Source organism: Parafrankia sp. Ea1.12, from assembly GCF_900465275.1.
Classification (GTDB): Bacteria; Actinomycetota; Actinomycetes; order Frankiales; family Frankiaceae; genus Parafrankia; species Parafrankia soli.
Genome location: NZ_UBIZ01000502.1, coordinates 1 through 53379, shown reverse-complemented (window position 1 = coordinate 53379; position 53379 = coordinate 1). Strand labels below are relative to the sequence as shown.

General features: G+C 73.3%; 44 protein-coding genes, 1 tRNA gene and 1 pseudogene. 21 read left to right on the top strand and 25 right to left on the bottom strand.

Annotated elements, in window-relative coordinates; all coding sequences use genetic code 11:
* Positions 1 to 237 (top strand): transposase (locus tag FMEAI12_RS29685; RefSeq protein ID WP_146776790.1); only part of this gene is annotated, 237 nt, incomplete at its 5' end.
* A 135-nt stretch (positions 238 to 372) separates the two neighbouring features.
* Positions 373 to 573: pseudogene (locus FMEAI12_RS29680) on the top strand (Lrp/AsnC family transcriptional regulator); the annotation flags it as partial.
* A 145-nt stretch (positions 574 to 718) separates the two neighbouring features.
* On the opposite strand, the gene FMEAI12_RS29675 reads toward FMEAI12_RS29680, so the two are convergent.
* Positions 719 to 1918, bottom strand: coding sequence for an RNA-guided endonuclease TnpB family protein (locus tag FMEAI12_RS29675; RefSeq protein WP_112108637.1), 1200 nt, complete (start codon positions 1916 to 1918; stop codon positions 719 to 721).
* On the bottom strand, positions 1915 to 2337 hold the full coding sequence (gene tnpA / locus FMEAI12_RS29670; protein WP_112108629.1) for an IS200/IS605 family transposase: 423 nt from the start codon (positions 2335 to 2337) through the stop codon (positions 1915 to 1917). Before tnpA ends, FMEAI12_RS29675 begins: the two co-directional genes overlap by 4 nt.
* A gap of 95 nt (positions 2338 to 2432) precedes the next feature.
* Here tnpA and FMEAI12_RS29665 point away from each other — a divergent pair, with 95 nt between their 5' ends.
* Together FMEAI12_RS29665 and FMEAI12_RS29660 are read left to right on the top strand one after the other, a co-directional pair.
* Positions 2433 to 2699 (top strand): hypothetical protein, encoded by a 267-nt coding sequence (locus FMEAI12_RS29665; RefSeq protein WP_041253688.1) that lies wholly within the window; start codon positions 2433 to 2435, stop codon positions 2697 to 2699.
* Positions 2700 to 2775: 76 nt separating this feature from the next.
* Positions 2776 to 4695: an ABC transporter ATP-binding protein gene (locus FMEAI12_RS29660; protein WP_112108628.1), complete on the top strand. Its 1920-nt coding sequence runs from the start codon at positions 2776 to 2778 to the stop codon at positions 4693 to 4695.
* A gap of 175 nt (positions 4696 to 4870) precedes the next feature.
* Here FMEAI12_RS29660 and FMEAI12_RS29655 read toward each other — a convergent pair.
* Together FMEAI12_RS29655 and FMEAI12_RS29650 are read right to left on the bottom strand one after the other, a co-directional pair.
* Positions 4871 to 4944: transfer RNA gene (locus FMEAI12_RS29655), tRNA-Met, on the bottom strand.
* Positions 4945 to 5057: 113 nt separating this feature from the next.
* Positions 5058 to 8147, bottom strand: coding sequence for a UPF0182 family protein (locus tag FMEAI12_RS29650; RefSeq protein WP_112108627.1), 3090 nt, complete (start codon positions 8145 to 8147; stop codon positions 5058 to 5060).
* Positions 8148 to 8240: 93 nt separating this feature from the next.
* Here FMEAI12_RS29650 and FMEAI12_RS29645 point away from each other — a divergent pair, with 93 nt between their 5' ends.
* Positions 8241 to 8747 (top strand): PPA1309 family protein, encoded by a 507-nt coding sequence (locus FMEAI12_RS29645; protein WP_018502257.1) that lies wholly within the window; start codon positions 8241 to 8243, stop codon positions 8745 to 8747.
* Positions 8748 to 8899: 152 nt separating this feature from the next.
* Here FMEAI12_RS29645 and FMEAI12_RS29640 read toward each other — a convergent pair whose 3' ends face one another.
* From FMEAI12_RS29640 to FMEAI12_RS29630, 3 genes are all read right to left on the bottom strand, one after another.
* Complete coding sequence (locus FMEAI12_RS29640; protein ID WP_112108626.1) at positions 8900 to 9946, bottom strand: PDZ domain-containing protein; 1047 nt, start codon at positions 9944 to 9946, stop codon at positions 8900 to 8902.
* A 116-nt stretch (positions 9947 to 10062) separates the two neighbouring features.
* Positions 10063 to 10374 (bottom strand): hypothetical protein, encoded by a 312-nt coding sequence (locus tag FMEAI12_RS29635; RefSeq protein WP_112108625.1) that lies wholly within the window; start codon positions 10372 to 10374, stop codon positions 10063 to 10065.
* Between the two features lie 61 nt (positions 10375 to 10435).
* Positions 10436 to 10906: a molybdenum cofactor biosynthesis protein MoaE gene (locus tag FMEAI12_RS29630; protein WP_112108624.1), complete on the bottom strand. Its 471-nt coding sequence runs from the start codon at positions 10904 to 10906 to the stop codon at positions 10436 to 10438.
* 99 nt (positions 10907 to 11005) lie between these two features.
* On the opposite strand from FMEAI12_RS29630, the gene FMEAI12_RS29625 reads away from it, so the two are divergent.
* The 3 genes from FMEAI12_RS29625 to FMEAI12_RS29615 all read left to right on the top strand — a co-directional run bounded on the left by FMEAI12_RS29625 (position 11006) and on the right by FMEAI12_RS29615 (position 15911).
* Positions 11006 to 12364 carry a zinc-dependent metalloprotease gene (locus tag FMEAI12_RS29625; RefSeq protein WP_112108623.1) on the top strand — a complete coding sequence of 453 codons (1359 nt, stop codon included), beginning with the start codon at positions 11006 to 11008 and terminating at the stop codon, positions 12362 to 12364.
* 591 nt (positions 12365 to 12955) lie between these two features.
* Positions 12956 to 14155 carry a ThiF family adenylyltransferase gene (locus FMEAI12_RS29620; protein ID WP_112108622.1) on the top strand — a complete coding sequence of 400 codons (1200 nt, stop codon included), beginning with the start codon at positions 12956 to 12958 and terminating at the stop codon, positions 14153 to 14155.
* A gap of 55 nt (positions 14156 to 14210) precedes the next feature.
* Positions 14211 to 15911: an AarF/ABC1/UbiB kinase family protein gene (locus FMEAI12_RS29615; RefSeq protein ID WP_112108621.1), complete on the top strand. Its 1701-nt coding sequence runs from the start codon at positions 14211 to 14213 to the stop codon at positions 15909 to 15911.
* 111 nt (positions 15912 to 16022) lie between these two features.
* On the opposite strand, the gene FMEAI12_RS29610 is transcribed toward FMEAI12_RS29615, so the two are convergent.
* From FMEAI12_RS29610 to FMEAI12_RS29595, 4 genes are all read right to left on the bottom strand, one after another.
* Positions 16023 to 17888, bottom strand: coding sequence for an alkaline phosphatase family protein (locus tag FMEAI12_RS29610; protein ID WP_112108620.1), 1866 nt, complete (start codon positions 17886 to 17888; stop codon positions 16023 to 16025).
* Positions 17889 to 17997: 109 nt separating this feature from the next.
* Positions 17998 to 18327: a WhiB family transcriptional regulator gene (locus tag FMEAI12_RS29605; protein ID WP_235014778.1), complete on the bottom strand. Its 330-nt coding sequence runs from the start codon at positions 18325 to 18327 to the stop codon at positions 17998 to 18000.
* A gap of 120 nt (positions 18328 to 18447) precedes the next feature.
* Entirely contained in the window at positions 18448 to 18771 is a 324-nt protein-coding gene (locus tag FMEAI12_RS29600; RefSeq protein ID WP_131622267.1) for a hypothetical protein, read from the bottom strand.
* A gap of 197 nt (positions 18772 to 18968) precedes the next feature.
* Complete coding sequence (locus tag FMEAI12_RS29595; protein ID WP_112108618.1) at positions 18969 to 21248, bottom strand: ATP-dependent DNA helicase UvrD2; 2280 nt, start codon at positions 21246 to 21248, stop codon at positions 18969 to 18971.
* A 146-nt stretch (positions 21249 to 21394) separates the two neighbouring features.
* Between FMEAI12_RS29595 and FMEAI12_RS29590 the strand changes: the two genes are divergently transcribed.
* Both FMEAI12_RS29590 and FMEAI12_RS37425 read left to right on the top strand, forming a co-directional pair.
* Entirely contained in the window at positions 21395 to 21634 is a 240-nt protein-coding gene (locus FMEAI12_RS29590) for a mycoredoxin (protein WP_071059355.1), read from the top strand.
* 188 nt (positions 21635 to 21822) lie between these two features.
* Entirely contained in the window at positions 21823 to 23202 is a 1380-nt protein-coding gene (locus FMEAI12_RS37425) for an ANTAR domain-containing protein (RefSeq protein WP_235014776.1), read from the top strand.
* 135 nt (positions 23203 to 23337) lie between these two features.
* Here FMEAI12_RS37425 and FMEAI12_RS29580 read toward each other — a convergent pair whose 3' ends face one another.
* From FMEAI12_RS29580 to FMEAI12_RS29570, 3 genes are all read right to left on the bottom strand, one after another.
* Positions 23338 to 24705, bottom strand: coding sequence for a pitrilysin family protein (locus FMEAI12_RS29580; RefSeq protein WP_112108616.1), 1368 nt, complete (start codon positions 24703 to 24705; stop codon positions 23338 to 23340).
* Positions 24706 to 24772: 67 nt separating this feature from the next.
* Positions 24773 to 26071 (bottom strand): pitrilysin family protein, encoded by a 1299-nt coding sequence (locus FMEAI12_RS29575; RefSeq protein ID WP_112108615.1) that lies wholly within the window; start codon positions 26069 to 26071, stop codon positions 24773 to 24775.
* 154 nt (positions 26072 to 26225) lie between these two features.
* A complete protein-coding gene (locus FMEAI12_RS29570; protein WP_071059352.1) occupies positions 26226 to 26495 on the bottom strand; it encodes a hypothetical protein in 270 nt (89 codons plus the stop codon).
* Between FMEAI12_RS29570 and FMEAI12_RS29565 the strand changes: the two genes are divergently transcribed.
* Both FMEAI12_RS29565 and FMEAI12_RS29560 read left to right on the top strand, forming a co-directional pair.
* Positions 26386 to 27870 (top strand): PucR family transcriptional regulator, encoded by a 1485-nt coding sequence (locus FMEAI12_RS29565; RefSeq protein ID WP_235014774.1) that lies wholly within the window; start codon positions 26386 to 26388, stop codon positions 27868 to 27870. The genes FMEAI12_RS29570 and FMEAI12_RS29565 overlap by 110 nt on opposite strands.
* A 27-nt stretch (positions 27871 to 27897) precedes the next feature.
* Entirely contained in the window at positions 27898 to 28677 is a 780-nt protein-coding gene (locus FMEAI12_RS29560; RefSeq protein ID WP_112108614.1) for an endonuclease/exonuclease/phosphatase family protein, read from the top strand.
* A 31-nt stretch (positions 28678 to 28708) separates the two neighbouring features.
* On the opposite strand, the gene FMEAI12_RS29555 is transcribed toward FMEAI12_RS29560, so the two are convergent.
* Entirely contained in the window at positions 28709 to 29728 is a 1020-nt protein-coding gene (locus tag FMEAI12_RS29555; RefSeq protein WP_112108613.1) for an aldo/keto reductase, read from the bottom strand.
* A gap of 128 nt (positions 29729 to 29856) precedes the next feature.
* Here FMEAI12_RS29555 and FMEAI12_RS29550 point away from each other — a divergent pair, with 128 nt between their 5' ends.
* Complete coding sequence (locus FMEAI12_RS29550; RefSeq protein ID WP_112108636.1) at positions 29857 to 30504, top strand: TetR/AcrR family transcriptional regulator; 648 nt, start codon at positions 29857 to 29859, stop codon at positions 30502 to 30504.
* Here the strand turns inward: FMEAI12_RS29550 and FMEAI12_RS29545 are convergent.
* Positions 30501 to 33743, bottom strand: coding sequence for an ATP-dependent DNA helicase (locus tag FMEAI12_RS29545; RefSeq protein WP_368672120.1), 3243 nt, complete (start codon positions 33741 to 33743; stop codon positions 30501 to 30503). The two genes, FMEAI12_RS29550 and FMEAI12_RS29545, sit on opposite strands and share 4 nt — an antisense overlap.
* A 71-nt stretch (positions 33744 to 33814) precedes the next feature.
* Positions 33815 to 37276 (bottom strand): ATP-dependent DNA helicase, encoded by a 3462-nt coding sequence (locus FMEAI12_RS29540; protein WP_112108634.1) that lies wholly within the window; start codon positions 37274 to 37276, stop codon positions 33815 to 33817.
* A gap of 277 nt (positions 37277 to 37553) precedes the next feature.
* On the opposite strand from FMEAI12_RS29540, the gene FMEAI12_RS29535 reads away from it, so the two are divergent.
* Positions 37554 to 38519: an SDR family NAD(P)-dependent oxidoreductase gene (locus FMEAI12_RS29535; protein ID WP_112108612.1), complete on the top strand. Its 966-nt coding sequence runs from the start codon at positions 37554 to 37556 to the stop codon at positions 38517 to 38519.
* Between the two features lie 165 nt (positions 38520 to 38684).
* Here FMEAI12_RS29535 and FMEAI12_RS29530 read toward each other — a convergent pair whose 3' ends face one another.
* The 3 genes from FMEAI12_RS29530 to FMEAI12_RS29520 all read right to left on the bottom strand — a co-directional run bounded on the left by FMEAI12_RS29530 (position 38685) and on the right by FMEAI12_RS29520 (position 41832).
* Positions 38685 to 39101: an MGMT family protein gene (locus FMEAI12_RS29530; RefSeq protein ID WP_071059348.1), complete on the bottom strand. Its 417-nt coding sequence runs from the start codon at positions 39099 to 39101 to the stop codon at positions 38685 to 38687.
* Between the two features lie 399 nt (positions 39102 to 39500).
* Positions 39501 to 40673, bottom strand: a complete 1173-nt coding sequence (gene moeZ / locus FMEAI12_RS29525) for an adenylyltransferase/sulfurtransferase MoeZ (RefSeq protein WP_071059347.1) — start codon at positions 40671 to 40673, stop codon at positions 39501 to 39503.
* A 202-nt stretch (positions 40674 to 40875) separates the two neighbouring features.
* Positions 40876 to 41832 carry a Ku protein gene (locus FMEAI12_RS29520; protein ID WP_112108633.1) on the bottom strand — a complete coding sequence of 319 codons (957 nt, stop codon included), beginning with the start codon at positions 41830 to 41832 and terminating at the stop codon, positions 40876 to 40878.
* Between the two features lie 188 nt (positions 41833 to 42020).
* On the opposite strand from FMEAI12_RS29520, the gene FMEAI12_RS29515 reads away from it, so the two are divergent.
* From FMEAI12_RS29515 to FMEAI12_RS29505, 3 genes are all read left to right on the top strand, one after another.
* Positions 42021 to 42221, top strand: a complete 201-nt coding sequence (locus FMEAI12_RS29515) for a hypothetical protein (protein WP_071059346.1) — start codon at positions 42021 to 42023, stop codon at positions 42219 to 42221.
* A 162-nt stretch (positions 42222 to 42383) separates the two neighbouring features.
* Positions 42384 to 43031, top strand: coding sequence for a TetR/AcrR family transcriptional regulator (locus tag FMEAI12_RS29510; RefSeq protein ID WP_071059345.1), 648 nt, complete (start codon positions 42384 to 42386; stop codon positions 43029 to 43031).
* Between the two features lie 157 nt (positions 43032 to 43188).
* Positions 43189 to 43416: a DUF3107 domain-containing protein gene (locus FMEAI12_RS29505; RefSeq protein WP_020458563.1), complete on the top strand. Its 228-nt coding sequence runs from the start codon at positions 43189 to 43191 to the stop codon at positions 43414 to 43416.
* Between the two features lie 148 nt (positions 43417 to 43564).
* On the opposite strand, the gene FMEAI12_RS29500 is transcribed toward FMEAI12_RS29505, so the two are convergent.
* Positions 43565 to 44212 carry a ferritin-like fold-containing protein gene (locus tag FMEAI12_RS29500; protein ID WP_368672119.1) on the bottom strand — a complete coding sequence of 216 codons (648 nt, stop codon included), beginning with the start codon at positions 44210 to 44212 and terminating at the stop codon, positions 43565 to 43567.
* 644 nt (positions 44213 to 44856) lie between these two features.
* Here FMEAI12_RS29500 and FMEAI12_RS29495 point away from each other — a divergent pair.
* Entirely contained in the window at positions 44857 to 46386 is a 1530-nt protein-coding gene (locus FMEAI12_RS29495; protein WP_368672118.1) for a DEAD/DEAH box helicase, read from the top strand.
* A 52-nt stretch (positions 46387 to 46438) separates the two neighbouring features.
* Here the strand turns inward: FMEAI12_RS29495 and FMEAI12_RS37420 are convergent, their stop codons facing one another.
* Together FMEAI12_RS37420 and FMEAI12_RS29485 are read right to left on the bottom strand one after the other, a co-directional pair.
* Entirely contained in the window at positions 46439 to 46855 is a 417-nt protein-coding gene (locus FMEAI12_RS37420) for a hypothetical protein (RefSeq protein ID WP_165938407.1), read from the bottom strand.
* Entirely contained in the window at positions 46852 to 47679 is an 828-nt protein-coding gene (locus FMEAI12_RS29485; protein ID WP_235014767.1) for a ParA family protein, read from the bottom strand. The genes FMEAI12_RS37420 and FMEAI12_RS29485 overlap by 4 nt, the downstream gene beginning before the upstream one ends.
* Positions 47680 to 47976: 297 nt before the next feature.
* Between FMEAI12_RS29485 and FMEAI12_RS29480 the strand changes: the two genes are divergently transcribed.
* Both FMEAI12_RS29480 and FMEAI12_RS29475 read left to right on the top strand, forming a co-directional pair.
* Positions 47977 to 49437 carry a hemolysin family protein gene (locus FMEAI12_RS29480; RefSeq protein ID WP_112108611.1) on the top strand — a complete coding sequence of 487 codons (1461 nt, stop codon included), beginning with the start codon at positions 47977 to 47979 and terminating at the stop codon, positions 49435 to 49437.
* Positions 49434 to 50531, top strand: a complete 1098-nt coding sequence (locus FMEAI12_RS29475; RefSeq protein WP_112108610.1) for a hemolysin family protein — start codon at positions 49434 to 49436, stop codon at positions 50529 to 50531. Before FMEAI12_RS29480 ends, FMEAI12_RS29475 begins: the two co-directional genes overlap by 4 nt.
* Before the next feature lie 76 nt (positions 50532 to 50607).
* Here FMEAI12_RS29475 and FMEAI12_RS29470 read toward each other — a convergent pair whose 3' ends face one another.
* Positions 50608 to 51039: an antibiotic biosynthesis monooxygenase gene (locus tag FMEAI12_RS29470; protein ID WP_112108630.1), complete on the bottom strand. Its 432-nt coding sequence runs from the start codon at positions 51037 to 51039 to the stop codon at positions 50608 to 50610.
* Positions 51040 to 51177: 138 nt separating this feature from the next.
* On the opposite strand from FMEAI12_RS29470, the gene FMEAI12_RS29465 reads away from it, so the two are divergent.
* Positions 51178 to 51909 (top strand): hypothetical protein, encoded by a 732-nt coding sequence (locus FMEAI12_RS29465; RefSeq protein WP_112108609.1) that lies wholly within the window; start codon positions 51178 to 51180, stop codon positions 51907 to 51909.
* 54 nt (positions 51910 to 51963) lie between these two features.
* On the opposite strand, the gene FMEAI12_RS29460 is transcribed toward FMEAI12_RS29465, so the two are convergent.
* Complete coding sequence (locus FMEAI12_RS29460; RefSeq protein ID WP_112108608.1) at positions 51964 to 53229, bottom strand: pyridoxal phosphate-dependent aminotransferase; 1266 nt, start codon at positions 53227 to 53229, stop codon at positions 51964 to 51966.
* Positions 53230 to 53379: the final 150 nt, after the last annotated feature.

Here is a 53379-nt window from a genome sequence, read left to right as displayed (position 1 = left end):
ACCGACTACTGGCTGTCCACCCTGCCCGAGGGCACCCCACTACGGCACCTCGTCCGCCTCGCGAAGATCCGCTGGCGGATCGAACACGACTACCGCGAACTCAAAGACGGCCTCGGCCTCGACCACTTCGAAGGACGCACCTTCACCGGCTGGCACCACCACGTCACCCTCGTCAGCATCGCCCAAGCCGTCTGCACCCAGCTCCGCCGCGACCCAAAAGTCCCTGCGCCGGCCTGACCCTCTACGGAGTCCTCCGCACCCTCCAGGCCCTGCTCGCCGTCTGGACCGGCGCCTGCCCCACCTGCCAGCGACCCTTCAACCACACACCTCCCGTAACCGTTCACCCGCCAGGAGTCACCTAACGAAGTCCTACTAGCCCAGCTCCCGGAGGTCGACTACGTCGTCCTCACCGCGGGCACGTTCGACATCCTGATCGAGCTCGTGGCCGAGGACGACGAACACCTGCTGTCCCTCATCAACGACCACATCCGTGCGCTTCCGCAGGTCAGGGAGACGGAGACCTTCGTCTACCTGCGACTGGTCAAACAGACCTACACCTGGGGCGCTCGATGACCGAAAACGTCGGCGCCACGACAACCCTTGCCACCGGGCAACCATGAAGAGCCAACAGGAGTCCAACCTTTCGCTAAGACTGGTTGATTCCGGCTCGATCGATGAGGAGACCGTGACTACTCCGACGGCTGAAGTCGCCGGCTTCTCAGGCGGCTTGCGCCGCTTGAAGGGCCAGCCCGACCCTGAGGATGTTGACGGCGGCGTTCACGTCGGCGTGCGCGGTGTGCCCACAGCCACCGCAGGTGAACACGGCTTGTGCTCTGCGGTTGTCGGCGTGACAGTGCCCGCAGACCGCGCAGGTGCGGGACGTGTTGGCGGGTGGCACCTCGACGACTGTCCGTCCGGCGCTTTCAGCCTTGGCGCGCAGTACGGCGAGGAACACCCCCCATCCCGCATCGAGAATGCTCTTGTTCAGCCCGGCTTTCGCCGCCTGTCCGTTGGGCAGGAACGTCCCGGGCCGCTCCGGGTCGGGTCTCGCAGCCACCCGACGGGTCATGTTCGCGACCCTGAGCGCCTCCACCGCGATCAGGTCGTGGTCGCGGACCAGATCCAGGGCAGTCTTGTGGGCGAGGTCGAGGCGCTGGCGGCGCACCGTCCCGTGCAGCGCCGCGACTTTCGCGACGGCCTTGCGGCGCCGGGCAGCTCCGCGTTTCCTCCTCGCCAGCTCCCGCTGCGCACGGGCCAGCCGCCCGGCCGCCGCCGCCAGGTAGCGAGGGTTACCGACATGGCGGCCCTCAGACGTGGTGGCCAACGACGCCACCCCCATGTCCACCCCGGTCACCACCCCGGTCGGCGCAAGCGGCCGGGCGGGCACGTCATCGCAGGACAGGACCACGTACCAGCGGCCCCCCTCACGCTTGACACCGATGGTCTTGACGGTGCCCTGCACGGGCCGGTGCTGGTTGACCTTGACGTGGCCAACGCCCTGAAGCCTCACTCGGGTCTGGGTCGGGTGACCGGGCTGGGAGTCCCAGCGGCAGCCGTCCCCGCCCTTCGGCCACTCGACCGTGTCAAACCAGTGGGCTCCCTTGAACCGCGGGTAGCCCGGCTTCTCCCCAGCCCTGACCCTGCGGAAAAACGCGGCGAACGCCTTGTCAAGCCGGCGCAGGGTGGCCTGCTGCGAGGAGAACGACCAGCGGGCATGATCCGGATCGGCCGCGCGGATCTCCGTGAGCTGGGCGGACTGGTCGCCGTAACGCACCGTCGTCGCGCTCGGATGACGGTAGGCGTCACGGCGTTCCTGCAAGGCGGCGTTGTACAGCGCCCGGTGGTCCTCGACCATCGCGGTCAGCGCAACCGCCTGCCGGACGGTCGGGCGGAGCTGAAACCTGAAGGTCCGTCTCACCGCGCACGCTCCCTGCGCCACGGCCGCTCGTACTGGGTGTCGATGTACCGGCGGATCCTGTCCGCGGACACCACACCGACGGTGGCCACGACATACGGCCCTGACCACAGGGTGGGAAGCCGGGAACGCACGTGCGGGAACTCCTCACGCAGCACATGCGAGGAGAAGCCCTTGAGCTGGTTGGCGACATACGACGGGGAGTGCTTCGGGTGGGCTTGAACGAACAGACGCACATGGTCGGGCATGACGTCCAGCGCTCCAACGATCCAGCCGTGTTCGGCGCGCTTCTCACGAACCAGCACGTCACAGCGGTCACGAACAGGCCCGGTCAGCACAGGACGCCGGTACTTCGGGCACCACACGACGTGATACCCCAGGTCGCAGACGCCACCCGCGCCCACCGCCACCTGCCGACCCACAAAACGATCATACAAGCGCGACCCATCCATCACGGTCGCGTCCCGTACCCGATACCCCTGACGCCTGAAGGCGTCAGCCCCCTCAGGGATCGCTGATGGCGCTCGTCCACCATGACCCGCGGGACGGCATCCTGATCACGAAGATCGGGCAGGCGGAGATCACCGTCCGGCCGGAGCCCCCCGCGAGCACCGGCGCCGCGCCGGTCGTCCTGCTGCGGGTCGACGCCCCCATGCTGGACAGCCTGGCCGCGGCGTACCTCGACCCCGACGAGGCCCGCTCGCTGGCCCGGGCGCTGCTGCGGGCAGCCGACCAGCTCCGGCCGGCCAGCCCCTGGCGCACTCCGGAGCGCCCGACCGGCTGAGCCACGCCGCTCCTCCGACCACCGCTTCGGTGATAATTCAGGTGCGAGAATCGGAAGTCCTTGTCACGCTTCCGGGGTGACGATCACGTCCTCCCGCACGGCCGACACGTCCCGCCCCGCGGCGAGCCCGGTCGCCGCGCCAGGCTCGGCGGCGGGCCGCAGCCCGCACGCCGGCCTGCGCTCCTACCTCGCGCACCTGATGACCTTCCGGTGGCGGGCGGCGGCGGTGCTGTGCGTGTTCGTCCTCGCGAACGTGCTGCTCGCCGTCGTACCGATCTTCGTGGGCCGGTTCGTGGCCGCACTCGCCGCCGTACCGGTCGACACCGGTGCCGCCTACCAGGCCGCCGCGCTGCTGATCTGCTGCGGGATCGGCCACGACCTGTCCTGGCGCAGCGGTGAGCTGCTGTGGGTGCGGCTGATCCTCGCCCGCGGCTACGACTACGAGAACCTCGTCTTCGACAAGGTGATCACGCAGCCCTACCCGTACTTCGTCGGCGCCTTCACCGGAAAGATCAGCAGCTACGTCGGCACGCTCGGCCGGGAGTACCGCGAGTTCCTCAGCGCGGTGTACTGGGAGTTCTGCGAACAGCTGGTCAGGGTGCCGGCGCTCGCGGTGATCATGTTCACCGTGAACGTCCCGACCGGCTGCGCGTTCACCGTGTCGCTGCTGATGATGCTCGCGCTGGGGCGGCTGACGATCTCGCGGGTCGCCGCCGAGGAGCGCAACACCGCCGACACCGCCTCCGACCTGGACGGCCGGATCATCGATGTGATCGCGAACTTCGTCGCGGTGAAGTCCTTCGGCCGCGAAGGCGCCGAATCCGCGCGGGTGCGCGCCGAGCGCCGGGGCGTCCTGCGGGCGGCGACGGGGTCCTACCGGTGGAACATCGTGTACTTCGCGTCGATGAGCCTGGTCGTGCGCTACCTCGTCGGACCCGGGACGATCCTGCTGAACCTGCACCTCTTCCTGGCCGGCGATCTCACCCTGGCGCAGCTGACCACCTTCCTGGCCGCCCTCGCGGTCTTCTCTGACTACATCTGGAACACGGTCTGGCTGGTCTCACAGCTGAATCTGCGATTCGCCCGGGTCGAGGAGGCCTACCACTACCTGTTCGGCGGCCGCGACATCGTCCGGGAGGACCGGCACCAACAGCCCACCGCACACGGACGGCCTGCCGCCCTCGAACGACCCGACGTCCACGGAGCATCGCAGCTCCACAGGGCGACCCAGCTTCCCGGGCCGGTCGGCTACACCCGGTCGCTCGGCATCCACGATCTGCGCTTCGCCTACCCGGACGAACCCGGGCGCCCGGTGCTCGACGGCATCACCCTGGAGATCGCCCGGAACGAGAAGGTCGGGATCGTCGGCCAGAGCGGCAGCGGGAAGTCGACCCTGCTGAAGCTCCTGCTCGGCTACTACCCGCTGCCCGCCGGGACTCTGACCCTCGACGGCACCCCGATCGACGACCGCCAGCTGGCCGGCCTGATCTCCTACGTCCCGCAGGACGTCACCCTGTTCCACCGCTCGATCCGGGACAACATCGTCTACGGCAGCGCCGCCGGGGTGACCGACGAGCAGGTCATCACGGCCGCGCGCCGCGCCCACGCCCACGAGTTCGTCAGCCGCACCGGTCAGGGGTACGACACCCTGGTCGGCGAGCGGGGCATCCGGCTCTCGACCGGGCAGCGTCAGCGGATCGCGCTGGCGCGCGCGTTCCTCGGTGACGCGCCCATCCTCATCCTGGACGAGGCGACCAGCGCGCTCGACAGTGAGAGCGAACGGCTCGTTCAGGACGCCCTGGAGGATCTGTGGGCCACCCGGACGGTGATCGCCATCGCGCACCGGCTGTCGACCCTGCTGACCATGGACCGGATCGTCGTCCTGGACGGCGGGCGGATCGCCGAGCAGGGCACGCATGAGGCCCTGCTCGAGCTGGGCGGGCGGTATGACCGGCTGTGGCGCCGCCAGAGCGGCGGGTTCGTCGCGGTCGACTGACCGTCGCAGTCAACTGACCAGGACCGGCGGCGGCCAAAGCCGACGGCCGGGAGAATCCCACCCAAACGCCGCCCAGTGGTCGATGGCCGACCGGCCGGGTCGGTTCCGCATCGGAAATACCCGCATAAAGAAATTCCCCCGAGAGAGTGACTCTCTCGGGGGAATTTCTTCTTTGTAGCGGGGGCAGGATTTGAACCTGCGACCTCTGGGTTATGAGCCCAGCGAGCTACCGAGCTGCTCCACCCCGCGTCGGTGTGTGTCTTTACTATACAGGGACGCGGAGCCCGGATGTCAAACGAGCGGGGAAGGAATTTTCCGTCCGCTCGCCGGGCGCCCGGGAGACCCCGGGCGCCCGGTCTGGCTCAGCCGGGATGCGCGGTCCGCGCGACGGCCGGGCGGACCGCCGGTGGGTTCTCTGCGACGGCCGGCCGCACCGGTGGGCCCGGGTCCCCCGCCCCGTCCATGGCGGCGGGCGCGGCGGCTGGCGCCGCGCGGGTCGTCGAGGCGGGCGCCGCGGTGGCCGTCGTCGCCGGCGGTGTCGTCGGTGCCGTCGCCGGCGGTGCCGTCGTCGGCGCCGGGGTCGTCGGTGACAGCTGGCGCAGCCTGTCCAACGCCGCCTGGAGGTCCGTCTGGGCCTTGCCGTAGGCGGCGAAGTCCGGCGGGTTCTTGCCGAGAGCGTCCTGGCCCGCCTGGTAGGCGCGTTCGGCTTCGGCGACGGCGCCCGCCAGATCCCCGGCCGGCGGTGCCGACGGCGTGGGGCTCGACGGCGTCGGAGACGGCGTCCCCGGTTCGGTGCCCGTGGAGGGCGCGGCCGAGGTGCCCGCCCCGGCCGCGGACGCACCGGCCCCGGCCCCGAAGACGGCGTCCAACGCCTCCGCGAGCGAGGAGCCGAACCCGATCCGTTCACCGAAGGCCGCCGCCACCCCCTGCAGGGTCGGATACCCCGTCGCCCCGCGGGCCTGGACGTAGTACGGCTCCACGTAGAGCAGCCCGCCGGCCACGGGCAGCGTCAACAGGTTGCCCTCGATCGTCTGTGAGCCCGCACCGCGCCAGAGGTTGAGCTGCCGGACGACGTCGCCGTTCGACTCGATGGCGGCCTGCACCTGGACAGGACCGTTGATCGTGTCGCCCGGCGGCAGCTGCAGCAGGGTGAACTGGCCGTAGTTGTCCGGATCCATCGAGACGGCCATGTAGGCCGCGAGCTTGGACGACCGTGCCGAGATCAGCGGCGAGGTCAGGTTGTAGGACGGTTCCTTGCGCCCGGGGAGCTGGCTGTAGACGTAGAACGGCGGCTGCGGCTCGCGGGTGTCGTCCGGGGACTCGGAGACCGTCCAGAAGTCCTCCTGGGAGTAGAAGTCCCGCGGGTTGGAGACGTGGTACTGCCCGAGGAGGTCCCGCTGGACCTTGAACATGTCCTCCGGGTAGCGGAAGTGCTCCATCAGCGCCGGCGGGATGTCGGCCTTGGGACGCACCGTGTCGGGGAAGGCCTTCATCCAGGTCCGCAGCACCGGGTCCTGCTCGTCCCAGGCGTAGAGCGTCACCGTGCCGTTGTAGGCGTCGACGGTCGCCTTCACCGAGTTCCGGATGTAGTTGACCTGGTTCTCCGGCTGCTGGGTGCGGTTGCGGCTCTGGGTGGTCACGGCGTCGGCGGTGACGTCACCGAAGGTCCGCCGGGCCGAGTAGGGGTAGCCGTCCGAGGTGGTGTAGCCGTCGAGGATCCAGGTGACCCGCCCGTCGACCACCGCCGGGTAGGGGTCGCCGTCCAGGGTGAGCCAGGGGGCCACCTTGCTGACCCGGTCCCGGGGGTTGCGCTCGTAGAGGATGCGCGACTGGCCGGTGATGTCGCCGGAGAGCAGGATGTTCGGCTCCCCGAAGCGCAGCGCGAACAGCGCCTGCCGGAAGGTCGAGCCGACGGAGACGCCGCCGTCGCCGGTGTAGCTGGTCGTGAGCTGGGTGTCGTTCGGCCCCGGGCCGTCGATCTCCGCCTGGCGGGTGCCGACGATCGAGTACTGCGGGGACATCTCACCGAAGTAGATCCGGCTCTCGGTGACGCCGAAGTCGCCGGTCTCCGGCAGATTGCGCTCGGTGAACGCGGGGCGGCCCTCATCGGCGGTGTTGGACGGCGCCGCGACGAAGCCCCGCCCGTGGGTGTAGGTCAGGTGCTGGTTGATCCAGTTCCGCTGGTCCTCGCCGAGGCCGTCCTGGTTGAGCTCACGGACGGACACCACATAGTCCCGGGTCGTGGTCTTCCCGTCCGCGGTCGTGGTGTAGCGGTCGACGTCGAGGGTCTGTGGGAACCCGTAGTAACCGCGGATCTGCTGGAGCTGCTGGAACGTGGTGGACAGCTTGCTCGGGTCGAGCAGGCGGATGTTCGGGACGGTGCCCTTGTCGTCGGCTATCTGCTGCGCCGTCGCGCCCGTGGTCGCCGGATACGGGACCGGTCTGACGTCCTGGATGTCGTACGCGGACCTGGTCGCGGCTATGTTGCGCGCGATGTAGGGCTCCTCGCGCGACGCCTCGTTCGGCCGGACCTGGAACTGCTGGACGATCGCCGGGTAGATCCCGCCGATGACCACCGAGGACAGCACGAGGATGCCGGCACCGAGCAACGGCAGCGTCCAGCCCCGCTGGAAGATGTTGTAGATGAACAGCACGGCGCAGGCCAGCGAGATGAACAGCAGGATGAGCTTCGCCGGCAGCACCGCGTGGACGTCGGTGTAGGACGCTCCGGTCGACACGCCCCGGGCCGAGAACACCAGGCCGAAGCGGTCCAGGTAGTAGGCCCACGCCTTGAGTAGCGCGACCAGCCCGAGCAGCACGGAGATGTGCGCCTTCGCCGCCGGGGCCACCCGCTCGCCGGCGGACTGCAGCCGGATTCCGCCGAACAGGTAGTGGGTGAGCACCGCGACCAGCAGCGAGAGCATGACCGCGGTGAGCAGGAAGGCAAGCAGGAAGCGCTGGAACGGATAGCTGAAGGTGTAGTAGCTGATGTCCCGGCCGAACTGGGCGTCGGTCTGACCGAACGGCTCGCTGTTGATCCACAGCAGCCAGGTCCGCCAGCGCCCGGACGCCGACAGCCCCGCGATCAGCCCGAACAGGGTCGAGACCGCCAGCAGGACGAGCAGCATGTACGGTTCGATCGCAACGCGGTACCGCTCAAGGTTCTGCTGCTCGGTCGAGAGAGGCCGGATGGGCGGCCGCAGCTTGTAGGCGAGTACTATGTTCGTTCCCACCGCAATTGCCATGACCGCACCGAAGAGCACGAACAGAAGTATTCGTGTGAATACGACGGTGCCGAAGACGTTGCTGAAGTCCACCGAGCGGTAGAACAGAAGATCTGTGTAGAGGCGAGTGAAGACGCCGAGAAACACCACGAGCAGGACCAGAATGACCAGCACCGGCACAAGCAGGCGTGTGCGTGTCAGCAGCGGTCTGCGACTGGTTCCTGCCACAAGCTCCTCCGTCCGTTCCGGGCGCGGGTCGAGTGCCCGCCTTCAGGGCAACCTACGCCAGCCGAGTGTGGCTAGATCCGAGAGGATGGGTCGGTGACCAGTCCGAGCATCACCGAGTTGACCTCCGTCGTCCTGGAGGTCGAACGCCACGTCGCCGAGCTGGGCTGGGACCAGCCCAGCCAGGTCTACGCCCTCGCGGACACATCCGAGCTGCTGATGCGCGAACCGGGCCTCGCCCCCCACATCGGCGACGCCCCGCCAGGATCCCTAACGCCGGTGGAACAGGAACCGCTCCCGGCCGGGCGGCTCGACGAAGTCCTGTCCGGCATCGGCTGGCCGCCCGAGGTTCTCGGCTGCGTCCTGGTCACCGAGCTCGTCGTGCTGCCGCCCAGTGCCGAGGCCGAGGTGCCCTACGACGAGCGCGACATCGAGCACTGGGCCGCCAACCACCCGGAGCGCCAGGACGTCCGGCTCGCGGTCGGGGTGACCCGCGCCGGCATGCATGCCTCGTGCCTGCGGGTGCGCGGCGACGACGAGCTGGTCATCGACCCCGACCTCGCCGACAACCTCGTCGACGGCCTGCTCGAGACGTTCCGGTAGAGCCGCACCCAGGAAACCCGGAGGGGGCGGGTGGCCTCGGGGCCGCCCGCCCCCTCGCCGCTCCCGCTACACGGCCGTCCCCACATGCTGCCGTCCCTGGCAGCTGTCCCTGCTCCGCTGCGTTGCCAGCGCCTACCGAGCCGGCGTTCGTGCTACGCCGCAGAGCAGGTGGGCACGTTGGTGGCGTCGGGCTTGGCCCGCAGGGTGTTGAGCGCGTCCAGGGCTCCCGACAGGTTCGTCACCTGGACAAGCCGCAGGTCGGTGTTCATCCGGACGGCGTCCGCGCAGTTGCCCTTCGGGACCAGGAAGACCGAGGCGCCGGCCCGCTGCGCGCCGAGGATCTTCTGCTGGATGCCCCCGATGGGGCCGACCTCTCCGGCGGCGTCGATGGTTCCGGTGCCGGCGACCGTCTTCCCGCCGGTCAGCTCGCCGGGGGTGAGCAGGTCGACGATGCCCAGCGCGAACATCAGGCCGGCGCTGGGCCCGCCGATGTCGGAGATCCGAATACGGACGGTAAACGGGTACGACCGTTTCTCCGTCGTCGTCACCCCGATCATCGGCCGCGTCGGATCGTCCGTCGCCGGTTTGGTGGTGATCCGCCCGGTGCCGGCGGTGCCGTCCCGCCGGTAGGCGACCTCGACCACCTCACCGGGCTTCACCCGGCCGATCTGCTCCCGCAGGCCGTCCTGACCGGTGATGGCGACGCCGCCGACGGAGGTGATGACGTCACCGGCACGCAGCAGGCCCTGGGCCGGCGAGTCGGACAGCACCTCGTGGACGACGACCTCTGCCCCGGTCGGGGCGATGCCGAGCTCGCTCAACGCGGCCGCGGTCGCCTGGTCCTGGGAGTCGATCATCGCCTGGGTGTTCTCCTGCCGGATCTGCTCCTGGCTGGAGCCCGGCGGACGGACCAGCTCGCTGGGCACAACGGCCCGGTCGGAGGCGAACCAGTCCTGCAGGGCGCCGAGCAGGTTCAGCCGGGGCGTCTCCTCGACGGTGGTCAGCTCGAGGCTGCCGGCCGTCGGGTAGGTCCTGCGGCCGTCGATCTCGATCAGCGGCGCCCCGTCGACCTTACCGAGAGTGTCGGTAACCGGACCGGGCGCAAAGGTCACAAAAGGCACCGGCAGCCACAGGCCCGCGACGGCGAGGATCAGCGTCAGCACCGACGCAACGAAGAGTGTCTGCGCGCGGCGGCCCATTCCCGCAGTCTACGTAGATCGCCGCCGGCAGTTCGGATGACCGCCCGCCGACCGGCCCACCTGCCGGCCGCCCCGGCCGGGCGGCACCAGGGCACCACTCGGCCGGGAGGGACCGGTCAGGCGTCGGCCGGACGGGCCAGGTCGCGGGAATCGCGGGAATCGCGGCCCTGCTCGCCGTCCGCCGGGTCGGGCTCGCTGCCAGCGGGCCGTGCCGACGGGACGGAGACGGGCATCATGGTCACCGAGGGTGACACCTTGGCAGTAGTGGCCTCACGCGCGGACGGGATGGGGCGGGCGAGGGCAGCCATGCTCCGGCGGTAACCCTCGACGGTGATCATGGCTTCGGAGGTGCGGTCGGGTCGGCTGCGCAGGGTGAACCAGGCAAGAGCCAGGAGCACCGCGACAGGTGGGATCAGCAGGAACCACATGGCGGCCTCGACGTCGAGACGGGGGAAGGAAGATGACCAATATCTATCCTAGGTGCCCCGCTCAGCAGGCGCCTACCCATTCTGTCGCGCCATCGGCGAATGCCTGGCGCTTCCAGATGGGCACCTGCTCCTTCACGTCGTCGATGAGGCGCCGGCAGGCCTCCAGCGCCTCCGCGCGGTGCACGGCGCCAGCGGCCACGACGACCGCGATGTCCCCGATCGCCAGCCGACCCGTCCGGTGAAGCACTGCTATGGCGTGAACGCCCAGCTCAGCGGCCACATCGCCGGCCACCCGGGCCAGCTCGCCGGCGGCTCGGGGATGCGCGCTGTACTCGAGGTCCACCACCGACCTGCCATGATCATGATCGCGGACGGTGCCGATGAAGAGACCGATTCCACCAACCTCCGGCAACCGCACGGCAGCCAGGCATTCGTCGACAGAGAGCGGCAATTCACGCATCTCCGCAAGAACGACGACACCCCTGGCCACACCGTCGACAACGGGCACCGGATCCGAGCAGGTCACATCCACCCCCCGACGGTAACGCCCGGCCGACTCCGTTTCACCGGTCGGCCGGAAAACGCACTACCGTGGGTTCATGTCCCTACGGCACGCCCACAGGCCCCACCCATGAGCGGCGGCGGCTTCCCCTTCGGCTTCGGCCCCACTCCGGGTGGCGACCCGGAGCGCCCCGCTGGCGGGGCCCCGTTCTTCGCCGAGCTCGAACGGCTGCTCTCCTGGCAGGGCGGTCCGGTCAACTGGGAGCTCGCCCGCCAGGTGGCGGTGCGGACTCTGGGCAGCGACGACCGCGCGGTGCGGGCCACCGAGACCGGTGAGGTCGAGAAGGCGCTGCGCATCGCCGACGTGTGGCTCGACCCGATGACCGCGCTGCCGGCCGGCGCGACCACCGCCTCGGCATGGTCCCGCGAGCAGTGGATCGAGGCCACGCTGCCCGTCTGGCGGACGCTGTGCGACCCGGTGGCGGGCAAGGTCGTCGAGGCCATGCGCACCGGGATCTCGTCCGGCCTGAGCCAGCTCGGCGGCGGCGACCTGCCGCCCGAGCTCGCGGGCGCGCTGCCGCCCGGCGTCGACCTCGGCCGGCTGATGGGCGCCGGCGGGCCAGTCGTGCAGATGATGAACCAGGTCGGCGGCATGCTCTTCGGCGCGCAGGTCGGCCAGGCCATCGGCAGCCTGGCGGCCGAGGTGGTCAGCTCGACGGAGGTCGGGCTGCCGCTGGGCCCCGCGGGCACGGCCGCCCTGCTCCCGGCGAACGTGGCCGCCTTCGGGCAGGGTCTGGGCGTCGAGGACGAAGAGGTCCGCATCTACCTGGCGCTGCGCGAGGCGGCGTCGAACCGGCTGTACGCGCACGTCCCCTGGCTGCGGGCGCACGTGCTGGGCGCGGTCGAGGAGTACGCGCGTGGCATCGCCGTCGACCCGGAGGCGGTCGGCCGCGTGATGCGGATGATCGACCCCACCGCGCTGATGAACCCCGAGCGGCTCACCGAGGCACTCGGGGAAGATGTCTTCGCCGACGCGGACACCCCCGAGCAGAAGGCGGCACTGGCCCGCCTGGAGCTGATCCTGGCGCTGATCGAGGGCTGGGTGGACCACGTCGCGGACACCGCCGCGTCCCAGCACCTGCCGTCCGCGGCGAAGCTGCGCGAGATGGTCCGTCGGCGCCGCGCCGAGGGCGGCCCGGGAGAGCAGATCTTCTCGACCCTCGTCGGCCTGTCGCTGCGCCCGCGCCGGCTGCGCGAGGCCGCCGCGCTGTGGGAGGCGTTGCGCGAGGCCCGCGGGCACGACGGGCGGGACGCGGTATGGGCGCATCCGGACCTGTTGCCCGGCGGGGAGGACCTCGCGGACCCGTCCGCGTTCGTCTCCGGCGCCGGGGCGGGCTCCGACGTCGACATCATGGCGGAAATCGAGAAACTCGACGACACGGCGCCCGGAGAAGACACTCCGCCGGCCTCGGGTGACTCGCCTTCCTGACCTCGGCGCTCCCGACCCAGCGTGACATGCACGGGTCTGAGGACCACACGAATTGACCGGCAAGGCGAATCAGTCGTAGCTTGACCTCGCGGCCCCCGGGTATGCGAGGCGCCTCCGGAAGGGGAAGCCGGAGGCTCCACGTTCCACCCGGGGGTTCGTCTTCCTCACCCGCCGACCCGCGCCCGGCGTTGCGTGCCTCGCACCCGGCGTACTGTGCCCGCCCGTGGCGGCTGCCGCCGTTGCGCTGCACCCCTGTGATCGTTGGCGCCCGCGATCGTCGGTGCCCGCCATCCGTTGCGGCCATCACTCCCGCGACTGCTCCGCGCCGCCGCCGTGACGCACGCCATGGCTCGCGCGGCGGGCCGCCAGCCTCAACCTACCGCAGGTGGGCCATATTTTTGCACCTTTTGCCCCGAATAGCCGGTGGTGCAATCCACAGCGACAAGGCCCGCCCACAGGTCAGGACCGTTCGGGAACGGGCTGTCCACAGGGCGCGATCATCCGCACTGCGGCATTTCGATCTCATGTCATCGTGGACCTGTTGTCATCGCCGCCGGCCCACTCGGTGCCGGCTGACGCGAAGGGGGTCCCGTGCGCCCGGTCCTCAAACCCGGCCTTCGCCGCCTCTGGCGGGACAGCACCACCCTGCAGATCGGTGTCGATCCGCTTCGTGCCGTGATCATCACCGACCTGAGTCCGGCGGACGTCTCGGCACTCGACGCGCTGGACCAGCCGGGCCCTCACCTCGACCCCGGCGGCCAGGCCGACGATCCCGCCACCCAGGTGATGATCGAGATGCTGGCCCAGGCCGGGCTGCTCGACGACAGTGCCGACACCGAGCCGGCGCCCCAGGACGACGCCGACCACGGCCGCCTCGCCCCGGATGTCGCCGCCATGTCGCTCGCGACCTTCGGAGTGCGTCCGCCCAGCTCGGTCCTCGCCGCCCGTCGTCTGGCCCGGGTCGCCGTCCGCGGCGCCGGGCGGATCGGCGCCCAGATAGCGGCGCTGCTCACCGCGGCCGGCGTCGGGCAGGTCATCGTCGACGACCCCGGCTCCACCTCCGCGGCTGACGTCGCTCCCGGGGGGTTGCGGTTCGACGACATCGGGCGGCCCCGGGCCCTCGCCGCCCACTCCGCGATGGGGCGGGTCGGCGGCGGGGCGCCTCGGCCACCGCGGTCCAGCAGGCCCGCGAGGTCACCCAGGTCCCCCGAGATCGAGCCCTTTCGCCCCGATCTTGTCCTGCTGGCCCCGGTGGGGATCCCGCTGGTCCACCCGGACGAATGCCTGGGGTTGGAGCGGTCCGGGGTACCGCACCTGCTCGCCGGCATCCGCGAGACCACGGGCATAGTCGGGCCGCTCGTAGTGCCGGGGGTCAGTTCCTGCCTGCACTGCCAGCACCTGTACCGCGACGCCCGGGACCCCGACTGGCCGATCCTGGCGCTGCAGATGGTCCGACCGTCGGAGCGCGGCCCCGACCCCTGCGAGATCTCGCTGGCCACGCTCGTCGCCTCGATGGCGGCCATGCAGGCGCTCGACTACCTCGAGACCAGGCCATCGGCTGGCCGCGGATCGGCGGCAGGCCTGCCGGCCACCGCCGGCGGCACCCTCGAGGTCAGCAGATCCGAGCTACGGATCCGACGCCGCACCTGGCCGGTGCACCCGGAGTGCCCCTGCCGCACCGCGCGCGCCGCGGCGGACGGGCCGGTCCTTGGGGATCAGTCCGACCTGTCACCACCGGTGGCCGCCCCGTCCGCCCCCGCGGACGCCATCGCCCCCAGCCACGCAGTCTGAACACGGGTACGGCGCGGGCGGCGCGGCATCCGGCTTGAGAAGGCACGATGGAGCTGTGTCCGACATCCCACGGCGAGCGGTCGTCCGCACCGCCAAGCTCGCGACCCTCCCGATCGGCATCGCCGGCCGGGCGACACTCGGCGTCGGAAAGCGCCTCGGCGGCAGACCCGCCGAGGCCGTCGCGACCGAGCTGCAGCAGCGCACCGCGGCGCAGATCTTCCGGGTGCTCGGCGAGCTCAAGGGCGGGGCCATGAAGCTCGGGCAGGCGCTGTCCGTCTTCGAGGCCGCGCTGCCCGACGAGGTCGCCGGCCCCTACCGCGCCGCGCTGACGAAACTGCAGGAGGCGGCGCCACCGCTGCCCGCCGCCACGGTGCACAAGGTCCTCGCCGAGGAGCTCGGCCCCGAATGGCGGGCCCTGTTCGCCAGCTTCGACGACACACCCGCCGCCGCCGCGAGCATCGGCCAGGTGCACCGCGCCGTGTGGGCGGACGGCCGGCCCGTCGCGGTGAAGATCCAGTACCCGGGGGCGGGCGCGGCCCTGCTGGCTGATCTGAACCAGCTGGGCCGCGCCGCGCGGCTGTTCGGCGCGCTGACGCCCGGTCTCGACATCAAGCCGCTGGTCGCCGAGCTCAAGGCACGCATCACCGAGGAGCTCGACTACCGGCTCGAGGCCGCCTGGCAGCGGGCGTTCGCGCAGGCCTACGCCGACGACCCGGACATCGTCGTCCCCCGGCCGATCGCCGGGGCGGACCGGGTCCTGGTCAGCGAGTGGATCGACGGGGTGCCGCTGTCGACCATCATCGACCGGGGGACGCGGGAGGAGCGGGACCGCGCCGGTCTGCTCCTGGTCCGCTTCCTCTACTCCTGCCCCGGCCGGGCCGGGCTGCTCCACGCCGACCCGCACCCGGGCAACTTCCGGCTCCTCGCGGACGGCCGGCTCGGTGTTCTCGACTTCGGGGCGGTGAACCGTCTGCCCGGCGGGCTGCCCGAGCCGATCGGCCGGCTCGCCCGGCTGACCCTCGCCGGTGACGCCGAGGCCGTCGCCGAAGGGCTGCGGGCGGAGGGGTTCATCCCGGAGGGCGCCACCATCCCCGCGGAGGACCTGCTCGACTACCTGGCACCGATGCTCGCGCCGATCACCGACGAGGAGTTCGCCTTCTCCCGCGACTGGCTGCGCGGGGAGGCGCTCCGCCTCGGTGACTGGCGCTCCGCCGCGGCGCAGCTCGGCCGCCAGCTCAACCTGCCACCGTCCTACCTGCTGATCCACCGGGTGACGCTCGGCGCGATCGGGATCCTCTGCCAGCTCGGCAGCTCCGGCCCGTTCCGGGCCGAGATGGAGCGCTGGCAGCCCGGGTTCGCCCCGCCGCGCAGCGCCGCCGCACGCCACGCGGCAGCCGCGAACCGGCCGAACCGCCGCCTTCCCAGACTCGACATCGAGGACGGCACCGGCGTCATCCGTCCGCTCCCCGGACCGGTGGTCCTCGCCACCGCCCCCGCGCAGCGCTCGGGGCGCTCGGGCCGCGCACGCAGCCGCGTCCGCCCGCCGGAGCAGGCCAGCCCGGTGGAACAAGCCGGTCCGCTGGAGCAGGGCGGGCCGGTGGAACAGGTCAGCCCGGCGAAGGCCAGCACGCCGGAGCAGGCTGGTCCACCGGAGACCAGCCGACCGTCGCGGCAGGCCCGACCAGCTCCAGGAAACCGACGCAAGTTCGAGAAGGAGGCCCAGCCCGAACCAGGGACCCAGCCCGAACCCGGCTGACCCATCCCGCCGACATGCACTATTGCCCTGACTGTCCTAAAGCAGGAGAGCCCAGGCCGAGCCCGGGGTCCAACCCGGGCCGGGCTGGCGGGCCCCGGTCCGGGCAGGAGCTCAGGTGCCTGGCGGCTGCGGCGGCAGGGAGGCCGTCGCCTGGGCCCCCGAGCCGCCCGGCCCACCCTGGCCCGCCGGGCCACCTGGCGTGGCCCGGTCTCCGAGGTTGGCCGGGCTACCCGGATCAGCGGAGTCGGCCGGGGCTTCGTCGTCGCCGGCGAGGCCCAGGTAGATGAAGCCGTAGCCCTCGTCCCGGAAGACCACCCCGGCGCGGTGCAGGGCGACGTCCCAGTCACCGCGGCAGTCGGGGTCGGCCGCCTCGAATCCGTGGTCGGCGGTGAGCAGGATGGCCGTCTGGTCGGTGAGGCCACGGCGCTCCACCAGGTCGAGGAACACCCCCAGCCGGCGGTCGGCGTCGGCCAGCGCGGCACGGGCCTCGGGTGAGTAGGGCCCGCCGCCGTGATGACCGGTGTCGGTGATGGTGGTGTTCCACCAGGTCAGCACGGGTGGTTCCCGGCCGTCGGCCCACAGGTCGATGATCTGGGTCAGCCCCAGCGCGTCCACCCTCGTCGACCAGGCGTAGTTCGGGTCGGCGGTGACCCGTTCGGCGCTCGCGTGCGGGTCGCCCTCGGCGGCCGGCAGGTAGTCCTCCATCCCGCCACCAGCGGCCTCAGCACCGGCACCGGCACCGCCGGCGCCCGGCCCGACCCCGAGGGCTCGCACCAGGCCGAACGTCGAGTAGCTCGCCCCGCGGTCGATCGGCTCGTTCACGCAGGCCGTCTCGGTCCCGGGGCGGGAGCGGGCCACCGCCTCGAACACCGTCGACACGCCGTCCCGGAGCTGGTCGCAGGCGACGTGCCAGGTCGCGGCCTCGTTGGTGATCACCTGGCGGTCGGTCGCGCGGTCGAAGTAGACGTTGTGCAGAATGCCGTGCCGGCCGGGGCCGACGCCGGTGATCGCCGAGGTGTGGTTGGTGAGGGTCACGCTCGGGAACTCGGCCAGGGCGCCGCCGGTCAGCGCGACGCCACGGGCCAGCAGGCGGGCGACGTTCGGGAGCTCTCCCCGGGCGGCGAGGTCGAGCAGGTCGTTGCAGTTCGTCCCGTCCCACAGCAGCCCGACCACATGCCGAGCTCCCGGCCCGGCGAGATCGTCGAGCGCGGTTCCCTCCGCCTCGGGCATCGCCGCCCCGGCGAGCGCCGCCAGGGTCGGAGCGACGTCGATCACCCGGGCGACCCGCGGCAGCAGGCCACGGGCGGTCACACCTGCCCCGGACAGAACGAGCGGCGCCCGGGACTGCCCGGCGTCCAGCGAGCCGTGCTCTCCCAGATGCCCGCCCCGCTCGGGCCAGTAGTGCCGCGGGGTGTGGACGACGGCGATGTCCGGCGAGCGCGTCGGGTCTGCGAACATGGACAGCAGGCGCCGTCCCGCGAAGGGGTAGGCGTTGCGCGCGGCCGGCGGGGACGGGTCGGCGAGCGCGGCCACCAGCGGAACACCGTGCATGGGGTCCTGGTCGGCGACCGGGTCCCGGCCGCGCAGGATCTCCCACGGCCCGTCCGGATCGTCGACCGGCAGGCGCGACGCACCGTCGGCGTTCGCGACGTGCAACCAGCCGTCCTCGACCCACGCGACCAGGTCGACGACGTGGGCGAGGTCGGGCCGGGTGAGCACGGCCACCGCCTGTGCCAGCCCGGGCTCCGCGACCGCCCTGACCGACCCGGCCACCCCGGCCTCGATGGCATCCCCGGCCGCGGTGGTCGTCACGGCCGCGGTGGCCACTCCGGGCGCGGTGGTCGTCACGGTGCCCGAGGGAGGCCCGTCGGCGGGGACGGCCTGCACGGGAGCGCCGGCCGGCGCCTCGGCGACGGTGGCAACGCGGTCGGGAGCGACACCGCTGCGGACCGGATACACGCGCTCGCTGCTGGGCACGCTCGCACACTACCGGCGCCGACCGCACCACCAGGAGAAGCACATGCCAACTCCACGGGGCGGGACGCCGACGAGTCGGCGTCCCGCCCCAGCCCCGCCTGACCAGGCCTCAGGCAGCCACCTCCTTGCGTGGGCGGCCACGCGGGCGCTTGCGGGGCACGACACGGCCCGTCACGACGAGTTCACCTCCCCAGACTCCCCACGGTTCGTTCCTGTCGATGGCGGCCGACAGGCAGGCGAGCCGCACCGGGCAGTCCACGCACACGGACTTGGCGGACTCGACGTCCGCCGGGGACTCAGCGAAGAAAAGCTCGGGGTCCACGTCCCAGCAGGGCAGGACGAGACGCTCCCGCTCGATCCGGGAAACGATCGAGGGGTCGAACACCGGGGTCACCTCCGACACTGGCGGTTTCTTCGGTTTGGTTTCTCGGTCTTGCATCCATCGACAGCGGTCAGCTCGGGTCTCGCGGTGCGGTGGCGGGTCGGCGCCGGCCCTGGAAAACACGAAGGCCGCGGACCCCTGTCGGGTCCGCGGCCTCGGATTCGCTCCGTTTCGGCGCTATGCCAGGAGCGGATCTGGGACGGGGCCCCACAGGGCGAACGGGCGCAGCGAACGCGCGGCTGCCCGCGTGACGGTCGTGTTGCCGGTGGTGATGCCGGTGCCTTGCGCCGGGCCGCCGGGCAGGGTGGCGCCATGCGGAGCGGCCAGGTGCGCGCCGGTCACGCGCGCGCGGAGAACCTGATCGACACCGATGTGCGCACCGGACGCCCAGGCGCCGGGCCGCCGGGTGGCGTGGCCGACGAGGCGGGCCTGACCGGGCTGATCGCAGGAGGTGCCGAGAGAGGGTCGCGTACGCGTATAGGCCAACATGACGAGCCTCATCGAGATCCCTCCCTCACCCTGCGTAGGAGCGTGCTGCTGCCACCCCGCGAGCGCTGTTGATCGCGCCCCGGTGTTCATGGAACACGGTAGGAGCCATCGCCCACGCTGACAACTTATTTTCCATGCGATCACACAGACACCCTCAGCCACAGCGCGACTCATCCACCACCGGCGTGTCACATTCCGAGCACCAGGCGTCAGCCCGTGGACGGCGATCCAGCCGGTGGACGCCCCGTGACCAGCGCGAGGACGTCCTCGCCGTAGCGGTCGAGCTTGCTCTGGCCGATGCCGGGCAGCGCTACCAGCTCGGCGACCGTGGACGGGCGCCGCTCCGCGATCAGGCGCAGCGTCGCGTCGGTGAGGACCACGAAGGCCGGCGCGCCCTGCTCCTTCGCCCGGCGGGCGCGCCAGGCGCGCAGCCGCTCGAACAGCTCGCCGTCCACCGGCCCCCCCGGGCAGGCCTCGCACCGGCCGACGCGGGCCTCGGCGCCCGCCAGCGCGCGCCCGCAGACCCGGCAGAGCACGCTCGACCGGTTCCGTGCGCGGCCGTTGCCGCCGGTGCCGGGCTCCGCACGCGCCGAGCCCGGACGGGCCGCGGACGAGCCGCGCCGGAAAACCGCCGCCGCGCGGCGCGGCTCGTCCAGGAACCGGGACGGCCGCCGCGAGCGGCGCGCGCCCTCCGCCCGCGCCAGCGCCCAGGACAGCGTCAGGTGGACCCGCGCCCGGGTGACCCCGACATAGAGGAGACGGCGCTCCTCGGCCAGTTGCTCGTCGGTCTGGGCGTGCACGATGGGCAGCGTCCCGTCGACGAGGCCGACCAGGAACACCGCGTCCCACTCGAGGCCCTTGGCCGCGTGCAGCGAGGCGAGCGTGACGCCCTGCACCGTCGGGGTGTGCTGGTGTGCCGCGCGCTCGGCGAGGTCGGCGGCGAAGGCGGCGAGGTCGGCCTCGGGCTCGCGCGCCTCGAGGTCGGCGGCGAGCCGGTGCAACGCGGCGAGGTTCTCCCAGCGCTCACGGTCGGCTCCGGGCCCGGCCGGCGGCGCCCCCGGCCGCCATCCGAGCGCGCTGAGGACGTCCGCGACCACGTCGGCGAGCCCGCCGGGGCGGTCGGTCTCGGCGGAGCGCAGCGCGGCGCGCAGCATCCGCACCGCCCCGGTCACCTCGGGCCGTTCGAAGAACTTCTCACCGCCGCGCACGAGATAGGGGATCTCGGCCCGGCCCAGCGCCGTCTCGTACGCCTCCGACTGGGCGTTGATCCGGTACAGCACGGCGATCTCGCTGGCCGGGACGCCCGTGCCGAGCAGGCCGCGGATCCGCCGGGCCACGGCGGCGGCCTCCTCGGGCTCGCTGTCGGACTCCAGCCACACGGGCTCCGGGCCGGACGGGCGCATCGCGACCAGCCGCCCCGCCGCGGACCGACCCTCCGCACCACCCGGAACACCCGGAACACCCGGGCCGGCCTGGACGGCCGATGCTCCCCGCGTATCCGGCGCGGGCCGGGCGGCGCCGTCGAGCAGCTGGTTCGCCAGCGCGACCACCTGAGGGGTGGAGCGGTAGTCCCGGACGAGGCGGACGACCGTCGCGGCCGGGAACCGACGCGGGAACTCCACCAGGTGCCGCGCGGAGGCGCCGGTGAACGAATAGATGGTCTGGTTCGCGTCCCCGACGACGCACAGGCTGTCGCGGTCACCGAGCCAGGCGTCGAGCACGCGCTGCTGCAGCGGGTTGACGTCCTGGTACTCGTCGACGACGAAGTGGCGGTAGCGGGCGCGGAGCTCGGTGGCGACCCAGCCGTGCTCCTCGACCACGGCGGCGGTCAGCAGCAGCAGGTCGTCGAAGTCGAGAACCCCCGCCTCGCTCTTGACCTCCTCGTAGGCCTCGTAGAGGCGGGCGACGACGTCGGGCGCGAAGGAGGTCTCCCGGCCGTGGGCGGCGGCGAGGCGGACGTAGTCGGTGGGCGCCACCATCGTCGCCTTCGCCCACTCCACCTCGGAGGTGAGGTCGCGCAGCTCGGCGCGGTCCGGGCGCAGCCGGGCACGGTTCGCGGCCTTCGCCATCAGCGGGATCCGGCTCTTCTCCAGCCTCGGCAGCGCCGTCCCGGCGACGGAGGGCCAGAAGTAGGAGAGCTGACGCAGCGCGGCCGCGTGGAAGGTGCGGGCCTGGACGCCGTCCACACCCATCACCCGCAGCCGGCCGCGCAGCTCGCCGGCGGCCCGGTTGGTGAAGGTGACGGCGAGGATCTGCCCCGCCCCGACCTCCCGTTCCGTGACCATGTGCGCTATCCGGTGGGTGATGGTGCGGGTCTTGCCGGTGCCCGCGCCCGCGAGGATGCAGACCGGCCCGACGGGGGCGAGCACGGCGGCGAGCTGCTCGGGGTCGAGCCCCTGCTCCACGCCGGCCGGGACCGGATCGGGTGACGATCGACGATCGGGCGGCGACGCCGCGCGACGGGCCTCGGAAGCGCTGGGTCCGGACATCACCGGACACGGTAACCGTGCGCGGCCCGGGGAAGCGAAGTCACCATGGCCTGGTTATGCAGTGCGTCATACGCAGAGTGCCGCCCACCGGACGTCGCTCACCGCAACCCGTCATCTGACGGATCGTCGCCAACGGAGGTCTCACCGTGCTCACGATGTACACCACCCCCTGGTGTGGCTACTGCGTCCGACTCAAGGGTCAGTTGGACCGCGCGGGGGTGGAGTACGTGACGGTCGACATCGAGCAGAACCCGACAGCAGAGCAACTTGTCCGCGATGCGAACAACGGCAACGCGACCGTGCCGACCGTCGTCTTCCCCGATGGGACGGTGATGACGAATCCGACCCTCCGCCAGGTCACCGAGAAGGTCACTTCCGCCGCATAACGGATACGCAGGGCGACGATCTTTCGGGAGTTCACTCCTTCCCGACGCACACGCGGCCGGCTCGTGGGACGGTGTCCGTCACTGCCCGTGAACTTTGTGGGAGAGTTCGGCCTGTGTCGTCAGCACCTTCAGGACTCCCGTGGAGCACGGTCGACGCCGCGCTGAGAGCCACGCACGCACTCCATCAGATGGAGCAGACGTGCCTCGTCGTGGTGTCGACGGATGTTGCCACCTACCTACGGGTGACCGGGCCGATCCCCGAGCTGGTTTCCGGGCTGAGTGTTCCGCGCGCCCGCTGTCTACCTGCCCGGATGCTCGATGGAGCGCCAGCCGCGGGCTCCCGGGCCGACCAGGATCCCGCCCTGGCCGACACCGTCGAGCCGGAGCGGTTCGGCATTCTCAGCTATGTCGCGATGCCCGTCGTCGGGCCGGACGGGACCGTTCTCGGCATTCTCACCGGCCTCGACCGCTCATCGCTCACCGTTCCCACTGAGACACTCAGTGTACTGAGGGCGATTGCGGACAGTCTGGGAGCGTCGGACGCACTCCGCGACCAACTCGTGCGGGAGGCCCTCTCGGGGGTTGCTGCCAGTAACGAGGCGGAGGGTGACGGAACGGGCTCCCGGGGCACCGAGAACGGTGCCGCCGGCGAGACGGGTGGTGATGCCGCGCCCGCTGCGGCCGCGCCCGGTGCGGCCCCACCTGGCACCCCAGCCAACGCCGCGCCATCCAGCGCGCCACCGCCACCGGGCAGCACGCCATCCGGGACAGCCGGAGCGGCCGGTGCCGGCGGGCCGGGTGAGGAGGCGGCGAGTTCGCCGCGCGCGCGGACCGCGGAGGCTCCCGGATCGGAGAGAGCACCGCGCGGATCACAACCGCCCTCGCCGGCCGGGGGCCCCGGCCGGATACCCACCCCGGAGGCCGTCGCCCGCGCGATCAGGCCCGGCCCGCCGGGTCGGCCCGGCGGGCCGCGGCCCGGACCGCCCCGGTCAGGGCCGCCCCGACCAGGCACCGCACGGGGGCCCGGCGAGACGGGAGCCGCCGCCGGCACGCCCGCTCCCGGGGCCTCCGACATGCGGCTGCGCCGCGCGCCCACCGGCTGGATCGTCGAGGGGCCCGGCGCCGAGATCCGCCCGGTCGGCGATCTGATCTCCGCGATGGTCCTGGCCGACCTGCTCGCCGAGGACCTCAGCCCGCCCGGGCGGCCCCGGCGCGCCGATCGCGACCTCAACGAGACCGAGCAACTGAGGTTGTCGGTGATCCAGCTCGAGCACGCGCTGGCGTCCAGGGTGATCGTCGAGCAGGCGATCGGCGTGCTCGCCGAGCGCAACCACATCAAGCCCCGGGACGCCTTCGAGCGGCTGCGCCGCACCGCCCGCGGGATGGGCCGGCGGGTACACGACCTCGCCCGCCAGGTGGTGGAGTCGGTAGGCGACCCGCGGGTCACCCTGCCCGGGGAGCTCGGCGGCCGCGGCGGCGGGCCGGGCACGACGGGCGGGCCCGCGAGCGGTTCCGGGGGCGGCCAGCCGCGCCCGACACCGCCGCGCGCCGCGCCGAGCCGCCGCTGAGCCCACCGCCACCGCTGACCCGACCGCCGCTGAGCCCACCGCCACCGCTGACCTGACCGGCACCGCCCCGAAGGCGCCCGGCCACGATCCCGTCATGCCCACCGGTGAGCGCCGTCCGCTGGGGAGCACCGTCACTCAGGCGGACTCGACGGCTCCGAGTGCCCGCACCGACTCGGTGATCTTCGAGGCGTCCCCCACCAGCACGGTCACCAGCCCCGACGGAGCCAGCAGCTGCGCGGAGACCGCCTGGACGTCCGCCGCGGTGACGGTCGCGAGCGCGCGCGGATGGTCGCGCAGGTACTCGACGCCGACCCCGGCGCCGGACAGCCCGGACAGGGTGCCGGCGAGACCGGCCGCGGTCGCGCTCGACAGCGCCAGCGTGCCGATCAGGTACTGGCGCGCGGCCTCGAGCTCCTCGGCCTCCGGCGGCAGGACGGCCATCCGGCCGAGCTCGTAGAGGATCTCGAGCAGCGCCGGGCCGGTCACTTCGGTGGAGACGTCCGCGGCGACGGTGAGGCGGGAGCCGGCCTGGTGGTGGTCGACCGAGCTGCGCGGGGAGTACGTGTACCCCTTGTCCTCGCGGATGTTGGAGACGAGCCGCGAGCTGAAGTAGCCGCCGAAGATCGTGCTCGCGAGCCGGAGCGCGGGATGGGCCGGCGCGGAGCGGTTCAGCGCGCGGCCGCCCATCCTGATGTTCGTCTGCACCGCGCCCGGGCGGTCGACGATCAGGATCGGGCCGGCGGTGGGCACGGGCGCGGGCGGGTGGCCCGGGGCGGCGGTGCCCGTCCACGACCCGAGCGCGGCCTCGACGGCGTCCAGCGCGCGCTCGGGGTCGACGTCGCCGACCAGGGTGAGGATGGCGCCGTCCGGGCAGACCCGGGCGCCGTGCAGCGACCGCACCCGCTCGGCCCCGACCTCGGAGAGCACCGACGGCGGGGTGATGGCGCTGCCGTAGGGGTGGTCGCCGAACATCCGGCGCACCAGCGCCTCACGGGCGATCACCGCCGGCTGGCTGAGCGCGATCGTCGTCTCCTCGACGATCCGGTCGCGCTCACCGCCGAACTCGCTGTCGGGGTAGCTCGCGGTGGTCAGAACGTCGGCGATCAGCGCGAGCAGCGGCTCGAGGCTGGTCGCGAGCGCGGAGCTTACGATCGCCAGCCGGTCGGCGTCGACACCGGTCCGCAGCGACCCGCCCAGGGCCTGCACGGCGGTGGCCAGGCCGACCCGGTCGTACCGGCTCGAGCCGGTGAGGATGGTCTCCGCCAGCAGCTCGGCCTCGGCCAGGTGGACCAGCCCGGACCCGGCGAACGGGATGCGCAGCCGCAGCTCGACCAGCGGGACGCTGGAGCGGGCGACGACGTCCACGCGCAGGCCGTTGGGCAGTGTGCGCCGCACGACGGCCGGCAGCTCACGCGGAACGGTCGGGATCACCGCCGGGATCTTCGACCCGGCCTCGGTGGGCGCGGAGATCCCGGCCGTGGCCGCAGCGGTCGTCGTCACCATGCCTCCTCGTCCCCCGGACGGGGGATGCCACCGCGGATCATCTCGCTCACCGGCCCGGCGTGCGTCATCAGGCGGCTCCCGCCCGCAGCTCCAGCACGGACCGGCCCTGGGTACGCAGCGCGCCCGCGGCCGCGGCGACCGCGTCGGCGGTCACCTCGGACAGCAGCCCGGGCAGCTCGTTGAGCAGCTCGGGACGGCCGCGGTGCAGCTCGAACGTCGCCATCGCCAGCGCCCGGCCGAGCGCGTCGTCGGACTCGCGCAGGATCGCCGAGGCCACCTGGGCCTGCACCCGCTCGAGCTCGCCGGGCTCCAGGCCGTCACCGGCCAGCCGGTCGAGCTCCTCGTCGACGGCCGCGAGCACCGTGTCGGCGGTCGAGTCCCCGGCGTGCCGGGCCTCCAGCGTCAGCAGCAGCGGGTCACGCTGGTCGAACGGGTCCCCGAAGGTGCCGACGTAGCTGCTGACCGCGGTGACCGAGCGGTCCTTCTGGACGAGGCGCCGCTCCAGCCGGCTCGCGTCGCCGGTGGTGAGGACGTCCGTCAGCAGGTAGGTGGCGAGGAACGCCGGCAGGTCGGTGTCGGGGTCGGGCACCCGGTAGCCGACGGCGAGCGCGGGGCGCGGGGCCAGCTTGTCGGTGAGCGCCTCCCGGCGCTCCTCGGCGCGCACCGGCTCGGCGAAACTGCGCCGCGCCGGCACCGGGCGGGCCGGGATGGCGCCGAAGTACCGCTGGACGAGCTCGAGCGTCGCGTCGGGGTCGAACTCGCCGGCGACGGTCAGCACGGCGTTGCCCGGCGCGTAGAACTTGTCGAAGAAGTCAGCGGCGTCGTCGAGGCTGGCCGCCTCGAGCTCGGAGAAGTCACCGTAGCCGTTGTGGGCGTTCGGGAAGGTGTCGAAGGCGACCGGCGGGAGGGTGATCCACGGGAACCCGCCGTACGGCCGGTTCAGCACGTTGACCCGGATCTCCTCCTGCACCACCGCGATCTGGTTGTCCAGGTTCTCCCGGGTGATCCTCGGCGCGCGCATCCGGTCGGCCTCGAGGAACAGCGCCAGTTCCAGCGCGCCGGAGGGCAGCAGCTCGAAGTAGTCCGTGTGGTCGGGGTGTGTCGACCCGTTGAAGATGCCGCCGGCGGCCTGCACGTACTTCGGGTGCTCCGCCTTGCCCACGTTCTCGCTGCCCTGGAACATCAGGTGCTCGAACAGGTGGGCGAAACCCGTCCGCCCCTCCGGCTCCGAGCGGAAGCCCACGTCGTAATGGACGGCGACAGCCACCACCGGGGCCGTCCGGTCCGGGGCGAGCAGCACCCGCAGGCCGTTGTCGAGCGTCACTCGCTGAACCGGGTACGAGGGGGCCGCCACGGTGGCCCTCACCGCGCTGGACGCGGGCGGGCCGGCGGCTGGGCGTGAGGACACATCGCCACGCTACTGCCCTCGCCGTCCGGCCGGCGACCTTCGGCGGGCTCCGTCGCCCCGCCAGGTCCCCCCACGCGGACCAGAGGACTACGAAAGGGCAACCCGAGCACCGTCAGGGATGACGGCGCCCACCACTGCCCGCGGCCGAGACCAGAAAGACGAGCACCGCGGCCACCGCCACCTGCAACAACAGTGTCAACAACCAGCCGCCGTCGACACTGGTGGCAACGACGAGACCGAGCGCCGCGCCCAGCAGACCGATCAGAACCGTCATGAGACAACCGATCGGCGCCCTGCGCCGCGCCGGGACGACCGCCCGACCCAGCAGGCCGACCACGGCACCGGTGAGCAGCACGCTGACGATGCCGGTAGGCGTGTCCACGGCACCGATTGTGCTCCCCGGGCCAGCCGGCACCCCCACCGACGGGCCGTGGGCGCAGACTGTCCCGGTGGGACAATTTCCGCCCGGGCTGGGCGGCTGCCTCGCCGGTGAGCTGCGCGAACTTGGTGACGAGATCATCGCCGCCATCGCGGGTGAGGTGCCCGCCTACGCCCGCCCACTCGAGGGGACGTTCGGGCAGGGCGTACGGCGCGGCGTGGACGAGGCGCTGGCCCGTTTCCTCGCCATCGTCGAGGCGGGCCCGGACGCGGCCCCCGACCTGGCGGCCGGGCGCGACGTCTACGTGCGGCTCGGGCGCGGTGAGGTGCGGGCCGGCCGCTCCCTGGACAACCTGCTCAGCGCCTACCGGGTGGGTGCGCGGATCTCCTGGCGCCGGCTCGGTGAGGCCGCGCGCCACGCCGGCCTGGACGCCGCCGGCCTCGTGTCGCTCGCCGAGATGATGTTCGCCTACATCGACGGGATCTCGGCCGCCTCCGCGGAGGGCTACGCGCTGGCCCAGTTCGAGGTCGCCGGCCAGCGGGAACGGCTGTGGGACCGGCTCGGCGAGCTGCTGCTCTCCGGCGCCGACACCGTCACCATCGAGCAGGCCGCCGCCGCGGGGGCGTTCCGGCTGCCCGACCGGATGGCGGCCGTCCTGGTGCCGACCGGGCCCGACGGGCAGCTCCCCCCGCGGCTGCCCACCGGCTGCCCGCGCACCGGCCACGGCGTCGACTTCTGGCTGTTCGTCGGGGACGCCGACGAGCCGGCCCGGCGCGGCTGGCTGGCCGACCGCCTCGACGGCACGGGGGCGGTGGTGGGCCCGACCGTCCCCTGGCAGGAGGTGACAGGCAGCGTGGAGCGCGCCGGACTCGCCCGAACCGCCCGGCTGGCCGGTCGGCTGCCCACCACGGCCGGGCAGGACCCGCTGTTCACCGACGACCACCTGACCGCCCTGCTGCTGGCCCGCGACCCGGGGCTGCTCGACGACCTCACCCGCCGCCGGGTCGCCCCGCTCGCCGGGCTGCCCGAACGCACCCGGGCCAGGCTGGCCGAGACCCTGCTCTACTGGCTCGCCCTGCACGGGCAGCGCCGGCTGGTGGCCGAGCGGCTGCACATCCACCCGCAGACCGTCCGCTACCGGGTCAGCCAGCTGCGCGAGCTGTACGGCGACGCGCTGGACGACCCCGACACCCGCTTCGAGCTTGAGCTCGTCCTGCGCGCCCTGACCGGCCAGCGCCCGGGCGACCCGACAGCGGCGCCCCGGCCGGGGCCGCCGTCAATGCCACGCCAGGGCGTCCCCGCGGCCGCGAGGCAGGACGTCCCGACGGTGGCGCGGCAGGGCCCGGCGGGCACGGGAAAGCCGGTTCGGGCCGGCTGACGGGCGGTTCACGCTACCGTCCGTACTGTGCGGGTGGGCTCGTTCAACGTGATGCACGGCCTGTCTCTCGCCGACGGACGGGTCGAGGTGGACCGCTTCGCCGCGGCCGTCGCCGACCTCGACTGCGACGTCCTCGGCCTGCAGGAGGTCGACCTGGCACAGCCCCGCTCGGGCGGCGGGGACCTCGCAGCCGCCGCCGCGACGGCGCTCGGCGCCCCCGACACCGGATGGCGCTTCGCCCCCACCGTGTACGGCACCCCCGGGCACCACTGGCGCCCGGCGGAGGGCGAGCGCCGCGGCGACGAGCCCGCCTACGGAATCGCGCTGGTCAGCAGGTTGCCGGTGCACCGGTGGTGGGTGGTTCCGCTCGGCCGCGCCCCGGTGCGCTCCCCGATCCTCGCCCCGGGGGCGAACCGCCGGGCCCGGCTCATCCTGCTCGACGACGAACCGCGGGTCGCGCTCGCCGCCGTCGTCGAGACCACCAGCGGACCACTGACGGTGGTGACCACCCACCTGTCCTTCGCCCCGGGGTGGAACGCCTTCCAGCTTCTCCGGCTGGTGCGGAGGCTGCGCGGCGTCGACGGGCCGGTCGTGCTGCTCGGCGACCTGAACCTGCCGGGCCGGCTGCCGACCGCCCTCACCGGATGGCGCCGGCTGGCCGCCCACCGCACCTACCCCGCGCACGCCCCCCGGGTGCAGCTCGACCACGTGCTCGCCCGCGGCGCGGTGGGCACCGTCGCCGCCAGCGAGGCCCGCCGGACCCAGATCTCCGACCACCTCGCGCTCCTCACCGACATCCGCCGATAGCCGCGCGGGCCGGGCCAGGCCGGAGCGGGGGTCAGGCCGCGGCGCGCGCGGCCAGGGGACGGCGACGCAGGCCCGGGTCCGCCAGGGCTGCGGGTTGGTAGGCCTGGTCGAGGGTGCCGATGTCGGTGCCGGGCGGGACGATCTCGTCGATGCGGTCGAGGATGTCGTCGGTGAGGGCGACGTCCAGCCCGGCGAGCAGGCTGTCGAGGTGATCCATGGTGCGGACGCCGATCAGTGCGCTGGTGACGCCGGGGTGGGCGATGGCGAACGCCATCGCGAGGTGGGGCATGGGCAGTCCCGCCTCGGCGGCGAGGGGGATGAGCTTTTCGACCACGTCGAGCCGATGCTCGTCGTTGAGATGCTGGACCAGGCCGGCGCGCAGTAGGCCGTTGTGCTGGTCCCGGCGGACGCGGCCGGTGAGCATTCCCTGGCCGAGTGGGCCCCAGACCAGGGTGCCCAGGCCCAAGCGTTGGGTGGTGGGCAGGATCTCGCGTTCGATGCCGCGGTTGAGGATGGAGTAGGCCGGCTGCTCGGTGTGGAATCGCGCGAGGCCGCGCCGCTCGGCGACCCACCGGGCCTCGACGATGTCGGAGACGGGGGTCTGCGACGCGCCGATCGCGCGGACCTTGCCGCTGTGGATCAGGTCGGTCAGCGCGGAGAGGGTCTCCTCGAGGTCGGTGTGGGGATCGGGGCGGTGAAGCTGGTAGAGATCGATGTGGTCGGTCCGCAGGCGGCGCAGCGAGTTCTCCACGGCGGCGACGATCCAGCGCCGTGAGGCGCCCTGCTGGTTGGGGTCCTGCCCGATCGGGCGGCTGAACTTGGTGGCGAGCACGACGTCGTCGCGGCGCCCTTCCAGGGCCTTGCCGACGATGTCCTCGGAGTCGCCGTAGGCGTCGGCGGTGTCGACGAAGTTGATGCCGGCATCCAGCGCCTTGTGGATGATGCGGGCCGAGTCCTCGGGGGCGTTGCCCATGACCGTGGCGAACATCAGGGTGCCCAGCGCGTAGGGGCTGACCTGGATGCCGGTCCGACCGAGGGTGCGGTACTGCATGGGTTCTCTCCCTGTGATGGTCGGCACCGGGTGGCTGCCGTAGGCTGCGGTAAGCGGAATGCCTTTCCGGAACTATACGGAAAGCTTTTCCGCTTATGCAAGCGGAGTGATCAGACGGAGGTGACGTGGTGTCTCGGAACGGGACGCAGGCCGGGGTCTCACCGCCCGGCTCCGCGAAGCCGGGCGGTGGCGAACCGGCGCCGCGTCGGCGCGCCGACGCGCGACGCAACGTCGATGCGTTGGTCGAGGCCGCGAGGACCGTCTTTGCCACCTCCGGCGTGGACGCACCGGCGAAGGAGATCACCGACCTGGCCGGCGTAGGAGTCGGCACGCTGTACCGGCACTTCCCGCAGCGCTCTGATCTGGTCAAAGCCGTGGTGGAAAACGGAATCGACGCCGTCGCCGACGCGGGCCCGACCCTGAGCGCCAGGCACGAACCGGCGGAAGCGCTCATCAGATGGATCGACCGGTTCACCGAACTGCTCGCGACCAAACGCGGACTCGCCTCAGCGCTGCACTCGGGCGATCCGGCGTTCCAGGGGCTGCCCGGCTACTTCCTGCAGCGGCTCGGCCCCACCCTCACGGCACTGCTCGCCGCAGCGGTGGCCGACGGCGCGGTTCGCGATGACATCAGCGCCGAGGATCTCCTGCACGCCCTCACTGCGCTGTGCCAGCCTGTACCCGGGCGAGGGCCCGAGCACAACCAGCGCGTCGTCGCCGTCCTTCTCGACGGCCTACGCCGCGGCGCCACGCAGCGGCCCCCCGCCGCGTCCTAGGCGGTGCTGTCGGAGGTGCCGTCGGAGGTGTTGCCGGTGGACCAGGCACGGCCCGAGAGCAGGGCGGTGATCTCGTCCTCGCCGAGCAGCGGCGGGCGCACGACTCGCCCGGACGCGACGTAGAAGTAGGCCGCGTCGACGTCCGCCACGGCCACGCCGCGGACCCGCGCCCAGGCGACCCGGTAGACCGCGAGCTGGACGGGATCGGCGGCCTCCGAGCCGGTCTTCCAGTCGACGACCTCCCAGCGCCCACCGCCGAGCTCGTAGACGGCGTCGATGCGCCCCCGCACCGCGCGCCCGCCGATCATCACCTCGAACGGCGCCTCCAGGGCGAACGGGCGGCGGGCGCCGTACGGGCTGGCCAGGAAGGCCGCCTGCAGGCCGGAGAGGTCGCGGTCGTCCGTGAGGACGGCGGCATCTGCGGCGTCGGCGAGGTCCTCGACGTCGATGAGTGGCCGCTGGTCGAACATCTCCTCCACCCAGGCGTGGAAGCGGGTTCCCCGCCGGGCCTGCGGCACCGGCCGGCGCGGCACCGGCCGGGCCAGGTCGCGGGCGAACTCGACCGGGTCGGCCCGCATCCGCACGATCTCGGAGGCGGTCAGGCTCGCCGGGATCGGGACGTCCCGGAACGGGGCCCGGGCCACGCGCTCCTCGGCGAGCAGCAGCGCGGCTTCGCGGTCGAGCTCGGCGAGCAGGGCCCGCTCGCGGGCGGTCATCCCGCCCGGCTCGTCGACCAACGGGGCCTGGCCGGAGCGGATCATCGCCAGGGCCTCGGCGACGCCCGCCGCCGCCTCCCGCCGGCGGGCGAACGCCACCGGCTCGTAGGGCGCCGGCCACGCGAACTCCACCGGGACGGCCAGCGCGGGGTTGCCGCCCCGCTCCGGTTCGGAGGTCCACACGTCCACCCGCCCGTTCCCCTCGGCCGCGTGGTCGTGCAGCTCGGTGAGGAACACCGAGGGGCCACGCCTGGTGCGCTGGGTCGGCCCCCACCAGTGGCCGCTGCCGAGCAGCACCGACTTCGCCCGGGTGAACGCGACGTAGGCCAGCCGCCGCTCCTCGCGCTCCTGGTACTCCCGGCAGTCCTCGGTGTAGGCCTCCAGGGCCGCCTTCGAGTCGTCGAGCTCGTAGGACGGCAGCTCGGCCGCGTCGCCGCGCAGCGGGGTCGGCAGCACCCCGGTCGTGGTCGGCCACCTGTCCCGCACCGTCAGGTCGGGAAAGACCCCACGACTCAGGTTGGGCACGGCCACGACCTCCCATTCGAGGCCCTTCGCCCGGTGCATGGTCATCAGCGCGACGGCGTCCGCGCCGGACGGCCCGGTGATGTCCAGCCCGCGTTCGTGCTCGCGGGCCGCCCGTAGGAAGCCGAGGAAGGACGTCAGCGAGTTCGGCCCGTCGGGGTCGTCGAAGTCGGCCGCCGCGTCGAGGAAGGAGGCCAGGTTCTCCCGGCGGCGCGCCGCCACGGCACGCGGGCTGGCGGCGAGCTCGACGTCCAGCCCGATCGTGGAGATCACCCGGTGGAGCAGGTCGAGCAGCCCGTCGCCGACGTGCGCGCGCAGCGCCGCCAGCTCCGCGCCGAGCCGGGCGGCCCGCTCCCGTCCCTGGGCCGAGATCTCCTCGCCGGGGTCGGTGAGGGCGTCGGCGAGGGCGACGACGTCGCACGGGTCGACCCCGGCGACGGCCTCCGCCAGCGCGCTCCCGCCGGCGGCCGTGGGTGCGGTCGTGCCGGTGGTGCGCAGCAGCGCCCGCGCGCGGCGGCCCAGCGCGGCCAGGTCGCGCGGGCCGAGGCGGACCCGCGGCCCGGTGAGCAGCCGGACGAGCGCCGCGTTGGCGACCGGCGAGTCCAGCACCTCCAGCACGGCGACGACGTCGGCGACCTCGGGCAGGTCCAGCAGGCCGGCGAGGCCCACCACCTCGACCGGCAGCCCGGCGGCCGTCAGCGCCGTGTGCAGCGCGCGGACGTCCGAGCGGGCCCGCACGAGCACGGCCATGTTCCCGGGCCGCTCCCCCGCCGCGACCAGCTCGGCCAGCCGGGCGGCGACCCAGGTGACCTCCTGCGCCCAGCTCTCGTGCAGCGCCACCAGGGTCCGCCCGGCGGCGACGACGTCTGCCCGGGGACGCAGCTCGACGACGTGGTGGCGGGCCCGCAGCGGGGCCGCCACCGCGTTGGCCAGCGTCAGCAGCCGGCCGCCGCTGCGCTGGTTCACCGACAGCAGGTACCGCGCGGACGGGGTGCCGTCCGCGTGCGGGAAGTGATCGGGGAAGTTGTCCAGGTTGGCCACCGACGCGCCCCGCCACCCGTAGATCGCCTGGCAGGGGTCACCGACGGCGGTCACCGGATGGCCGCCGCCGAACAGCCCGGCCAGCATCGTGCGCTGGGCGACGGAGGTGTCCTGGTACTCGTCGAGGAGCACCACGCCGAACCGTGTCCGCTCGGCGGCGCCGACCTCCGGGGAGTAGCGGGCCAGCCGGGCGGCGAAGGTGACCTGGTCGCCGAAGTCGAGGACGTCCCGGCCGCGCCGGGCCGCCCGGTAGTCGGCGACGAGGCCGGCGAGCTCACGCCGCCCCCGGGCCGTGGCCGCCATCCGGCGCAGCTCCTTGCGCAGGCCCTTCGTGCCCGGTCGCAGCGCCGCGCTCGCCAGGGCCGCCATCGCCCGGTCGAACAGGTCCGCGTCGAAGGCCATCAGGTCGTCGGCGGAGACGAGGTGCTCGCTCATCTCCCCGTCGAGCGCGACGAGGTCGGCGACGAGCGCGGGCATCGACTTCGTCAGCGCCTCGACGCGGCCGCGGTGGGCGCGGGCGACGCGGGCCGCGAGCTGGTAGCGCGCGGCCGCGACGAGCATCCGGGTGTCGGGCTCGAGGCCGAGCCGCAGCGCGTGCTCGCTGACGAGACGCCCGGCGTAGGCGTGGTAGGTGCCGATCGTCGGCTCGTCGGCGTCGTCCGCGGCCGGCTGGCCGGGGACGTTCTCGCGGGCGCGGCGCAACGCCGTCCGCACCCGGCCGGCCAGCTCGGCGGCGGCCTTGTTCGTGAACGTCAGGCCCAGCACCCGCCCCGGCTCGACCTGACGGGTGGCCACCAACCAGACCACACGGGCGGCCATCACGGACGTCTTGCCCGACCCGGCGCCGGCGATGACGACAGCCGGCTCCAGCGGCGCGGTGGCCGCGGCCAGCTGTTCGTCGGTGTACGGGACGCCGAGCAGCTCCCGCAGGTACTCCGGTTCCGGCACCGGGCCGGTCATGGCACCGCCCGCGCCTGCCGGCTCCGGGTCGAGACCGGGAAGCACCTGCTCGGCGGCCCCCGCCGCGCCGGTCAATCGATCACCTGCTCCCCCTCCGGCCGCCCCGGGCAGCACCGACGGAACGAACACATGGTGCACCCCTCGCCGGGGGTGGGCCGGAAGGACTCGGTCGTCACGGTCCGCACCGCGTTCTCGACCATGTCGTCGATCCACGCCCGGCCGCCGGGAAGCGCGTCCTGACGCTGCACCTCGGGCGGCCCCGGTTCCTCCGCCGGCAGGCGCGGGCCGGTGTTGTCGCCGCCCGCGTCCCGCCGGAGCTGCACCAGCTCCGCCCCGCCGGGCACCGCCGCCGGCCGCTCACCGGCGGTGGACGGCGCCCCGCCGGTGGACGGCTCCCCGACCCAGGACGGGTCCCCAGCCCCGGGCACCTCGCCGGGCGCGGTCGGATCGCCGGGCGCGGTCGGATCGCGGCGGCGGGCGGCCTCGTCCAGTACCGGGTCGAGGGCGCCCTCGCGGACGGCGAGCTGGTAGCTGCCCAGCTGTGCGTGGGTCGCCAGGTCACGCCGGCTCGGCGGCGTCCGGCCGGTCTTGAAGTCGACGACGTGCACCCCGCCGGCGTCGTCGAGCTCGACCCGGTCGATGAAGCCGCGCAGCCGCACGACCCGGCCCGCCACCTCGATGTCGCAGGAGAAACGCACCTCGGACGCGACGACCTCGCGGCCGCGCTGCGCGGCGTGCCACTCGAGGAACCGGCCGAGCGCCTCCCGCGCCGCCGCGCGTTCCTGCTCGGAGCGCCACCGCGAGTCGAACTCCAGATGCCGCCAGACCAGGTCGAGCCGCGCGTCGAGGGCCTCGAGCCGCGCCTGCGTCCGGCCCGTCGTCACCTCGTCGGCCAGCGCGTGCACGACCTTGCCGAAGCCCTGCGCGGGCGACGCCGGCTCGGCCGCGTTCGCCTCGTGCTCCAGGAACCAGCGCAGCCCGCAGGAGCTCAGGCCCGACAGCGAGGACCCCGAGAGCCGGATCGGCGCGTCGGGCGCGACGACCGGGACGTCCGAGCTCGTCACGTCCAGCAGGCCCCACCAGCGGTCCGGATGGGCGGCGGGGACCAGCACCCGGCCGGTCTCGTCGGAGGCGGCGGCCAGGGCCGCGAGCCGGACCCCCGCGGCTTCCCGCATCGCCGCCGACGCCTCCGGGTCGACTGTCAGCCGCCGCAGCGCGGCGACCAGGCCGACCAGGGTGAGTGGACGCGGCGGGCGGGCCCGGACGCTCTCCACCTGCACCCCGAGCTCGGCCAGGAACCGACTGGGCTGCTCCCCGTCGTCGTCGGCGCCGTCCACCGCGGTCACCACCAGGCGGCGGCGCGCCCGGGTGAGCGCCACATAGAACAGGCGACGCTCGTCGGCGAGCAGCTCCTCCCTGGTCCGCGGCGGGCGGACGCCGCCGTTGCGCGGCGAGTCGAGCTGCTCGGCCCCGAGCAGGGTGTGCCGCTGGCGCAGGTCCGGCCAGACGCCGTCCTGCACGCCGCAGACGACCACGACCTCCCATTCCAGCCCCTTGGAGCGGTGCGCGGTGAGCAGCCGGACGGTGGCCGGGCGACCGGCCCGGGCCTGCGCCGTCTCCGGCGCGATCTGCTGGCGGGTCAGCTCCTCGACGACGGAGCTCACCCCGAAGCCCGGCCCGCGCCGCTCACCGAGACGCCCGACGGCGTCGAACAGCGCGACGACGGCGTCGAGGTCACGGTCGGCCGACCGCCCGGCCGGCCCGCCGACCGCGGACGCCCGCTCCAGCCTGGGGCCCCACTCGCTGGCCGTCCACAGTGTCCACAGCGCGTCCTCCGGGGCCGCCCCCCGCCGCAGCTCGGCGCGCACGGTTCGCAGCAACCGCCCGAGCCGGCGCGCGGGCGCGGCGAGCTCGTCCGGGACGGCGAGCAGAACCCGCTCCGGATCGGCGACCGCCTCGCGCAGCAGCTCGGCCGAGGACGCGGGCAGACCGAGCACCGACCCGTCCGCCTCCGGTGCCGAGCGCGGCTCCGGCAGGGCGATCGGGCCGACGGCGTCGTGGGCAGTGCTGTCGCGGGCAGTGCTGTCGCGGGCAGTGCTGTCGCGGGCAGTGCTGTTTCTGGCAGTGGTGCTCCGGGCAGCGGCGCGGGCGGCGGCGTCGTGGGCGCGCAGCTCGCGGCCGAGGGCGCGCAGGCCGGCCGGGTCCGCGCCGCCCAGCGGGGAGGTCAGCAGCGCACGCGCCGTCTCCGGCGTCAGCTGGACCGCCGGGTCGTCCGCGCAGCGCAGGGCCGTGAGGAGCAGCGCCGCCGCCGGCTCCCGCGCCGGCGGGAGCTCCCCACCCGCCACGCTCACCGGGACGCCCGCCGCCGTCAGCACCCGGCGCAGCAGCCCGAGCGGCGCGGTGGAGCGGACCAGGACGGCCATGTCGTCCCAGTCGACGCCGTTCTCGAGATGCTCGCGGCGCAGCAGCTCGGCGATCGCCTCCGCCTCGGCGCCGGCCGTCGGATAGGTGCGGGCCGCGACCTGGCCCGGCCCGACGGCCCCCACGGAGACAAGATCACGGTGCGCGCGGACGTGGCGGACCGGCAGGCCCGCCGAGGGAAGCGACGCCGCGACGCGGCGGGAGGCGGCCAGCGGCGCCGGGGCCATCCGACGGCACCGCCGCAGCGCGGCGACGGGCGCCGGCGAGCCGTCGGCGCGGGGGAACCGGTTCGGGAAGTCGAGCAGGCCCCGGACCTCCGCCCCGCGGAAGGCGTAGATCGACTGGTCCGGGTCACCGAAGACGACCAGGTCCCCCCCGCCGCCGGCGACGGCGGTCAGCAGCCGCTCCTGCGCCGGGTCGGTGTCCTGGTACTCGTCGACGAACACCGCCCGGTACCGCTGCCGCAGCTGGGCGAGGACGTCCGGCTCGGCGGCGAGGTTCGCCGCGGCGTGCACCAGGTCGGCGTAGTCGAGGGCTCCCTCCGCGCCGAGCGCGTCGAGGTAGTCGCCGTAGAACTCGGCGACGGCCGCCCAGTCGGAGCGGCCCACCCGCCGGGCGATGCGCGCCAGCGCCGGCGGATCGACGCCGATCTCCCGGGCCCGCGTGAGCAGCATCCTGATCTCCTCTGCGAAGCCGCGGGTGTTCAGACAGCCGGCGAGTGGATCAGGCCAGACCGGACGTCCCAGCTCGCGGGAGCCTTCGATGAGGTCGCGCAGCCGGGCGTCCTGCTCGGGGCCCGACAGCAGGCGGAAGCCGCCGAGCGGGGTGGCGGCGCCGTACGCGCGCAGCAGCCCGAGGCACCAGGCGTGGAACGTCCACGCCGCCGGCCCGACGGCGGCCGCCCCGAGCCGGACGGCGAACCGTTCGCGCAGGTGGCGGGCGGCCCGCCGACTGAACGTGAGCACCAGCAGGGACGCCGGATCCGCCCCGGCCTCGATCCGCCGGGCGACTGCCTCGACCAGGGTTGTGGTCTTTCCCGTTCCCGGACCGGCGAGGACTAGTAGCGGACCACCGGCGTGTCCCACCACGTCGGTCTGCGCCGTGTCCAACACGATGGGTCCGGCCACCGGGACGAAGGGCGACACCAGGCGAAACGACGGCCGCCGGGCAGGGCGGGCAGGCGTCGGCACGGTGACCACGCCGCACAGCACATCACGACACTCTGACAAGATCGCCAAAGCACGGACGAGGTCGGCGCCGATGGCACGGAAGTGCTGTCAGCGCGACGACACCGGCACCCTTTGGAGCAGCACAAAGATGAGTACGAATACCACCAAAAGTGTCGAAACAGCTGCGAGTCGACGTCGGAACGTGGCAGTTTCACCGAGCATGACGGACGACGACGTCCCGGCCGGTCATTCCACGCGGACCGCGCCGGAGGCCCAGGGGGCATCCACCGGACGACGGGCACGACGGCCACAGGCCGACGCCTCGGCCCCGGCGCGGGCGGTCACGGCACCACGCCCACGAGCCGGCACGGCGGACGGCCCCGGCGATGACGGTAGCGTCGCGACGGTGACCGGCCCGTTCGCCAGGACGGCCGGCGACGCCGTCGCGGGCGGCGGCGAGTACGCCGGCCGGGTCGCCTTCGTGACCGGATCCGGCTCGGGAATCGGCGCCGCCTGTGCCCGCCGGCTGGCCGCGGCCGGCGCCTTCGTCGTCCTGGCCGACCGGGACACCGTCGCGGCCAAGGAGGTCGCCGGCGAGATCGAGGCGGCCGGCGGCACCGCACTGGCGGTGGCGGTCGACGTCGCCGACCCGGAGTCGGTCGCCCAGGCCGTCGCCACGGCGATCGAGGCCGGTGGACGGCTCGACCTCGCGGTCAACAACGCGGGCATCGCCACCGACCGGGCCCCGCTGGAGGACATCTCCCTCGCCGACTGGGACCGGGTTCTCGCGGTCAACCTCTCCGGCGTCTTCTACAGCATGCGCGCCGAGATCCCGGCGATGCTCGCGGCCGGCGGCGGCTCGATCGTCAACATGGCCTCCGTGCTGGGCACGGTCGGCCTACAGGGCACACCGGCCTACGTCGCCGCCAAGCACGGCGTGATCGGACTCACCAGGGTGGCCGCGCTGGACAACGCGACGCGCGGAATCCGGGTCAACGCGGTGGCACCCGGGTTCATCGACACCACGATGGTCAGCTCACACCGCGGGGCGCGCTTCTTCCAGCCGATGAACCGGCTGGGGACCGCCGCCGAGGTCGCCGAGGTCGTCCACTTCCTGCTCTCCGACCGCGCGTCCCTGGTGACCGGCAGCGTCTACTCAGCTGACGGAGGGTTCACCGCCCGCTGATCGCACAGGCGGGCCCCAGCCGACCGGAGTCGGTACCGGCCCGGGCCCCAACGCCGGCTGAACCCCGGCGTCGACCGGGGATCAGCGCAGGTGGAGGCCCAGCAGCTGGTGGAGATCGGCGCCAGCCGAGGATCAGGCTGGCGCAGAATCAGGGCCGGCACGGAATCAGGGCCGGTCAGGGCGGGTGACGCCGTCCCAGCGGGCTGCCGCGAGATCGACCCGATCACCGCCGGGCCGCAACGGGGTGCTGTCCGCGCGCAGGCGTCGCAGTGCCTCGGCGGGCGCGGCGGGGTTCGGCTCCCCGGACGCGCGAATCACCCGGTGCCACGGGACGTCGTCCTCGTGACCGTGCCGTGAAAGCACCGCGCCCACGGTGCGCCCGGTGCCGGCGCCGACGAACTCGGCGACGTCACCGTAGGTCATGACCTTGCCGGCCGGTATCCGGGTGACGGCCTCGAGGACGGCCATCGCGTGGGGGCTCGGCCTTCCCCCGATGTGGATCCGCGTCGCGACACCCGCCGAAACGGTGTCGGGAGACCGCCCCCGCCGAGGCCCGCCGGGCCCATCCGTCGCCCGCGCCATGCCCACCGACCTCCCCAACGCGTTTTCTCCGGGGCTCGCCCTTCCCCGTGCTCGGCCAGCCTCCCCGAGGCTGGTCTCGCACAGCCCAGATTCCTCTCAGCCCGGAACCACGGATTCCCACCCGCACCACCAGATCGCCATCTAGCGGACAAACACCCCATCCGGCGGGGTTGCCTGCTCGCCCTTTGGCATCCTTCTCGCCCTTCGGGAGCGGAATCCGCCGAGATCGACCCCCGAAACGGCGAGGACGGAATCAAAGGGCGAGGACACGATGGTCCGCAAGGCCTCCGGCACGACCGTGGCGGGTGAGTGCGGCTGTGCCGACGCACTCACCCGCCACAGATCTTCCGGGCGCACGCCCACCCAGGAGACGCGGGGGCTGACGGTTGGGGAGACGGATCAGTAGACGGGGAGGGTCTTGTCCACCTGGGTGGCCCAGGCGGTCACGCCGCCCTGGACGTGGACGGCGGTGGCGAAGCCGGCGCCCTTGAGGGTCGCGAGGGCCTCGGCTGAGCGCACCCCGCTCTTGCAGTAGACGACGACCCGCCGGTCCTGGGGCAGCTCGGCCAGGTGCGCCGGCAGCTCCCCCTTCGGGATGAGGCGCGCGCCGGGGATCCGCACGATCTCCCACTCCGCGGGCTCACGGACGTCGATCAGCTCGATCGGCTCGCCGCCGTCCAGCATGGTCCTCAGCTCGGCGGCGGTGATCGTGGAGCCGGCCGCCGCGAGCTGGGCCTCCTCGGAGACCACGCCGCAGAACGCCTCGTAGTCGATGAGCTCGGTGATCGACGGGTTCTTCCCGCACAGCGGGCACTCCGGGTCCTTGCGCACCTTGATCGTCCGGTAGGACATCTCCAGGGCGTCGTAGACCATCAGCCGGCCGACGAGCGGGTCGCCCACCCCGGTCAGCACCTTGATGGCCTCCGTGGTCTGGATCGACCCGATGGAGGCGCAGAGCACACCGAGGACACCGCCCTCGGCGCACGAGGGGACCATGCCCGGCGGAGGCGGCTCGGGGTAGAGGCACCGGTAGCACGGGCCGTGCTCGGCCCAGAAGACGCTCGCCTGACCGTCGAACCGGTAGATGGAACCCCACACGTAGGGCTTGCCGAGCAGCACGCAGGCGTCGTTGACCAGGTAGCGGGTCGCGAAGTTGTCGGTGCCGTCGACGATCAGGTCGTACTGGGCGAAGATCTCCATCACGTTGGAGGTGTCCAGCCGGGTCTCGTGGATCACCACGTTGACCAGCGGGTTGATCTCCCGGACGGAGTCGCGGGCGGACTCGGCCTTGCTCCGGCCGACGTCGGACTGCCCGTGGATGATCTGGCGCTGCAGGTTCGACTCGTCCACCACGTCGAACTCGACGATGCCCAGCGTCCCCACCCCGGCCGCGGCCAGGTACATCAGGGTCGGCGAGCCCAGGCCACCCGCACCGACGGCGAGGACCCTCGCGTTCTTCAGGCGCTTCTGCCCGTCCATCGCGACGTCGGGAATGATCAGGTGCCGCGAGTACCGGCGGACCTCGTCGACGGTCAGCCCCTCGGCGGGGGAGACCAGGGGCGGTAGTGACACGTTGCTCCTCGCCTTCTCTGTCGTACCACCCGACGATGCCACAGCCGCCCGGTCCGGCAGCCGTGATCGGCGGTTCGCGCGACCGCCGACAGCCCACCGATCTCCGGACGGGCCGCCGCAACGGGCGCTCCACATGGTGCAGCGCGTCCCCGGGCCCGGGTGTTCCCCACCCCGCCCGGGACGTCCGGCACCCGCGCGGGGGTCAGGCCGAGCGGCGGGTGGGCCGGGAGCTGACGACCTCGTCGGCCGCCGTGTCCGCCTTCTCCTTCCGGCTCCGGCTCGGCTGGCCCTTCCGGGCCCCGGCCCGGGCGGAGCCAGCCCCGGCCCGGGCGGAGCCAGCCTCGGCCGGGGCCGCCCGCGCGGAGCCGGAGCTCTGGCCGTCACGGCCGGTCCGGGCCGCCTCGATGCTTGCTCGCAGCGCCGCCATCAGGTCACCGGCCGCGTCGACGCCGGGCTGCTCGGAGGGAGGTGCGACGACGTCCCGGCCGGCGATCTTGGCGTCGATCACGGCCTGGAGCGCCTCGCGGTACCCGTCGCGGAACTTCGTGGGGTCGAAGTCGGCGGCGAGGGTGTCGATCAGTGAGCTCGCCATCGCCAGCTCCTGCGGCCGGACGTCCACCTGCTCGTCGAGGACGTCGAACTCGGGCTCGCGGACCTCGTCCGGCCACAGCATTGTTTCCAGGACGAAGACGTCGTCGCGGACCCGCAGCGTCGCGAGCTGCTCGCGCTGGCGCAGCGCGATCTTGACCAGTGCGACCCGCCCCGAGCCGGCGAGCGCGTCGCGCAGCAGGACGTACGGCTTGAGGCCGGTGCGGTCCGGCTCGAGGTAGTAGCTCTTCGCGAAGTAGATCGGATCGACCTGCTCGAGGGGGACGAACCCCAGCACGTTGATCGAGCGGGACGTCGTCAGCGGCAGGTTCGTGAAGTCGTCGTCGGTGAGGACGACCATCTCCCCGTCGGGGAGCTCGTAGCCTTTCGCGATGTCGGCGTAGGCGACCTCCTCGCCGTCGGTCGCGGCGACCCGCCGGTACCTGACCCGAGCGCCGTCCGAACGCCTGACCTGGTGGAACGAGACGTCACGCTCCTGGGCCGCGGGGTAGAGCCGGATCGGGATCGACACCAGACCGAAAGAGATCACACCCTTCCAAATCGAACGCATGTTCACCCCTCACGTCGACTCAACCCAATAGTGACCCACCAGAAGCCCACTGGGAAGCCACGCGGACGAAACGTCGCCTGCGGCCCCGTCGACGGGAATCGACGCGGTCGGTGGGGGTATCGGTGACACGCACCACCGGAAGACGCCGACCAGCCCGAGAGACCGACCAACGCCGAGGGAGACACCCGATGAGGTCACCGACCGACCCCCCGCTGGACGTCCCGGACGCCGACGCCGCCGAGCAGTCCCGGGAGCTTCGCCCGTCGGGGACGACGCAGGCGGGGCTCGTCGAGGGCGCTCAGGGCACCCAGGCCCGCGAGGTCGACGAGTTCGACGCGGTCGAGCAGAGCATCGTGGTCGACCAGGACGACGAGGAGGAATACAGGTAGGCCCCGGTCGGAGCCGGCATCCGGGGGGCGGCCGACCATCGCGGGTACTGTTGGCCACATGTCTGCGCGGCCGCGCACCGACGGCTCGCGCCTGATCGACCTAGCGTCTGATCGACCTAGCGTCTGATCGACGATGCCGGTGACCGACGGGGAGGTACGCCGGTGACAGCCGAGCCCGCGGCGCCACAGTCGCGGCCGGGCCGAACTCCTCGGCTCCCCCGCACAGCGCGCCGCTTCCAGCTGCTTGGGGCCGCCCGCGAGGTGTTCGTCGCCCAGGGCTACCACGCGGCCGCGATGGACGAGATCGCCGAGCGGGCCGGGGTGAGCAAGCCGGTGCTCTACCAGCACTTCCCCGGCAAGCTCGACCTCTATCTCGCGCTGCTCGACGAGCACTCCGAGAAGCTGGTCTCGGCCGTGCGCGCGGCGCTCGCCTCGACCACGGACAACCACATCCGGATCGAACGCTCGATCCGGGCCTACTTCGACTTCGTCGCAGACCCCAGCGGCGCGCACCAGCTCGTCCTGGAGTCCGACCTGCGCAGCGAGCCGGCCGTCCGGCAGCGGGTGGAGAACACCTCGGCGCAGTGCGTGCGCGCGATCGCCGCCACCATCGTCGCGGACACCGGGCTCCCCCAGGAGGAGGCCGACCTGCTGGCGATGGGGCTGGTCGGGCTGGCCGAGTCGGGCGCGCGCTGGTGGCTGCTGCGCGAGGGGCGGGTGTCGAAGGAACGTGCCGTGGAGTCGCTGGTCGAGCTCGCCTGGCGTGGCATCGCCGGTTACCCACAGCAGCCCGCCACCGAGGCGCCCTGACCCGGCCGCCGGCGCGGACGTGTGCCGGCAGCGAACAGCGCTCCACAGCACCCGAACGACGGCCCGCAGGCCATAGTGTGGGCGCTGATCGTCCGTCGGCGGCGGTGGCCGTCGCGGAGAAGTGCCCCTGGAAACTCGACCACGCGGAGGTTATCGAGTGGAGGTCAAGATCGGGATCAAGCACGTCGGTCGTGAGCTGGTACTGGAGAGCACCCAGTCACCGGACACGGTCGCCGCGCTGATCAGCGAGGCGGTCGACGGCAAGACCGGACTTCTCACCCTCGTGGACGAGAAGGGGCGTCGGGTCGTCGTGCCCGTCGACGCGCTCGCCTACGTCGAGATCGCGGAGTCCGAATCGCGTCGGGTCGGCTTCGGCACCGCCTGACAGACCAGCAGACCGGCGCGGCGTCGGCCCCTCGAGGCGAGATGTGCCCTCACCGTCACACCTCACCTCGACGGCCGGCGTCCGCATCCGGGCGGCCCCATCCCGGCAGCCCGGTCAGGTCCCCGCTCCCGCGTTGGTCAGGTCTCCCCTAGGCGGAGAGGCCGAGCGCCGACATCCGCCGGCCGTGCGCGGCCATGATGCGGTTGAAGATGCCGGCGATCTCCTGCAGGTCCCCGACGCCGGCGAGCAGGCCGGTCAGCGCGTCCCGGTCCACCGCGACCCGCTGGGCCTGTGTCAGCGCCTCCCCCACCAGCCGGCGCGCCCACAGCGCGAGCCGGCCCGCCACCACCGGGTTGGTCGCGATGGCGGCCCGCACCCGCTCGACGGCGAACGCCGCGTGGCCGGTGTCGGCGAGCACGCTGAGCACCAGGGCACGCGCCTGCGGAGCGAGCCGGCCGGCGATCTCCCGGTAGAAGTCCGCCGCGATGTTGTCTCCCACGTACGCCTTGACCAGGCTCTCCAGCCAGTCCGACGGCGCGGTCAGGTTGTGGAACGCGGTCAGCGCCGGCACGAACGGCCCCATGGCCTGCTCCAGGTCGACCCCGAGCCGGGTCAGCTCGCGCTCGATGGCCTCGAAGTGCGCGAACTCGGCCGCGGCCATCCGGCCGAGCGCGATCTTGTCCGCGAGCGTGGGGGACATACGGGCGTCCGTCGCCATCCGCTCGAAGGCGGTCAGCTCGCCGTACGCGAGCAGGCCGAGCAGGTCGACGAGCGCCGGGTCGGCGGTGCCGGGCACGGCGAGCGCGGGGTCCGCGGCGACCGGCGCGCCGGTCGCCTCAGTTGCGTCGGTCACATCGGTCGCATCGATCGCCCCGTTCACATCAGCGGGAAGGGTTCCGGTCCGGGTCTGCGAGGTCTGCGCCACAGCGCGATTCTGGCACCCCGCGGCCCGCGCACCGCGGCGCGAGCCCGGCCCGGCGCTTGGTGCCACGGCTCGGCAACCGCACCCCAACAGCGTCGAGCGCCCTGGTAGCGGCTCCGGCGGCGGCCCGGAGTCCGGCCCGCGCGACGGCGCCGCCCGGTGCCCGCGCCGGGCGGCGCCGGCACCTGTGAGCCCCTCGACGAACCCCTTGGACGTCAGCGTTCGCGGAGGCTGTGGGCGAGAACGTTGCAATATCACACCCGCTCGGGGCGAGACACGGGTTATCCTGGGGCTAGCCGGTGGTCATCACACCACCCAGCCATCAGGCCGCTGATCGACTGGCGCCGCCCCGACACCGGGCCGCAGGCGCCGCGCGGCACATCGCGAGCGGGTTCAGCGTAGGACACCGCTCAGAGCAGACCAGGAGCGTCCCGCTGTCCGTCACAAGCACACAAACGCCCGACAACGAACCCATCAGCGACGGCTCTGACACCGCGAGCCCGGCCGAGACCCCGAGTCTGGCCGACACCCCGCGTCTGGCCCCCACCTTCGCCGAGATCGGCGTGCGGGCCGAGACAGTCGCCGCCCTGGCGGAGGTCGGCATCATCCGGCCGTTCGCCATCCAGGAGCTCACCCTCCCCCTCGCCCTCGAGCGCACCGACATCATCGGGCAGGCGCGGACGGGTACCGGCAAGACCCTCGCCTTCGGCATCCCCATCGTCCAGGTCGTCACGGCGCCGGACGAGGGCGCGGACGGCCGCCCGCAGGCGCTCGTCGTCGTCCCCACCCGTGAGCTGTGCGTGCAGGTCACCGCGGACATCGCCCGCGCCGGCCTCGGCCGCGGGCTGCGCGTGCTGTCGGTGTACGGCGGCCGCGCCTACGAACCCCAGCTCAGCGCGCTGCGCGCCGGCGTCGACATCGTCGTCGGCACGCCCGGGCGCCTGCTCGACCTCGCCCGTCAGAAGGCGCTCGACCTCGCGGGCGTGCGCGCCCTCGTGCTCGACGAGGCAGACGAGATGCTCGACCTCGGCTTCCTGCCCGACGTCGAGCGCATCCTCGCGTTCCTGCCGGAGCAGCGGCACACGATGCTGTTCTCCGCGACGATGCCCGGGCCCGTCATCTCGCTCGCCCGCAGGTTCATGACCCGTCCGGTGCACGTCCGCGCGGAGCAGCCCGACGAGGGCCGCACCGTCCCGAACACGCAGCAGCACGTCTTCCGTGCGCACGCGCTGGACAAGATGGAGGTGCTCGCGCGCGTCCTGCAGGCGGAGAGCCGCGGGCTGGCGATGGTGTTCGTCCGCACCCGGCGCACCGCCGACAAGGTCGCCGAGGACCTGGCCCGCCGTGGCTTCGCCGCGGCGCCGGTGCACGGCGACCTCGGCCAGGGCCAGCGTGAGCAGGCGCTGCGCGCGTTCCGCGCCGGCAAGGTGGACGTCCTCGTCGCCACCGATGTCGCCGCGCGCGGCATCGACGTCGGCGGCGTCACCCACGTCGTGAACTATCAGTGCCCCGAGGACGAGCACGCCTACCTGCACCGAATCGGCCGTACCGGCCGGGCCGGCGGCAGCGGTGTCGCGGTCACCTTCGTCGACTGGGACGACCTGCCCCGGTGGACGCTGGTCAACCGGGCGCTGGCGCTCCCGTTCGAGGAGCCGCTGGAGACCTACTCCACCTCGGAGCACCTGTTCGAACTGCTGGCCATCCCGGCCGGGGTGAAGGGCACGCTGCCGCACTCGGCGCGGACCCGGGCCGGCCTGGCCGCCGAGGGCCAGGCCGGCCTCGACGACGGCCTCACCGGCACCGTGGACGTACCCGTCGCGCCGGTCCGCGCCATCAGTGGCGACACGGCCCGCGGCGACGCCGTCCTGAGCGAGTCCGACGAGGACACCGCCACCGACCCGACAGCCGAGCCCGCCCGACGCCGGCGGCGTAGGCGCGGCGGCCGGGGGCGCGGCACGGGCACCGTGCGCGACACCGACGTGGAGTCGATGGACGACGACGCGGCCGGTCCCGGCGCCGACCACACTCCCCGGGCCGAGTCGGCCTGACCCGCCAGCCCGCCAGGGCCCGCGCGGCATGCTTCGGCGTGCCGCGCGCTGGTCACGGGTGGGACCGCAGCGTGAGCCGCACCCAGCTCGGCCGCCCGCAGGCGGGGCAGCGCAGCAGCGACGGGTGTCCTAGCGGCAGCGGGAGATGCACACTCGGCATCAGCACCCACAGCGCCCGCCGCAGGCCGATCGTGCTCGTCCGGCCGCAGCGGGAGCAGGTGACCGCGAGGCTCGTGCCGCGCGGGCCGGGCGGGCGCACCCCGCTGTAAAGGGCCCGCTTGCCGTGCGCGTCCCGGCCGATCGCCGTCGTCGGCCGGCCGGAGGAGCCGGGGCCGCCGACCGGCGCCGGCCCGGACGGCCGGCCACCCGCCGGCTCCGGCCCGGCCAGTCCGGAGGCGCTGCGCAGGCCGCTTTTCGCCGTCCCACGGTGGCGGAGCCGGTCGAAGCCCGCAGACGCGCCCGCGCTCACACCGCCGCGCCCGAGACGGCGGCGTCCGGCCCGACGGCAGCAGAAGCGGCGGGAGCGGCGAGAGGTACCGGCACGCCCGCGATCGCCCGGGCGTGCGTGCGGTACGCCTCCGCTCCCTTGGAACGGCCGGCGGTGGTGAGAATCGACCGCCCCAGGCCCGGCGCCTCGGCGAACCGCACCGACCGCACCACCGGCGGCTCGAGGATCTTCACCTCGTAGCGGGAGGCGACGTCCACGACCACGGCCCGGCTGTGCGCCGTGCGCCCGTCGAACAGCGTGGGCAGGACCCCGCGAACCCGCAGCCGCGGGTTCGTCAGCCGCTGAACGTCCGCGACGGTGTCGAGGAGCTGGCCGACCCCGCGGTGCGAGAGCGTCTCGCACTGCATCGGGATGACGACCTCGTCCGCCGCGGTCAGGCCGTTGATGGTCAGCACGCCGAGCGAGGGCGGGCAGTCGACGAGCACGAAGTCGTACCCGGCGGCGATCTCGACGAGGGCCAGCCGCAGCGCGTGCTCGCGCCCGGTGCGCGAGAGCAGGATGGCCTCGCAGCCGGCGAGTTCGATGGTGGCGGGCAGCAGGTCGCTGCCGTCAGGGGTGGACCGGATCACGATGCCCGCGGGCAGCCGTCCGAGCAGCACGTCGTGGACGGACAGCTCGAGGGAGTCCGGGTCGAGCCCGAGGGAGAACGTCAGGCAGGCCTGCGGGTCCAGGTCGACGAGCAGGACGCGGCGGCCGAGCTCGCACAGCGCGGCGCCGAGGCTGGCCACCGAGGTCGTCTTGGCGACGCCACCCTTCTGGTTGGCGACAGCGAGAACCCGGGCCACACCGAGCAGTGTGCCTACTTTGCCCGGCTGATCACAACACCCTGCGTGACCGAGTCGCGCGCCGGCGGTGACCCCCGGGGCGAACCCCCGCAAGCGGGCGGCATTTTCGCCCACCGAAGCCGACATGTCCGCCAGCCGGCGGTGCCCGGGCCGTGTTCTGGGCGTGTCGCGCGGGCAGGGCGTACCCGGGGCGAGGCGGACCCGCGTTGTACCGCGCGCGGCCGCCCGACCAGCCGGACCATGGACCGGATACGCCGGGCACCAGTGCGGCCGCGCCGACCAGAAGGAGTCACCTGAATGCTCGAGGCCGCCGGTTACCTGCTCGTGGCCGTCCTGCTGATCGCCGGTAACGCGCTCTTCGTCGCCGCCGAATTCGCGCTCGTCGCCGTCGAGCCGCACCAGGTCGAGGAGGCGGCGAACACGGGCGACCGCCGCGCCGGAATCGTCCTGCGGGCGGTGCGCTCGCTGTCGTTCCAGCTCTCGGGCGCGCAGCTCGGCATCACGGTGACCTCGCTGGTCGTGGGCTACATCGCCGAGCCCGCCGTCGCCACGCTGCTCGAACCGCTACTGGACGTCGCCCACATCCCTCCGTCGCCGCGCGAGGTCACCGCGATCGTGCTGGGGCTGGTAGTGGCCACCGTGACGCAGATGGTCTTCGGTGAGCTCGTCCCGAAGAACTGGGCGATCTCCGAGCCGGTGCGGGTCGCCCGGGCGGTCGCGCCGGCGCAGGTCATGTTCTCGCGGGTGTTCCGGCCGCTGATCACCGTCCTGAACGGTTCGGCGAACGCCCTGCTGCGGGCGATGGGTGTGGAGCCCCAGGACGAGCTGCGCAGCGGCCGGTCGTCGGACGAGCTGAGCTCGATCGTGGCGTCCTCGGCCGAGCACGGCACCCTGCCCGTCACCACCGCGGCCCTGCTGAGCAGGTCGCTGCGCTTCGGCGACCGGCGGGCGTCCGACGTGATGACCCCGCGGGTGCGGACGGTCTTCGCCGGGGCGGGCACCTCGCTGGCGGAACTGCTGCGCCTCGCCGAGCACACCGGGCACTCGCGCTTCCCCGTCCTGCGCGAGGACGACGAGATCGGCGAGGACGGGTACGGCGTGGTCGGCGTCGTCCACGTCAAGGACGCGTTCGGAGTCCCGGCGCCGGAGCGGGCGCGGCGGACGGTGCCGGAGATCATGGTCGAGCCGCTGCTGGTGCCCGCGTCGCTGCACTGCGAGGTCCTGCTGCGCCGGCTGCGGCGCGGCGGCCTCCAGCTCGCCGTCGTCATCGACGAGTACGGCGGCACGGACGGCATCGTGACGATGGAGGACCTCGTCGAGGAGCTCGTCGGCGATGTCGACGACGAGCACGACCGCCCGGCACCACCCGACGTGGTGGCCCTCGGCGCCGGCCAGTGGATGTTGTCCGGGCTGCTCCGCCTCGACGAGGTAAGCGAGGCGACCGGAGCCCGCCTGCCCGCCGGCCCCTACGAGACCATCGGCGGGCTCGTCCTGGCCCGCCTCGGCCGGCTGGGAAGGCCGTGTGACGTCGTCCAGGTCGAGGGCCATGAGCTCGTTGTGGCCTCGGTCGACGGCCACCGGATCGACCGGGTACGCCTCAGCCCCACGGAAGCCACGGACGGGACACCCGCCCGGGCGGACGCACCCGGGCATGCTGGTACGTCCGGGCATGCTGGGACGTCCGAGCATGCTGGGACGTCCGAGCACGCGGGCAGGTCCGGGCACGCTGGCACGTCCGAGCGGGCGGGCGACCGATGAACCTGCTGGCTGTTCTCGCCGGCGTGCTGCTGCTCGCCGGGAATGCGTTCTTCGTCGGCGCCGAGTTCGCGCTGATCTCGGCCCGCCGCGACCGGGTCGAGCCGATGGTGGAGGACGGCGACAAGCGGGCGGCGGCCGTCCTGTCGCACATGGAGCACCTCTCCCCCATGCTCGCCGCCACCCAGCTCGGCATCACCGTGTGCTCGCTGGCCCTGGGCGCGGTCGCCGAGCCGGCGGTCGCCCACCTCCTCGAGGCCGGGCTCGAGGCGGCGAACGTCCCCGTCGGCGCCCAGCACGCCATCGCCTTCGTGATCGCGCTGTGCATCGTGGTGTCGCTGCACATGGTGCTGGGCGAGATGGTCCCGAAGAACCTCTCGATCGCCGGCCCGGAGCGCGCGGCGCTCTGGCTGGGCCCGCCGCTGTTCGCGTTCGCCCGGTTCACCCGGCCGTTCATCGCCTTCCTGAACCACTTCGCGAACGCGGTGCTGCGGCTGCTGCGGGTCACCCCGTCGGACGAGCTGGCCTCCGCCTACACCCCGGAGGAACTGGGGGCGCTGATCGGGCAGTCCCGACAGGAGGGCCTGCTGCCCGCCGGTGAGCACGAGCTGCTCACGCACGCGCTCGAACTGTCCGGACGGACCGTCCGCTCAGTGATGATCCCGCTGCCGGAGATCGTCACCGTGCCGTGGACGGTCACCGCCGCCCAGCTGGAGGAGGCCGTGGCCGAAACGGGCTACTCCCGGTTCCCCGTCCGCGCCCCGGGCCAGGACGCCGGTGGCGAGCCAGGCCGTGGCGTGGGGCCCGTGGCGGAGCTGGCCGGCTTCCTGCACGCCAAGGACGTCCTCGGTGTTCCCGAGCAGGAGCGCGACGAGCCGCTGCCGCACCGCCGGCTGCGCCGGATGGCCGAGATCGGGGTCGACCTGCACCTGGACGAGGCGCTCCGCCTCATGCAGCGCACCAACAGCCACCTGGGCCGGGCGGTGGACGCAACCGGCACCACCCTGGGCGTCGTCGCCATGGAGGACGTCGTCGAGGAGTTCGTCGGCGAGGTGGAGGACGCGAGCCATCGCGAGACGGCCGACCCCCGACCATGAACGGCCGGTCCCGCGGGAACGCGGAGCGCCGGGGGCGCGGCCGCGCCCCCACGGGACCGAGCGGCGGGACGAGCGGTCAGCCGGCAGCCGGCGCGGCGGTCTGGATGACCTCGAACGACCAGAGCGTGGCGCCGGACGCGGCCGGCCCACCCGGAGCACCGTGCCCACCCGGGGCGCCGTGGCCGGTGGGAGCACCATGGCCGGCGGGAGCGGCACCCGAACCGCCGGGCTGGCCGCCGGGGTGGCCCTGGCCGGACGACGCCTCCACCCCGGCCGCCCGGTGGCCCTCACTGAACGCCATCGAGGACTGCCACTTCTGGAAGTCCTCCTCGCTGCGCCACCGGGTGTAGACGAGGTAGGTGTCGGTTCCCTCGAACGGGCGCAGGAGCTCGAACCACTCGAACCCGTCCGCCTTCTCGACCATCCCGGCCCGCCCGGCGAACCGCGACTCCAGGGTCTCCCGCATCGCCGGGGGGACCGTGAGGACATTGATCTTCACGACGCTCATGACCGTCACGGTAGTGCGCCGTGCCGCGCCGTGACACGGTCGATCCCCACGTGTGGCGCATGGCCGTGGCCGGGGCCGGGGCCGGGGCCGGGGCCTCGGCACCATCCCCCACCCGGACGGGTACTACAGTCGGCGAGCGTGTCCCGACTTCCCCGGCTGGCTGTGGTCATCGACGCCGGTTCCGGTCCCGGCGCACCGCCCCCCGGTGCCGGCACAGCCGCACTCATCGCCCTGGTGGACGGCGGACTGGACGGCATCGGCGTGATCGCGGGTGACCCGTCCTCCCCGCCGGCCCGGGAGGCCGCCCGCACGCTCGGCGAGTTCGGCATGGCCGACCGCCTCACCATCGTCCCCGGCCCACTGGTGCTACGCACCGGCCCGGACGGCGGTCGCCCGTTCGCACTGGACATTCCCGACCCAGCCGGTGTTGGCCTGGCTGGTGTCGGCCTGGGGCTCGCCCGCCAGGACGCGGTCGTGTTCGTCGGCGCTCCGCCGCCGGCCGTCCCGCCGGCAGGCGATGAAGGCGAGCCGGGCCAGGTGAGCGCCCCGCGGTCCTGGAGTGAGGAGTACTTCTTCGCCGGGGTGTTCCACCAGGAGGTGGAGGGGCTGTACCGGGTCTCGGCCGAACCTGAGCTGGCCGCCGCGCAGGGCCGCTGGATCGGTGAGTACCTGCGCGGGCGCTACCTGCTGCCCTCCCGCCCGGCGATGGTGAGCGCGTCGGGACGGTCCGCCGGCGGACCGCCGGCGGACCACGCCGGACAGTTGCGCCGCCGTCTGTACCTGCGCGCGCTCACCCGGGAGGTGCGCCGGGGACACGCCCGCGCCGCGTCCGCCGGCTACCCGCTGCCGGTGCCAGCCCACCGGGACTAACGCGGACCAGTGCCACACCTGCGAGGGGTCGGAGTGGCACGGGCTTGATCCGTGTTACGGGTGGGCCGCCCGGGTGCGCTCGAGCAGTCGCAGGCGGTCCGTCGCCGCCCGCAGCGTCTCCAGCCGCTTCGGGAAACCGAACCGGACGATGTGCCGACCGTCGGCCGGATCGGCGTAGAAGGACGATCCCGGGACGGCTGCGACCCCGAGCTCGCTCACCAGCCGCCGCGCGAAGGCGACGTCGTCGCCGGCCGGATCCAGGTCGGTGGTGTCGCACATCACGTAGTAGGCGCCGTCCGGTGGACGGAGGGCGAACCCGGTGTTCTCCAGCGCGCCGCACAGGAGGTCACGGCGCACCCGGTACTCCTGCGCGAGCCCGGCGTAGTACTCGGGCGGCAGTCCCATCGCGGCGACGCCGGCGGCCTGCAGCGGCGCGGCGGCGCCGACGGTGAGGAAGTCGTGCACCTTGCGGATCGCCTCGGTGTAGGAAGCGGGGGCGACGGTCCACCCGACCCTCCAGCCGGTGACCGCGTACGTCTTCGACAGCGCGTTCACGGTGACCGTGCGGTCCTCCAGGCCCGGGACGGTCGCCGGCGGGATGTGCCCGCCCGGCCCCAGGTAGTGGATGTGTTCGTAGATCTCGTCGGTGAACACCAGGATGTCGTGCCGCTGGCAGAGCTCCGCGATGAGGGCGAGCTCGTCGGCGCTGAACACCTTGCCGGTCGGGTTGTGCGGGGTGTTGACGACGATCGCGCGGGTCCGGTCCGAGCAGGCCGCGCGCAGCTCCGCCGGGTCGATGGACCAGTCCGGGCCGTGCAGGCGCACCAGGCGGGGGACCGCGCCGGACAGGATCGAGTCGGGGCCGTAGTTCTCGTAGAACGGCTCGAAGAACACGACCTCCTCGCCGGGGTCGACCAGCGCCAGCATCGCGGCGATCATCGCCTCGGTGGAGCCGCAGGTCACGCAGATCTCGGTGTCCGGGTCGACGGTCCAGCCGGGATAGGTGCGGCCGATCTTCGCGGCGATCGCGGCCCGGAAGTCGGCCGCTCCCCAGGTGATCGCGTACTGGTTGACGTCGGCGTCGATGGCCGCCTTCGCGGCTTCCTTCAGCTCGGTCGGGCAGGCGAAGTCCGGGAAGCCCTGCGCCAGGTTCACCGCCCCGTGCCGCAGCGCGAGCCTGGTCATGTCCCGGATCACGGACTCGGTGAAGGTCTGCGCCCTCCCCGAGATCCGCATCGCCGGGCCGGACGCCCCGGCGGTCACGTCCCGCTCGCGGCCCACCCGCGGCGGCTGGTCTGTCGTCTCCTCGGCCACGGACACATGATGGCGCGCGGCCTCAGCGCGCAGCGCCCTCGGCCACGCCACGCAGCGCTGAGGCCGCAGCCGCCTGCGCCGGCCAGCTGGCCTGGCCGACGGGCGGCGGCACAGACGGCGACACAAGGGACGTCGCCCCGGTCCCCACCCCCCTTC

What these genes read in the sequence shown, in the direction of transcription:
- FMEAI12_RS29580 (WP_112108616.1), bottom strand. Translation starts at nt 24,705, where the DNA reads ATGGTGACGACGACCGCTGCGGCCACGGCCGGGATCTCCGCGCCCACC.
- FMEAI12_RS29595 (WP_112108618.1), bottom strand. Translation starts at nt 21,248, where the DNA reads ATGTCCGGACCCAGCGCTTCCGAGGCCCGTCGCGCGGCGTCGCCGCCC.
- FMEAI12_RS29475 (WP_112108610.1), top strand. Translation starts at nt 49,434, where the DNA reads ATGAACCTGCTGGCTGTTCTCGCCGGCGTGCTGCTGCTCGCCGGGAAT.
- FMEAI12_RS29625 (WP_112108623.1), top strand. Translation starts at nt 11,006, where the DNA reads ATGAGCGGCGGCGGCTTCCCCTTCGGCTTCGGCCCCACTCCGGGTGGC.
- FMEAI12_RS29565 (WP_235014774.1), top strand. Translation starts at nt 26,386, where the DNA reads ATGAGACAACCGATCGGCGCCCTGCGCCGCGCCGGGACGACCGCCCGA.
- FMEAI12_RS29515 (WP_071059346.1), top strand. Translation starts at nt 42,021, where the DNA reads ATGAGGTCACCGACCGACCCCCCGCTGGACGTCCCGGACGCCGACGCC.
- FMEAI12_RS29470 (WP_112108630.1), bottom strand. Translation starts at nt 51,039, where the DNA reads ATGAGCGTCGTGAAGATCAATGTCCTCACGGTCCCCCCGGCGATGCGG.
- FMEAI12_RS29605 (WP_235014778.1), bottom strand. Translation starts at nt 18,327, where the DNA reads ATGCAAGACCGAGAAACCAAACCGAAGAAACCGCCAGTGTCGGAGGTG.
- FMEAI12_RS29635 (WP_112108625.1), bottom strand. Translation starts at nt 10,374, where the DNA reads ATGTGGTTCCTGCTGATCCCACCTGTCGCGGTGCTCCTGGCTCTTGCC.
- FMEAI12_RS29535 (WP_112108612.1), top strand. Translation starts at nt 37,554, where the DNA reads ATGACGGACGACGACGTCCCGGCCGGTCATTCCACGCGGACCGCGCCG.
- FMEAI12_RS29555 (WP_112108613.1), bottom strand. Translation starts at nt 29,728, where the DNA reads ATGCAGTACCGCACCCTCGGTCGGACCGGCATCCAGGTCAGCCCCTAC.
- FMEAI12_RS29520 (WP_112108633.1), bottom strand. Translation starts at nt 41,832, where the DNA reads ATGCGTTCGATTTGGAAGGGTGTGATCTCTTTCGGTCTGGTGTCGATC.
- FMEAI12_RS29665 (WP_041253688.1), top strand. Translation starts at nt 2,433, where the DNA reads ATGGCGCTCGTCCACCATGACCCGCGGGACGGCATCCTGATCACGAAG.
- FMEAI12_RS29530 (WP_071059348.1), bottom strand. Translation starts at nt 39,101, where the DNA reads ATGGCGCGGGCGACGGATGGGCCCGGCGGGCCTCGGCGGGGGCGGTCT.
- FMEAI12_RS29640 (WP_112108626.1), bottom strand. Translation starts at nt 9,946, where the DNA reads ATGGGCCGCCGCGCGCAGACACTCTTCGTTGCGTCGGTGCTGACGCTG.
- FMEAI12_RS29600 (WP_131622267.1), bottom strand. Translation starts at nt 18,771, where the DNA reads ATGAGGCTCGTCATGTTGGCCTATACGCGTACGCGACCCTCTCTCGGC.
- FMEAI12_RS29480 (WP_112108611.1), top strand. Translation starts at nt 47,977, where the DNA reads ATGCTCGAGGCCGCCGGTTACCTGCTCGTGGCCGTCCTGCTGATCGCC.
- FMEAI12_RS37425 (WP_235014776.1), top strand. Translation starts at nt 21,823, where the DNA reads ATGGAGCAGACGTGCCTCGTCGTGGTGTCGACGGATGTTGCCACCTAC.
- FMEAI12_RS29545 (WP_368672120.1), bottom strand. Translation starts at nt 33,743, where the DNA reads ATGACCGGCCCGGTGCCGGAACCGGAGTACCTGCGGGAGCTGCTCGGC.